45 protein-coding genes and 1 pseudogene (1 of these 46 running past the window's edge) are annotated in these 57,671 nt (G+C 69.5%); 29 read left to right on the top strand and 17 right to left on the bottom strand.

The annotated features are described in order from the left end of the window. A protein-coding gene (locus tag BLP73_RS16910) for a prephenate dehydratase (RefSeq protein ID WP_090747528.1) crosses the window boundary here: on the bottom strand, positions 1-363 show its beginning. It extends 492 nt beyond the left edge of the window; the window shows 363 of its 855 coding nt (coding positions 1-363); its start codon is at positions 361-363; the stop codon falls past the left edge of the window. Positions 364-474: 111 nt separating this feature from the next. On the opposite strand from BLP73_RS16910, the gene BLP73_RS16905 reads away from it, so the two are divergent. From BLP73_RS16905 to BLP73_RS16855, 11 genes are all read left to right on the top strand, one after another. Beyond that, the gene (locus BLP73_RS16905) at positions 475-1,002 is read left to right on the top strand and encodes a c-type cytochrome (RefSeq protein WP_090747525.1); all 528 of its coding nucleotides are present in this window, start codon (positions 475-477) and stop codon (positions 1,000-1,002) included. Between the two features lie 190 nt (positions 1,003-1,192). Continuing rightward, positions 1,193-3,082: an extracellular solute-binding protein gene (locus BLP73_RS16900; RefSeq protein WP_090747522.1), complete on the top strand. Its 1,890-nt coding sequence runs from the start codon at positions 1,193-1,195 to the stop codon at positions 3,080-3,082. A gap of 93 nt (positions 3,083-3,175) precedes the next feature. After that, entirely contained in the window at positions 3,176-4,252 is a 1,077-nt protein-coding gene (locus BLP73_RS16895; RefSeq protein WP_090747519.1) for a microcin C ABC transporter permease YejB, read from the top strand. After that, on the top strand, positions 4,252-5,355 hold the full coding sequence (locus BLP73_RS16890; protein ID WP_090747518.1) for an ABC transporter permease: 1,104 nt from the start codon (positions 4,252-4,254) through the stop codon (positions 5,353-5,355). Before BLP73_RS16895 ends, BLP73_RS16890 begins: the two co-directional genes overlap by 1 nt. Before the next feature lie 98 nt (positions 5,356-5,453). Beyond that, entirely contained in the window at positions 5,454-7,106 is a 1,653-nt protein-coding gene (locus BLP73_RS16885; RefSeq protein ID WP_090747546.1) for an ABC transporter ATP-binding protein, read from the top strand. Beyond that, positions 7,103-8,320 (top strand): glycosyltransferase, encoded by a 1,218-nt coding sequence (locus tag BLP73_RS16880; RefSeq protein ID WP_090747515.1) that lies wholly within the window; start codon positions 7,103-7,105, stop codon positions 8,318-8,320. Before BLP73_RS16885 ends, BLP73_RS16880 begins: the two co-directional genes overlap by 4 nt. A gap of 31 nt (positions 8,321-8,351) precedes the next feature. Continuing rightward, entirely contained in the window at positions 8,352-9,761 is a 1,410-nt protein-coding gene (cysS, locus tag BLP73_RS16875) for a cysteine--tRNA ligase (protein ID WP_090747543.1), read from the top strand. Beyond that, positions 9,758-10,528, top strand: a complete 771-nt coding sequence (locus tag BLP73_RS16870) for a squalene/phytoene synthase family protein (protein ID WP_090747512.1) — start codon at positions 9,758-9,760, stop codon at positions 10,526-10,528. Before cysS ends, BLP73_RS16870 begins: the two co-directional genes overlap by 4 nt. 100 nt (positions 10,529-10,628) lie before the next feature. Further along, positions 10,629-11,501, top strand: a complete 873-nt coding sequence (locus tag BLP73_RS16865) for an ABC transporter permease (RefSeq protein WP_090747509.1) — start codon at positions 10,629-10,631, stop codon at positions 11,499-11,501. Beyond that, complete coding sequence (locus BLP73_RS16860; protein WP_245686727.1) at positions 11,498-12,325, top strand: ABC transporter permease; 828 nt, start codon at positions 11,498-11,500, stop codon at positions 12,323-12,325. The genes BLP73_RS16865 and BLP73_RS16860 overlap by 4 nt, the downstream gene beginning before the upstream one ends. A gap of 14 nt (positions 12,326-12,339) precedes the next feature. Then, complete coding sequence (locus BLP73_RS16855; RefSeq protein ID WP_090747540.1) at positions 12,340-13,440, top strand: ABC transporter ATP-binding protein; 1,101 nt, start codon at positions 12,340-12,342, stop codon at positions 13,438-13,440. Here the strand turns inward: BLP73_RS16855 and BLP73_RS16850 are convergent. From BLP73_RS16850 to BLP73_RS16830, 6 genes are all read right to left on the bottom strand, one after another. Beyond that, positions 13,437-14,771 carry a cytochrome P450 gene (locus tag BLP73_RS16850; RefSeq protein WP_090747504.1) on the bottom strand — a complete coding sequence of 445 codons (1,335 nt, stop codon included), beginning with the start codon at positions 14,769-14,771 and terminating at the stop codon, positions 13,437-13,439. The genes BLP73_RS16855 and BLP73_RS16850 overlap by 4 nt on opposite strands. Beyond that, a complete protein-coding gene (locus BLP73_RS16845; RefSeq protein WP_090747501.1) occupies positions 14,768-15,955 on the bottom strand; it encodes an alpha/beta hydrolase family protein in 1,188 nt (395 codons plus the stop codon). The genes BLP73_RS16850 and BLP73_RS16845 overlap by 4 nt, the downstream gene beginning before the upstream one ends. A 72-nt stretch (positions 15,956-16,027) precedes the next feature. After that, positions 16,028-16,714, bottom strand: coding sequence for a M48 family metallopeptidase (locus BLP73_RS16840; protein WP_090747498.1), 687 nt, complete (start codon positions 16,712-16,714; stop codon positions 16,028-16,030). Positions 16,715-16,759: 45 nt separating this feature from the next. Then, entirely contained in the window at positions 16,760-16,927 is a 168-nt protein-coding gene (locus tag BLP73_RS19500; protein ID WP_175453407.1) for a hypothetical protein, read from the bottom strand. Positions 16,928-17,000: 73 nt separating this feature from the next. Continuing rightward, a complete protein-coding gene (locus tag BLP73_RS16835) occupies positions 17,001-17,858 on the bottom strand; it encodes a hypothetical protein (RefSeq protein ID WP_090747496.1) in 858 nt (285 codons plus the stop codon). Next, positions 17,858-18,928, bottom strand: coding sequence for a hypothetical protein (locus BLP73_RS16830; protein WP_139166008.1), 1,071 nt, complete (start codon positions 18,926-18,928; stop codon positions 17,858-17,860). Before BLP73_RS16830 ends, BLP73_RS16835 begins: the two co-directional genes overlap by 1 nt. Before the next feature lie 277 nt (positions 18,929-19,205). Between BLP73_RS16830 and BLP73_RS16825 the strand changes: the two genes are divergently transcribed. The 7 genes from BLP73_RS16825 to treY are packed head-to-tail and all read left to right on the top strand — an operon-like array spanning position 19,206 to position 34,946. Beyond that, positions 19,206-21,266, top strand: a complete 2,061-nt coding sequence (locus tag BLP73_RS16825; protein ID WP_090747489.1) for an alpha-1,4-glucan--maltose-1-phosphate maltosyltransferase — start codon at positions 19,206-19,208, stop codon at positions 21,264-21,266. After that, positions 21,266-24,562 (top strand): maltose alpha-D-glucosyltransferase, encoded by a 3,297-nt coding sequence (treS, locus tag BLP73_RS16820; protein ID WP_090747486.1) that lies wholly within the window; start codon positions 21,266-21,268, stop codon positions 24,560-24,562. The genes BLP73_RS16825 and treS overlap by 1 nt, the downstream gene beginning before the upstream one ends. Further along, complete coding sequence (gene glgB, locus BLP73_RS16815; RefSeq protein WP_090747483.1) at positions 24,559-26,736, top strand: 1,4-alpha-glucan branching protein GlgB; 2,178 nt, start codon at positions 24,559-24,561, stop codon at positions 26,734-26,736. Before treS ends, glgB begins: the two co-directional genes overlap by 4 nt. Further along, entirely contained in the window at positions 26,733-28,814 is a 2,082-nt protein-coding gene (glgX, locus tag BLP73_RS16810) for a glycogen debranching protein GlgX (protein ID WP_090747480.1), read from the top strand. Before glgB ends, glgX begins: the two co-directional genes overlap by 4 nt. After that, positions 28,811-30,577, top strand: a complete 1,767-nt coding sequence (gene treZ, locus BLP73_RS16805) for a malto-oligosyltrehalose trehalohydrolase (RefSeq protein WP_090747477.1) — start codon at positions 28,811-28,813, stop codon at positions 30,575-30,577. The genes glgX and treZ overlap by 4 nt, the downstream gene beginning before the upstream one ends. Continuing rightward, positions 30,574-32,358: a 4-alpha-glucanotransferase gene (gene malQ, locus BLP73_RS16800; protein WP_090747475.1), complete on the top strand. Its 1,785-nt coding sequence runs from the start codon at positions 30,574-30,576 to the stop codon at positions 32,356-32,358. Before treZ ends, malQ begins: the two co-directional genes overlap by 4 nt. Beyond that, positions 32,355-34,946 carry a malto-oligosyltrehalose synthase gene (gene treY, locus BLP73_RS16795; RefSeq protein ID WP_090747473.1) on the top strand — a complete coding sequence of 864 codons (2,592 nt, stop codon included), beginning with the start codon at positions 32,355-32,357 and terminating at the stop codon, positions 34,944-34,946. The genes malQ and treY overlap by 4 nt, the downstream gene beginning before the upstream one ends. On the opposite strand, the gene BLP73_RS16790 is transcribed toward treY, so the two are convergent. Beyond that, the gene (locus tag BLP73_RS16790) at positions 34,947-35,918 is read right to left on the bottom strand and encodes an alpha/beta fold hydrolase (RefSeq protein WP_090747469.1); all 972 of its coding nucleotides are present in this window, start codon (positions 35,916-35,918) and stop codon (positions 34,947-34,949) included. It abuts the gene before it with no gap. A gap of 113 nt (positions 35,919-36,031) precedes the next feature. Here BLP73_RS16790 and ligA point away from each other — a divergent pair, with 113 nt between their 5' ends. Together ligA and recG are read left to right on the top strand one after the other, a co-directional pair. Next, positions 36,032-38,194, top strand: coding sequence for an NAD-dependent DNA ligase LigA (ligA, locus tag BLP73_RS16785; protein ID WP_090747465.1), 2,163 nt, complete (start codon positions 36,032-36,034; stop codon positions 38,192-38,194). After that, positions 38,191-40,290, top strand: coding sequence for an ATP-dependent DNA helicase RecG (gene recG, locus BLP73_RS16780; protein ID WP_090747462.1), 2,100 nt, complete (start codon positions 38,191-38,193; stop codon positions 40,288-40,290). The genes ligA and recG overlap by 4 nt, the downstream gene beginning before the upstream one ends. Before the next feature lie 326 nt (positions 40,291-40,616). Here the strand turns inward: recG and BLP73_RS16775 are convergent, their stop codons facing one another. After that, positions 40,617-41,060, bottom strand: a complete 444-nt coding sequence (locus tag BLP73_RS16775; RefSeq protein WP_090747459.1) for an iron-sulfur cluster assembly scaffold protein — start codon at positions 41,058-41,060, stop codon at positions 40,617-40,619. Positions 41,061-41,120: 60 nt separating this feature from the next. Here BLP73_RS16775 and hisI point away from each other — a divergent pair, with 60 nt between their 5' ends. Then, on the top strand, positions 41,121-41,477 hold the full coding sequence (gene hisI / locus BLP73_RS16770) for a phosphoribosyl-AMP cyclohydrolase (RefSeq protein WP_090747456.1): 357 nt from the start codon (positions 41,121-41,123) through the stop codon (positions 41,475-41,477). 66 nt (positions 41,478-41,543) lie between these two features. On the opposite strand, the gene gluQRS is transcribed toward hisI, so the two are convergent. The 5 genes from gluQRS to BLP73_RS16745 all read right to left on the bottom strand — a co-directional run bounded on the left by gluQRS (position 41,544) and on the right by BLP73_RS16745 (position 46,066). Continuing rightward, complete coding sequence (gene gluQRS, locus BLP73_RS16765) at positions 41,544-42,395, bottom strand: tRNA glutamyl-Q(34) synthetase GluQRS (RefSeq protein ID WP_090747453.1); 852 nt, start codon at positions 42,393-42,395, stop codon at positions 41,544-41,546. Beyond that, complete coding sequence (gene trmFO / locus BLP73_RS16760; RefSeq protein ID WP_090747450.1) at positions 42,377-43,714, bottom strand: methylenetetrahydrofolate--tRNA-(uracil(54)-C(5))-methyltransferase (FADH(2)-oxidizing) TrmFO; 1,338 nt, start codon at positions 43,712-43,714, stop codon at positions 42,377-42,379. The genes gluQRS and trmFO overlap by 19 nt, the downstream gene beginning before the upstream one ends. A gap of 98 nt (positions 43,715-43,812) precedes the next feature. Continuing rightward, a complete protein-coding gene (locus BLP73_RS16755; protein WP_090747447.1) occupies positions 43,813-44,433 on the bottom strand; it encodes a 50S ribosomal protein L25/general stress protein Ctc in 621 nt (206 codons plus the stop codon). 110 nt (positions 44,434-44,543) lie between these two features. Next, positions 44,544-45,710 (bottom strand): alpha-hydroxy acid oxidase, encoded by a 1,167-nt coding sequence (locus tag BLP73_RS16750; RefSeq protein ID WP_090747444.1) that lies wholly within the window; start codon positions 45,708-45,710, stop codon positions 44,544-44,546. 56 nt (positions 45,711-45,766) lie between these two features. After that, the gene (locus BLP73_RS16745) at positions 45,767-46,066 is read right to left on the bottom strand and encodes a hypothetical protein (RefSeq protein ID WP_090747441.1); all 300 of its coding nucleotides are present in this window, start codon (positions 46,064-46,066) and stop codon (positions 45,767-45,769) included. Positions 46,067-46,152: 86 nt separating this feature from the next. Here BLP73_RS16745 and BLP73_RS16740 point away from each other — a divergent pair, with 86 nt between their 5' ends. The 6 genes from BLP73_RS16740 (at position 46,153) to BLP73_RS19640 (ending at position 53,198) form a co-directional block, all read left to right on the top strand. Further along, a complete protein-coding gene (locus tag BLP73_RS16740) occupies positions 46,153-46,737 on the top strand; it encodes a TetR/AcrR family transcriptional regulator (protein WP_090747438.1) in 585 nt (194 codons plus the stop codon). Between the two features lie 66 nt (positions 46,738-46,803). Beyond that, positions 46,804-48,714 (top strand): DNA primase, encoded by a 1,911-nt coding sequence (gene dnaG, locus BLP73_RS16735; protein WP_090747434.1) that lies wholly within the window; start codon positions 46,804-46,806, stop codon positions 48,712-48,714. 152 nt (positions 48,715-48,866) lie between these two features. Continuing rightward, positions 48,867-50,843 carry an RNA polymerase sigma factor RpoD gene (rpoD, locus tag BLP73_RS16730; protein WP_090747431.1) on the top strand — a complete coding sequence of 659 codons (1,977 nt, stop codon included), beginning with the start codon at positions 48,867-48,869 and terminating at the stop codon, positions 50,841-50,843. 1 nt (position 50,844) lies between these two features. Then, a complete protein-coding gene (locus tag BLP73_RS16725) occupies positions 50,845-51,258 on the top strand; it encodes a BLUF domain-containing protein (RefSeq protein ID WP_175453406.1) in 414 nt (137 codons plus the stop codon). 57 nt (positions 51,259-51,315) lie between these two features. Then, complete coding sequence (locus BLP73_RS19645) at positions 51,316-52,779, top strand: DNA recombination protein RmuC (protein ID WP_090747424.1); 1,464 nt, start codon at positions 51,316-51,318, stop codon at positions 52,777-52,779. Next, complete coding sequence (locus BLP73_RS19640) at positions 52,776-53,198, top strand: secondary thiamine-phosphate synthase enzyme YjbQ (RefSeq protein WP_090747421.1); 423 nt, start codon at positions 52,776-52,778, stop codon at positions 53,196-53,198. The genes BLP73_RS19645 and BLP73_RS19640 overlap by 4 nt, the downstream gene beginning before the upstream one ends. Before the next feature lie 20 nt (positions 53,199-53,218). Here BLP73_RS19640 and BLP73_RS16710 read toward each other — a convergent pair whose 3' ends face one another. Next, the gene (locus tag BLP73_RS16710) at positions 53,219-53,890 is read right to left on the bottom strand and encodes an SDR family oxidoreductase (protein WP_090747418.1); all 672 of its coding nucleotides are present in this window, start codon (positions 53,888-53,890) and stop codon (positions 53,219-53,221) included. Between the two features lie 148 nt (positions 53,891-54,038). Here BLP73_RS16710 and nrdR point away from each other — a divergent pair, with 148 nt between their 5' ends. Together nrdR and ribD are read left to right on the top strand one after the other, a co-directional pair. Beyond that, positions 54,039-54,503 (top strand): transcriptional regulator NrdR, encoded by a 465-nt coding sequence (gene nrdR, locus BLP73_RS16705; protein WP_090747415.1) that lies wholly within the window; start codon positions 54,039-54,041, stop codon positions 54,501-54,503. After that, positions 54,500-55,513 carry a bifunctional diaminohydroxyphosphoribosylaminopyrimidine deaminase/5-amino-6-(5-phosphoribosylamino)uracil reductase RibD gene (ribD, locus tag BLP73_RS16700; protein ID WP_281179940.1) on the top strand — a complete coding sequence of 338 codons (1,014 nt, stop codon included), beginning with the start codon at positions 54,500-54,502 and terminating at the stop codon, positions 55,511-55,513. Before nrdR ends, ribD begins: the two co-directional genes overlap by 4 nt. Before the next feature lie 9 nt (positions 55,514-55,522). Here the strand turns inward: ribD and BLP73_RS16695 are convergent, their stop codons facing one another. Further along, on the bottom strand, positions 55,523-57,556 hold the full coding sequence (locus BLP73_RS16695) for a capsular polysaccharide biosynthesis protein (RefSeq protein WP_090747412.1): 2,034 nt from the start codon (positions 57,554-57,556) through the stop codon (positions 55,523-55,525). Next, a pseudogene (locus tag BLP73_RS19800) lies at positions 57,531-57,671 on the bottom strand (polysaccharide biosynthesis/export family protein); the annotation flags it as partial. The gene BLP73_RS16695 and the pseudogene BLP73_RS19800, both read right to left, overlap by 26 nt.

Here is a 57,671-nt window from a genome sequence, read left to right as displayed (position 1 = left end):
GATGCCGTGGCGGCGCAGGAAGCCGCGGCACTGGCCCAGAAGCACCGTGTGGCTCATCGCCTCGCGAACGTCCTCAAGGCGCGTGCCGGGCAGGGCGAGCAGGCTGATATGGACGCGGACGAAGGCCTCGTCGATGATGTGCAGGCCGGATTCTGGCAGCAAATGGTGGATGTCGGCGACACGCCCATAGGTCGAGTTCTCAACCGGCAACATCGCCAGTTCCGCCTCGCCCGAGCGGACCGCCTCGATGACGTCCTCGAAGGTGCGGCAGGGCAAAGGATCCAAGTCGGGGCGCGCGCTGCGACAGGCCTCGTGGCTGTAGGCCCCCGGCTCTCCCTGGAAGGCGATGCGATTGGTGGTCATGGCGCGTCCGAATTCTGGCTGTGCCGGGAGAACTACACCTTGATCCTCTGAAGCGAAAGCGGATAGATACAGCGCGAATTGACGAGCTTACCAAGGCGGGGACCGCACGCGATGTTCAACACCATGACCCTGACCAAGGCAGCCGGCGCCTTCATCGGCGCGCTGCTGTTCCTGATGCTGGCGAATTGGGGCGCGAGCGAGCTGTACCATGTCGGCCCCTCGGGTCACGGCGATGGCGAGCACGAGATCACGCAGGCCTACACCATCCCCGTGCCGGAAAGCGAGGGTGCCGACGCCGCCGAGGTCGAGGAAGTGGACTTCGAGGTGCTGCTGGCCTCGGCCGATCTCGCGCAGGGCGAGCGGGAATGGGCCAAGTGCCGCTCCTGCCACCAGCTGAACGGCAATGACGGCGTCGGCCCGCACCTGAACGGCGTCGTGAACCGCGACAAGGCCTCGGTCGCGGGCTTCAGCTATTCCTCGGCCGCGCTCGACATGCCGGGCGTCTGGACGCCCGAGAACCTGTTCGCCTTCATCGAGAACCCGCGCGGCTACATGCCCGGCACCGCCATGAGCTTCGCCGGCATCCGCGACGACCAGGCCCGCGCCAGCCTGATCGCCTTCCTCGAGCAGAACCCCTGATCGCGCGGGTCCTCCCGCACCGAAGAGGCACGGCCCCGGCATACGCCGGGGCTTTTTCTTTGAGCGCCCGCCGCGCGGCTTGCGGCCCCGTGTCGCGGCGCCGCCGCTCACGAAAACGCGGCTTGATGGGCGGGGCGCTGCTGGCCTAGCCTCGTGCATCATCTGCCTTCGGGCCTGACGAGGAGCTGCCATGCGATCCACCGCCCTTGCCGCCATTCTGGCGGCCGCCGCCGCCGCCGCCACGCCTGCCGCCGCGCAGGAGTCGCCAGCGGCCGCCGAGGGGGCCGGCACGCAAGAGGGGATCATCGTCTCGCACGGCATCGGGGTCTTCGGCGAGCCGGCGCTGCCGGCGGATTTCGCGCATCTGCCCTATGTGAATCCCGACGCGCCGAAGGGGGGCGAGATGTCGCAGGCCATCCCGAACGCGATGGGTTTCGACAACTTCAACCCCTTCACCTTCCGCGGCCGCGCCGCCGCCCTGTCCTCGATCATGCTGGAGTCGATCCTGACCGGCACCGCCGACGAGGTGGGCGCGGCCTATTGCCTTCTCTGCGAGCGGATCGAGTATCCCGAGAGCCGCGATTGGGTCATCTTCCACCTGCGCCCCGAGGCCCGCTTCAGCGACGGCACGCCGCTGACGGCTGAGGACGTCCTCTTCAGCTACGAGACGCTCCGCGACCGCGGCCTCTCCAGCTTCCGCAACGTGATCGCCCAGAAGGTCGCGGGGGCCGAGGTGCTGGACGATCACCGCATCCGCTTCACCTTCGTCCCCGAGTCCCCGCGCCGCGACGTGATCCAGTCCGTGGGCGGGCTGCCGGTCTTCAGCCGCGCCGATTTCGAGGCGAACGAGCGCGACCTCGAGCAGCCGATGCAGGCCGCCTTCATCGGCTCGGGTCCCTATGTCTTCGACCGCGCCGATCCCAACCGCTCGGTCCGCTACCGGCGCAACCCGGACTACTGGGGCGCGGACCTGCCGATCAACCGCGGGCGCTTCAACTTCGACACGCTGCGCTATGAATACTTTGCCGATTACGGCGCCGCGTTCGAGGCCTTCAAGGCGGGCGAGTACACGTTTCGCCGCGAGGTCAGCAGCCTGATCTGGGCGACCGGCTACGACTTTCCCGCCATGGGCCGGGGCTGGGTGCGCCAGGAGACGCTGCCGGACGGAACCGTCGCCTCGGGACAGGCCTGGGTGCTGAACCTGCGCCGGCCGCAGTTCCAGGACATCCGCGTGCGCGAGGCCATCGGGCTGATGTTCAACTTCGAATGGTCAAACGCCTCGCTCTTCTACGGGCTATACGAGCGCGTCGACAGCTTCTGGGAGAACAGCGCCCTCGAGGCCAGCGGCCCGCCGACCGAGGCCGAGCGCGCCCTGCTCGAGCCGCATGCCGCCGACCTGCCCGAGGGCATCCTGACCGCGGACGCCGTCACCGCGCCCGTCAGCGGCGAGCGGCAGATGGACCGGGGCAACCTGCGCCGCGCCGCCGCGCTTCTGGACGAGGCCGGCTGGCCGGTCGGCAGCGACGGCATCCGCCGCAACGCCGAGGGGACGGTGCTGCGCGTCGAGATCCTGAACGACAGCCAGACCTTCGACCGCGTCATCAACCCCTTCGTCGAGAACCTGCGCGCCCTCGGCGTCAGCGCCCAGAACCTGCGCGTGGACAATGCCGAGGCGGAAACCCGCCGCCGCTCGTTCGACTTCGACATGACCAGCGACCATCTGGGTCAGGACGAGATCCCCGGCCCTTCGCTGCAGCAGTTTTTCGGCTCGGCCAATGTCGGGGACGCGTTCAACTCGGCCGGGGTCGAGAACCGGGCGATCGACGCGCTGATCGCGCAGGTCGAGGCGGCGGACACGCAGGACGAGCTGGAGACGCGGGTCCATGCGCTGGACCGCGCCCTGCGCGCGATGCATTTCTGGGTGCCGCAATGGTACAACCCGAACCACCTGGTCGCCTATTTCGACATCTACGGCCGGCCCGAGACGCTGCCGCCCTACGCCCTGGGCGAGATGGACTTCTGGTGGTTCGACGCCGAGAAGGCGCAGGCCCTGCGCGAGGCCGGCGCGCTGCGGCGCTGAGCGGCGCTTGATTTTCCGCTTCCGATTGCCGACAAGGCAGGACAATCAGAGGGCCCGGCGGAAGGGTCACGGCTTGGGGAAGGGCAGAGGCTGATGGGCGCGTATATCCTGCGGCGGATTCTGCTGATCATCCCGACGCTGTTCGGGATCATGCTGATCAACTTCACGCTGACGCAATTCGTGCCGGGCGGCCCGATCGAGCAGATCGCCGCCCAGATCCACGGCGAGGGCGACGTCTTCCGCAACATCACCGGCGGCGGCGCGGAGGCGGGCCAGCAGGCCCTCTCGGGCTACGAGGGCGCGCGCGGCCTGCCGCCCGAGTTCATCGCCCAACTCGAGCGCGAGTTCGGCTTCGACCGCCCCCCGGTCGAGCGGTTCTTCGTTATGATCGGCAACTACCTGACCTTCGATTTCGGCCGGTCCTGGTTCCGCTCGATCAGCGTGGTGGACCTGGTGCTGGAGAAGATGCCGGTCTCGATCACGCTCGGCCTGTGGTCCACGATCATCGCCTATCTCATCTCGATCCCGCTCGGCATCCGCAAGGCGGTGCGGGACGGCACGCGCTTCGACACCTGGACCTCGGGCGTCATCATCATGGCCTATGCGGTGCCCGCCTTCCTCTTCGCGGTCATCCTGATGGTGCTGTTCGCGGGCGGCAGCTACTGGCAGATCTTCCCGCTGCGGGGGCTGACCAGCGACAATTTCGACCAGCTGAGCCTCTGGGGCAAGATCGTGGACTACGCCTGGCACGCGACGCTGCCGGTGCTGGCCGTCACGATCAGCAGCTTCGCGACGCTGACCCTGCTGACCAAGAACAGCTTCCTTGACGAGATCAACAAGCAATACGTGATGACCGCCCGCGCCAAGGGCCTGACCGAGCGGCGCGTCCTCTACGGCCATGTCTTCCGCAACGCCATGCTCATCGTGATCGCGGGCTTTCCGGCCATGTTCCTCGGCGTGTTCTTCGGCTCGTCGATCCTGATCGAGACGATCTTCTCGCTCGACGGCCTCGGCCGCCTCGGCTTCGAGGCGGCGGTGCAGCGTGACTACCCGGTGATCTTCGGCACGCTCTACGTCTTCGGGCTGATGAGTCTCGTTGTCGGCATCCTGTCCGACCTCATGTATGTCTTCGTCGATCCGCGCATCGACTTCGAGAAGAGGGCGGGCTGATGGCCATGTCCGAGCTGAACCGCCGCCGCTGGCGCAACTTCCGCCGCAACGGCCGCGCCTTCTGGTCGCTGGTGATCTTCGCGGTCCTTTTCGTCACCGCCATGTTCGCCGAGATCGTGGCCAACGACAAACCCATCGTCGTGCGCTATCAGGGCGAGCTTTACTGGCCTGCCTACAACTTCTACCCCGAGACGACCTTCGGCGGCGATTTCGGCACCGAGGCCGTCTATCGCGAGGCCGAGGTGCAGTGCCTCATCGTCTCGGGCGGGCGCGAGGATTGCTGGGACGACCCCGAGGGCTTCATGGCCGCCGTCCGCTCGCAATCGACGGACGTGCCGAAGGCCGAGCAGGGCTGGATGATCTGGCCGCCGATCCCCTATCACTACCGCACGATCAACAATGTCGGCACGGCGCCCTCGGCGCCGGACGGCAACCACCTGCTGGGCACCGACGACACCGCGCGGGACGTGCTGGCGCGGGTGATCTACGGCTTCCGCACCTCGATCCTGTTCACCCTGATCGTGACGGTGGTGGCCTCGACCATCGGCATCTCGGCCGGGGCGATCCAGGGCTATTTCGGCGGCAAGACCGACCTCGTCTTCCAGCGGCTGCTGGAGATCTGGGCCTCGACGCCCGGCCTTTACGTCATCATCATCCTCTTCGCGATCCTCGGGCGAAGTTTCTGGCTGCTGGTCTTCGTGACCATCCTCTTCGGCTGGCCCGCGCTGGTCGGCGTGGTCCGGGCCGAGTTCCTACGCGCGCGCAACTTCGAATATGTCCGCGCCGCCCGCGCACTTGGGGTCAGCGACCGCAAGATCATGTTCCGCCATATCCTGCCGAACGCGATGGTCGCCACGCTGACCATGCTGCCCTTCGTCGTCACCGGCACGATCAGCGGCCTCGCGGCGCTGGATTACCTCGGCTACGGTCTGCCCGCCGGGTCCGCCTCGCTCGGTGAGATGGCGCGGCAGGCGACGCAGAACCTGCAGGCGCCGTGGCTCGCGTTCACCTCGTTCTTCACCTTCGCCATCATGCTGTCGCTTCTGGTCTTCATCTTCGAGGGCATCCGCGACGCGTTCGATCCCCGAAAGACCTTCAAATGAGCCGTCCCGACGATCCCAGCCTGCCGCCGGGACGCGAGCCGGCGAGCCTGTTGACCACCGCCGCGCCCGCCGCAGCGGCCGATAGCCACGGCGCCGAGATGCCCGGCAACGGCGTGGCGGCGCCCATCCCGGCGCCTCCGGCGCCCGCGGATGCGGTGCTGGCGGTCCATGACCTGCGCATCGGCTTTCGGTCCGAGGGCCAGACGCTCCCTGCGGTCAAGGGCGTCAGCTTCCATATCCGCAAGGGCGAGACGGTGGCGCTGGTCGGCGAGAGCGGCTCGGGCAAGTCGATCACCGCGCTCTCGACCGTGCAGCTTCTGGGCGCCTCGGCCGTGGTCGAAGGCTCGGTAAAGTACGGCGGCCGCGAGATGGTCGGCACGCCCGAGCGCACCCTGCGCGACATCCGGGGAAACGACATCAGCTTCATCTTCCAAGAGCCGATGACCTCGCTGAACCCGCTGCACACGCTGGAAAAGCAGCTGTCCGAGAGCCTCGCGCTGCACCAGAACCTGACGGGGGCCAAGGCGCGCGCGCGGATCATCGAGCTGCTGACCCGGGTCGGCATCCGCGACCCCGAGACGCGGCTGGCCGACTACCCGCACCAGCTCTCGGGCGGGCAGCGCCAGCGGGTGATGATCGCGATGGCCTTGGCGAACGGACCCGAGCTGCTGATCGCCGACGAGCCCACCACCGCGCTGGACGTCACGATCCAGGCGCAGATCCTCGACCTGCTGGCCGAGCTGAAGGCCGCCGAGGGCCTGTCGATGCTGTTCATCAGCCACGATCTGGGCATCGTGCGGCGCATCGCGGACCGGGTCTGCGTGATGAAGGACGGGCTGATCGTCGAGCAGGGGCCGGTCGAGGACATCTTCGCCCGCCCGCGGCACCCCTACACCCGCAAGCTGCTGGAGGCCGAGCCGACCGGCCTCGCCGAACCCCTCGCCGAGACCGCGCCGGTGCTGGTCGAGACGAAGGGCCTCAAGGTCTGGTTCCCGATCAAGCGCGGCCTGCTTCGCCGCACCGTCGGCCATGTGAAGGCGGTGAACGACGCCACGCTGCGCCTGCGCGCGGGCGAGACGCTCGGCATCGTCGGCGAGTCGGGCAGCGGCAAGACCACGCTCGCCCTTGCCATCATGCGCCTGATCGAGAGCGAGGGGCCGATCCTCTTCATGGGGCAGGACATCTCGGCTTGGGGCGGCGGTCAGCTGCGCCGCCTGCGCCGCGACATGCAGATCGTCTTCCAGGACCCTTTCGGCAGCCTCAGCCCGCGCATGACGGTCGAGCAGATCATAGCCGAGGGACTGGGCGTGCACGGCGTCCAGAAGGGCCGCGACCCGCGCCAGATGGTGGCCGAGATCATGGCCGAGGTCGGGCTCGATCCCGCCATGATGCACCGCTACCCGCACGAGTTCTCGGGCGGGCAGCGCCAGCGCATCGCGATCGCCCGTGCCATGATCCTGCGCCCCAAGGTCGTGGTGCTGGACGAGCCGACTAGCGCGCTCGACATGACCGTGCAGGTGCAGATCGTGGCGCTGCTGCGTGAGCTCCAGCGCAAGCACGGACTGGCGTTCCTCTTCATCAGCCACGACCTCCGGGTGGTGCGCGCGATGTCGCATCACATCATGGTCATGCGCGCCGGCGACGTGGTCGAGCAGGGCAGCGCGGCCGAGATCTTCGCGGCGCCGCGCGAGGACTACACCCGCGCGCTCCTCCGCGCCGCCTTTCCGGACGCCGTGCCGGCCGCCGGATGAGGATCCTCTTCGTCCACCAGAACTTTCCCGGCCAGTTCCCCCATCTCGCGCCGGCGCTGGCCGCGCGGGGCCACGAGGTGCTGGCTCTGACGGACGAGAGGAACGGCCGCGCCAGCCCGGTGCCGGTGGTGCGCTACAAGTCCCCGGTGCCGCCCGCGGTCAATGGCCTTCTGGGCCGCGCCTATGCCGAACATGCCGAGCGGGCGCTGGTGGCGGCGCGGGGCGCGCGAGCACTGCGGGATCGGCACGGCTTCGCGCCCGACCTTATCATCGGCCATCCGGGCTGGGGCGAGACGCTGCTGCTGACCGAGATATGGCCCGAGGCGAAGCTGCTGCTCTATGCCGAGCTGATGTACCGCACCCGCGGCCAGGACGTCGGCTTTGACCCCGAGGTGAGCGCGGGCACGGACGAGGGGCGCTTCCTCACCGTCGCCCGCAGCGCCCATCTGGTCCAGGCGATGGTCCAGGCGGACGCCGCCATCGCGCCGACGCACTATCAGGCGGGCAGCTTCCCGGCAGAGTTGCAGGGCAAGATCACCGTGATCCATGACGGCATCGACACCGACCGCGTGGCGCCGGACGCGGCCGCGCGCCTGACGCTGCCGGACGGGCGGGTGCTGACGGCAGCGGACGAGGTGCTCAGCTACGTCTCGCGCTCGCTCGAGCCCTATCGCGGCTTTCACGTCTTCATGCGTGCGTTGCCGGCGGTGCTGGCGGCGCGGCCCGAGGCGCAGGTGGTGATCGTGGGCGGCGACGGTGTGAGCTATGGCGGCCCGCCGCGCGAGGGGGGCAGCTGGAAGGCGAAGATGCTGGCCGAACTGCCGGGTCTGGACCTGTCTCGCGTGCATTTCCTCGGCCGCGTGCCTTATGACGATTACCTGTCGCTGCTGCAGATCGCGCGCGTGCATTGCTACCTGACCTACCCCTTCGTTCTCAGCTGGTCGCTGACCGAGGCGATGGCGGCAGGCACCTACATCGTCGCCTCGGACTCCGAGCCGGTGCGCGAGCTGGTGACGGACGGGGTGAACGGCCGGCTGGTGCCGTTCTTCGACCGCGATGCGCTGGCCGCCGCGCTGGTCCGCGGGCTTGAAGGCAATGCCGAGGCGGCGCGGCTGAAGGCGGCGGCGCGGCAGACCATTCTGGACGGCTATGCGCTGAAGGACTGCCTCCAGCGGCAGATTGCCTGGGTGGAACGCGTCGCGGGGATGCGCTAGACCCTTGGGACTTCAAGCAAGGGGGGCCATGATGGTCGAGATCCGCCTGACGAACACCCGCACGAGGACCAAGGAGGTCTTCACGCCGATCGATCCCGGCAATGTGCGGCTGTATCTGTGCGGACCCACCGTCTATGACCGCGCCCATCTGGGCAACGCCCGGCCCGTGCTGGTCTTCGACGTGCTCGTGCGGCTGCTGCATCACGTCTATGGCACAGATGCCGTGACCTATGTCCGCAACTTCACCGACGTTGACGACAAGATCAACGCCGAGGCGCAGCGCCGCCGGGCGGCCGGCGCGGAGGCGCCGCTGGAGGCGCTGATCGCCGATCGGACGGACGAGACCATCGCCTGGTATCACGCGGACATGGATGCGCTCGGCAACCTGCGCCCCAATCACGAGCCGCGGGCGACGGCCTATATCGCGCAGATGATCGAGATGACGCGCGAGTTGATCGCGCGCGGCCACGCCTATGCCGCCGAGGGGCACGTCCTCTTCGATGTCCGCTCCTTCCCGGAATACGGCAAGCTGTCGGGCCGCTCGGTCGACGACATGATCGCGGGCGCGCGGGTCGAGGTGGCGCCCTTCAAGCGCGATCCGATGGATTTCGTCCTCTGGAAGCCCTCGGACGACGATCTGCCGGGCTGGGAGAGCCCATGGGGCCGGGGGCGGCCGGGCTGGCATATCGAGTGCTCGGCCATGTCAGCGGCGCTGCTGGGGCCGCATTTCGACATCCATGGCGGCGGGATCGACCTGCAATTCCCCCACCACGAGAACGAGATCGCGCAAAGCTGCTGCGCTCATCCCGGGGCGGGCTTTGCCAATGTCTGGCTGCACAACGAGATGCTGCAGGTCGAGGGCAGGAAGATGTCCAAGTCCCTGGGCAACTTCTTCACCGTGCGCGACCTCCTGGACCGCGGGGTGCCGGGCGAGGTGATCCGCTTCGTGATGCTGTCGACGCATTACCGGCGGCCGATGGACTGGACCGAGGCGAAGGCGCATGAGGCCGAAGCGGTGCTTCGGCGGTGGCACGGCCTCGTCGCGGGCATCGAGCCCGCGCCAAGCCCGGCGCCCGCCGTCATTGCCGCGCTAGCGGATGACCTCAACACAGCGGGCGCAATCGCGGCGCTGCACGAACTGGCGGCCCGGGGGGATGCGGCGGGGCTGGCCGCCTCGGCCCGGATGCTGGGGCTGCTGCTGCCGGGGATGGGGGACTGGGCCGTGGCGGGCGACGACACGGCGCGGCTGGTCGAGGCGCTGCTGGCGGCGCGGGCGGATGCGCGCAAGGCGCGGGACTTCGCCCGCGCGGATGCGATCCGCGACGGCTTCGCGGCGGCCGGCGTCGAGGTGAAGGACACGGCGGCGGGCCCCGAATGGGCGCTGGCGGCGGGCTTCGACGCGCACGCCCTGGCGCGGCTGGCCGAGGCGCAGGGGGCATGACGCTGGAGGCCTGCACCGAGGCGCTGCGTCAGCACGACCCCGACCGTTTCGGCGCGGTGCTGGTGGCGCGGCCGCAGGACCGGCCGGCGCTGCTGACGCTCTATGCGCTGAACCTCGAGATCGCGCGGGCGCCGTTCCAGTCGAACGAGCCGATGCTGGCCGAGATGCGGCTGCAATGGTGGGTGGACCGGCTGACCGAGATGGGGCAGGGCAAGGCCCCGCCGCTGCATGACGTGCTGACCCCGCTCTGGGAGGCCTGGGGGCAGGACGCGGGCGCGCTGGAGCCTCTGGCCGAGGCGCGGCGGCGGGACTGCGCGCGCGAGCCGTTCGCGGATGTCGCCGAGGCCGTGGCCTATGTCGACGCCACCGCAGGCCAGCTGATGTGGCAGGCCGCAAGGCGCTGCGGCGCGGCCGAGGGGCATCGCGAGATCGTCATGGCGCAGGCGCGGGGCGCGGGACTGGCCGCCTGGCTCCGGGCGCTGCCGCAGCTTCAGGGGATGCGGCTCGGCCTCGCCCAACCCTCGCCCGAGGCGGCGCGGGAACTGGCCGAGATCGGCCGCGACGGGCTGCGGCTGGCGGCGCGGCTGCACCGCAAGGTGCCGAAGACGGCGGCGGCGGCCCTCTATCCCGGCCCGCGCGTGCCGCGGCTGTTCTCCGAGATCATCGCCGGGCGGATCGATCCCTTCACCGAGGTGCCGCAGCTTTCCGCCTTCCAGCGGCGCGGCTCGCTGGCACGGCTGGCGCTGACCGGGCGCTGGTGGCGCTGAGGGCGGCAGGCCCTGTGCCGTCGCGGCGGCGCGTGCAAAAACGCTTTTCCTGACGCGGCTCCTGTGGAAGGAATGGCCCAACGCGAAGCAGGGACGGGCGATGGCGAAACGCAGGTTGGACGCAGAGGCGCGGGCGGGCCTTGGCCTCATCTCGCCGCCCTTCTTCTATGCGCTTCTGGTGCTGGCCGCGCCCCTGCTGACCATCCTCGCGACCAGCTTCCTGACCGACGGCTATCTCGAGATCATCCGCGAGCCGACGCTGGACAACTACGTCCAGGTCTTCACCGATCCCATCGTGCGCGTGGTGATGACCCGCTCGCTCATCGTGGCGGCGGTGGTGACGCTGGTGACGGTGCTGCTGGCCTTTCCCGTCGCCTATTACGTCAGCTTCCACGTCCGGCCCGAGAAGAAGGCGATGTGGCTGTTCCTGATCACCATCCCCTTCTGGACCAGCTACCTGATCCGGGTCTTCCTGTGGAAGGTGATCCTCGGGTTCAACGGCGTGGTCAACACAACGCTGACCGGCCTCGGGATCATCGACGAGCCGCTGACCTTCATCCTCTACAACGTGAACTCCATCGTCATCACGCTGGCCCATGCCTATGCGCCCTTCGCGATCCTGCCGATCTTCATCGCGCTGGAGAAGATCGACCGCTCGCTGCTGGAGGCCGGGCGCGATCTGGGCGAGAGTCGGGCGATGACCTTCTGGCGGGTGACGCTGCCGCTGGCCATGCCGGGCGTCATCGCGGCGACGCTGATCGTCTTCATCCCGACCATCGGCGACTATGTCACGCCCGAGGTGATCGGCGGCGGACGCTTTCCGATGATCGCCAACATGATCCAGGTGAACATGCTGGCGCTGGACAACCGCCCCCTCGGATCGGCGCTGGCGGTGACGACGATGGTGATCGTGGCACTGGTCAGCGTGATCTTCCTGGCCCTGAACCGCCGCTTCCTGAAGGTGCGCCGATGAAACCCCCCGCCATGAGAAGTCAGGGGCGGGGCCTGCAGCTCTATACGCTCTTCTACCTTCTGTTCCTCTACGCGCCGATCATCCTGCTGCCGCTCTTCGCCTTCAATTCGGGCACCGTCATCGCCTTCCCGCTGCAGGGCTTCACCACCGAATGGTTCGCGCAGATGTGGGGCAACGCGACGCTGCGGCGGGCGCTGATGAACTCGCTGACCATCGCGGTCTCGGCCTCGATCCTCGCGACCTGCCTCGGGATCTTCGCCGCCCGCGCCTCGACCCGGTTCGAGTTTCCGGGCCGCGGCGGCATCATGGGCTTCATCCTGCTGCCGATGGTCCTGCCCGAGATCATCGTCGCCATGTCGCTGCTGGTCGTCCTTCTGGGTACGGGCGTGCAGCTGTCGATCCTGACGGTGATCGTCGGGCACACGCTGATCTGCATGCCCTATGCGATCGCGGTCCTCTCCACCGCCTTCTCCTCGCTGGACCGCAGCCTCGAGGAGGCGGCCTATGACCTTGGCGAGACGAAATGGGGCGCCTTCCGGCTGGTGACGCTGCCCCTCGTGATGCCGGGCATCATCTCGAGCCTGCTGATCAGCTTCACGATCAGCCTCGACGAGTTCATCATCGCCTTCTTCCTGGCCGGCAACGAGCCGACGCTGCCGACCTACATCTTCAGCCAGCTGCGCTTTCCGCGCGCGATCCCGGTCATCATGGCCCTCGGGACGGTGCTGGTCATCCTGTCGATCGTCCTTCTGGCGCTCGGCGAATATTTCCGCCGCCGGGGCAACGCCCGCATCGGGGGCTCGCCCACCGGAGGGTTGATGTGACCGACGTGAAGCCGATGATCGAATGCAAGGGCGTGGACAAGTATTACGGCGACTACCACGCGCTGCGCGGCATCGACCTGACCATCCGCGCGGGCGAGTTCTTCTCGCTGCTAGGGCCGTCCGGCTGCGGCAAGACCACGCTTCTGCGGACCATCGCGGGGTTCGAGGACATCTCGGACGGGGTCGTGCTGATCGACGGGCGCGACATGGGCGACGTGCCGGCCAACAAGCGGCCGACCAACATGGTCTTCCAGTCCTACGCGATCTTTCCGCACCTGACCGTGGCCGAGAACGTCGCCTTCGGCCTGCGCCGCGACCCGCGTCCCAAGGCCGAGAAGACGGCGGCGGTCGAGGAGGCGCTGGCGATGGTCGGCCTCAAGGGCTACGGCGCCCGTGCCGCCCATGCCCTCTCGGGCGGGCAGCGCCAGCGGGTCGCGCTGGCCCGCGCGCTGATCCTGAAGCCGAAGGTGCTGCTCTTGGACGAGCCGCTCTCGGCGTTGGACCGCAAGATGCGCGAGCAGATGCAGGTCGAGCTGATCAAGCTGCAGCGCCAGGTCGGCATCACCTTCGTTCTGGTCACGCATGACCAGGAAGAGGCGCTGGTCATGTCCGACCGCATCGCAGTGATGTTCGAGGGCGAGATCGCGCAGATGGACAGCCCCGAGGCGCTTTACGCCCGCCCCGCCAGCCGCCGCGTCGCGGACTTCATCGGCGTGATGAACTTCCTGCCGGCGCGCATCCTGTCCGAAGGGCCGGAGGGCGCGCTGGTCGATGTGGCGGGCCTTGGCGAGGTGCAGCTTGCGCCCGGCCAGATCAGCCGCGCGAATGCCGCCGACAGCGGCCCGATGATCGGCTTTCGCCCCGAGACGATGACGCTGCTCGGCCCCTCGGGCACCCACACGCAGCCGCGCGAGACGAACGCGACGATCGACGAGGTCGTCTACTACGGCGACATGACCTATTACGACCTGCGCCTCGATGGGGCGGCGCGGCTGGACGGGGTGGCGCGGCCGGTGCGCATCTCGATGCGCAACGTCTTCGGCCGCGACGTGCAGGAGGTCGGCACCCGCACCCGCCTCGCCTGGTCGCCGGGCTCGCTGGTCCTCTTCCGCTAGCGCGGGCTCAGGCGTAGCCAGATCCCGTCGGCGGCGCGGATGGTCAGCCGGGCCACCGGGCGCGGCGCGCGTGCCGTGATCTCCAGTCGGTGCGCGCCGGCGATGGCGGCCAGCATGACAACGCCTTCGACCATGGCAAGCGCCGCGCCGGGGCAGCCGCGGGGGCCGGCAGAGAAGGGCAGATAGGCCGCGCGGGCGCTGGCCTTGCCTTCAGGCGTGTCCCACCGCGCGGGATCGAACTCGTCGGGCCGGTCCCAGAGCCGCTGGTGGCGGTGCAGGTGCCAGGGCGAGATGGTCAAATGGGCGCCCTTCGGAACGCGGCGGCCGCGGAACGTCTCGGGACGGCTCGCCTCGCGCGCGAACATGGCGACGGCGGGGTAGAGCCGCAGCGCCTCGCGGAAGACGGCGCGGCTGGCGCGGAGATCGGCGACGCAGGCGAAATCCCCCTTCAGCCGCGCACCCTCGGCGGCCACCTTCTCCTGCCAGTCCGGGTGGGCGGCCAGCAGCCAGAGCGCCCAAGCCAGGACCGAGGCGCTGGTTTCGTGCCCGGCGAGAAATAGCACCGCCACCTGGTCGATCATCTCGGCGCGGCTGAAACAGGCGCCGGTCTCGGGGTCGGGAGTCGTCATGATCTTCGTCGCCAGATCGTCCGGCGCGCTGCCCGCCGCGATGGCCTCGACCCGCGCCGCCACCAGCCGGGCGATCAGGCCGCGGATGCGCCCCGCCGTCTCGCGCGTGCGGCGCGAATGCGGTCGCGGCAGCCAGCGGGGCAGGGGGATGAGGCCGGCAAGGTTCACCAGCGGCTGCGCCTCCTGATGCTGGCGGAAGGCGGTGAAAACCTCGGCGGCGATGGCATGCTCGACGGGCAGCGAAAAGAGGCTGCGGAAGATCACGTCGGCCGCGGCATGGGCGGCGTGCGGCTCGATGTCGACCTCACCTGCCGGCAGGCGGGCCACGGCCGCGCGGGCGGCGTCGAGGATCGCGGGGTAGGCGTGGCGGACGCGGCCGCCCTCGAAGGCCGGGTCGATGATCCGGCGCTGGCGCGCCCAGGTCGCGCCGTTCGAGATGAAGACACCCTCGCCCAGCAGGGGCGCCAGCCCCTCGCGCATGCGGCTGGATTTGGGGAAATCCTGCGGCCGCTCCTGCAGGATCAGGCGCACCAGCACGGGGTCGTTGCAGAAGAAGCTGTGGATCAGCGGGCTGCGGAACTCGGCCATCCAGGCGCGGTAGAGCCGCTCGGGCAGGGCGGTCAGCAGGTCGCGGCGAAAGCCCCGGATGAGGCGCAGCAGCGTGCCGCGGCCCTCGGCGCCGTCCGGGCGGGGCGCCCTCATGGCCGTGCCAGCGCGGGCCGGGTGATCCGCCCGGGCGATTGCTTGCGCCCCGCGAAGCGCTGCGCCAGCGTCTTCGGCCCGGCGGTGACGGCGAAATAGTCGTAATCGCCGGGCCGGTCGAAGGCGCAGAGATACTGGAAGTGCCGGCGGAACCAGCGGTGGCGCATCTGGCGCTGCTTCTCGGGCGAGAGGCTCTGGCGGTAGGCGGCCGAGATGACCAGCGGCCAGCGCTGGTCCGGCCCGCCGACGCCCGAAACGGCGACCGGATCGCAAAGGGCGAAGCAGCAGGCGTCGCCGGGCGCGCTGACATCCAGCCAGAACAGGTCCGGCACGCGCGCGACCAGCGCCAGGTCGGCCCGCAGCCGCCGCGCCTTCGGCAGGAACGAGGCCATCGGCACGACCTGCCCGATCGTCATGAGCGACAGGTCCGGGCCGCCCTTGCGCCGCCCCGCGCGGATCAGGTCTGCGACAAGCGACACCGCCAGATAGGCGCCCGAGGAATGGCCGACGACCAGCACCTCGTCTGGCTCCTCGGCCAGCGCCGCTTGCAGCGTGGCGCGGAACTCGGCCAGCCGGGCCTCCAGCGCGGGCGGGTAGGCGCCGCCATGGGCCGCGGTGAAGGCGTAGTCGTGCAGCAGGTAATAGGCGAAGAGCCGATGGTCGAGCCGCCGCCCGAGCGCGAGAACGCTCCAGCCCGCCGCGAGTGCCAGCGGCAGCGCCAGCCAGAGGCCGAGACCCGCCGCCCCGTAGCCGACCGCCGCCGCCGCCAGCGCGGCCAGCAGCAGCTGGCACAGAAGCACCGCCACCGGGTAGAGCGCAGCGATCAGCGGCCCCCGCCGCAGCCGCGCCAGCCGCCAGAGCGTGCCGGTCGCGGCATAGGTCCAGACGGTGCGGGCCAGTTGCAGATAGGTCCCCGCGATGCCCCGCTGCATCTGCGCCTGCACAATGTCGGACCAGACCAGCACCTCGATCCGCGCCTCGGCCGGCTGCGCCGCGATCCGCGTGCGGACGTCCCAGGCAAAGCCGCGGGCTGGGTCGGGCGGAGCCGGCTGCAGCGCCAGCTCGTAGCCGGACAGGCGCGCCTGCTCGGCCCCCTCGCGGCGGTAGAGCTCGCGGTAGCGGCGCGGCGGAATGGGATCGAAGCCCGGCAGATACAGCACGCGGCGGCGGAAGGGAGCGGTCATGCGGGCCTCGTTCTCGCCCGCAGCATAGGGGGAATGGCGGCCCTCACAACCCCCTGCGGTTGCAGGACCGCGCTATTGCCGCTGCCAGCGCGTCTCCAGCGCCTCGATGGCCGCGATGCGCTGCTGCACCGGCGGATGCGAGAGGAACCAGGCCGGCGCCCCGGGTCCGCTGGCGCCGGTCAGCCGCTCGAGCTTGCGGAACAGCGCCTTCTGCGGATCGGTCCCGAGTCCCGCCTTGATCATCAGCGCGCTGGCGAAGCGGTCGGCCTCGAACTCGTCCTGGCGCGACAGGCGCGCGGCGACGGCGGTGGCGATGAGGTTCGCGATCCAGGCGCCGATGCCCGGCAGGAAGCGGCCCAGCACCCCGGCCAGCGCCAGCCGGATCGCGTTCTGCCCGGCAAAATCGATCATGCGCCGGCGCGAATGGCCGAGGCTGACATGGCCCAGCTCATGGGCGATGACGCTGGCCATCTCCTCGGCCGTGACCTCGCAGGCGTCCAGCTTGCGGATGAAGCCGCGGGTCAGGAAGATGCGCCCGTCCGGGGCGGCGAGGCCGTTCACCGGCTCGACCTCGTAGACATGCGCCTCGACCGCCGGCAGGTCCATCGCGCGGGCCAGCCGCTCGAGCATCGGGGTCAGCCGCGGGTGGCGCAGCGGCGACGACTTCTGGTTCAGCTCCTGCTTCAGCCGCCAGGCCGAGAAGAACCACATGGCCGCGACATAGAGGATCAGCAGGATGATCGGCGTGAGTTTCAGCATGACCCGAATATGGGCGGCGCGGGGCCGGCCCGCCAGAGCCTGCGACTATGCGGCCGCGCGATGCACGAAGATCGTCACGAAGAGCCCCGCCACGGCGAGCATGAGCGCGAAGACGATCGCGTATTGCAGGCGGTCCTTGCGGTTGCCGCCAAGCCGCGCCGCGCGCTGCCAGCCGAGGATTGCCCCGATCAGGGCTGCGATGAGAACGATCATGTGCGGCACTTTCCTGCTTGCGTCGGGCAACGGATAGACCGGCCCGGCGCATGGCCGCAACCCGCGCCGCCGGTCACGACGACGCAGGCCGGGCGCCTGCGGCAGCGTCGAGCGCGTCCCGAAGCGCCGTCCGCTCGCCCTCATCCGCCTCGGCCAGCACCCGGCGCAGGCGGTGGGCGCCGTAGTTGCGCGCCGGATCGGCGATCCGCGCCAGCACCACCTCCAGCGGCAGGGCAGGGTGGTGAGCCTCGGGCGGCTGCGCGCGCAGCAGCGCGTCCAGAAGATGCGGCGGGTTGGTGGAGAAGGTGGCCGGGCCTAACAGCTCCGGCGCCTCCTGGTCGAGCGCAAGCATCGGATGCCCGTGCATCATCGCCGCGCCGGCGAGCACCGCCTCGTCGTTGATGGGCCGGCCGCGTCCGGACGAGAGGCTGCGCCGGCGCAGCTCGGCCATGTCGTCGATGAGGGCCGCGGGCGCGTGGACGATGGGGAAGATGCAGCCGGCGCGCGGCTCGCCGCCGAGCGCCGCAAGTCCCTTCGAATAGCGGGCCTTGTCCCGCAGCCCCAGTTGCGCCGCCATCGCGTGATCGCGCCGGTCCGCAACGAGGTCGCTCAGGCGCCGGAGCGCGGGCGCCCCGAGATAGACATCGCTCTCGATCAGCAGGAAGCCCGGCACCTCGGGCATGGCGGCGCGCGCCAGATAGAGGCAGAAGTCCCCGCAGAACCAGCCCCAGTCAGAGGGCAGGTTGCCGAAGCCGAGCGCGGATAGCGCGCCCGCGGTGACCGGCACGCTCGGCAGGCCGTGCGGCGGGCTGTCCATGTTAGGCAGGAAGACGACGCGCGCGAACGCGGCGGCGAGCTGCCGGTGAAGCCGCAGCTCCGGCGCGCCGATCCGGGTGCAGCGGATCAGGCATGCGGCGGCCTCGGCGGCCATCAGGCCGCCAGCGCCGTCTCGATGTCGCGCTGGAAGCGCAACGTGAGCGCGTCCTTGATCGCCAGCCGCTCGTCAAAATCGCGCGGATCGGCGATGCGTTCCAGGAAGGCGTGGATGTCGACATAATTGGCGCGCTGGCTCTCGACGTAGAACTCGCCGAGGCCAAGCATCTGGAAGAGGAACCGCTTCTTCATGTCGCCGAGCGTTCCCTGCTGCGCCTGGCTCGGGCGTCCGAGGCACAGGACCGGCGTGCGCATGTTCAGCGTGTTGACCGAGAGGTGATAGACGTCGGTGACCACGAACTGCGAGCAGGCCAGCTGCTGCCGGCGGTCCTGGAAGTGGCCGTGCAGACCCTCCTTCTCCAGCCGCAACCAGCGAGAGACCTCGCGGCCCTGCAGCCCCGTCACCTCCTCCAGCCGCCGGACGAGGCGCTTCTGGTCCTTGAAGCCCGAACGGCCGAAGTAATAGCTGAAGAACGGCCCGCGTTCCTCGGCAGGCTCGCCCTTCAGCAGGAAGGCGCAGTCCATGCCCGGCTGGATCTTGTGCAGGTTCGCCGCGCGGAAGCTGCGCGAGAGGTTGCTCACCGACAGGGCGTCGCGGGGCAGGATGATGCGGAAGTTGCGCTGGATGCGGTCCGTCGCCTCGGCGAACAGCGGGTCGGGGTCCAGCGCGTCGTGCTGGAAGTTGTTGCCAATCGAGAGCAGCGGCCGCTCGTCCTTGTCCGGGGCGAAAAGCTCGAGCCAACGCGCCTTTGCCGCCTCCAGATCGGGACTGGTCTGGAACATGATGTCCCGCGCCGCGAAATCCGTCCGTCCGTATTCTGGATTGTTCAGGAAGTCGCCCCAGTAGACGATATGGCTGAAGCCGCGCGCCTTCTGCAGGCTCTTGAGCAGGTGGAATTCCAGTTCGCCCATCCGCTTGACCTGGCGGCCCTTGATCTGCGTGACGAACAGCTGGAAGGGGATGCCGCGGCTCTGGAAGAACTGCCGCGCGGCTAGATCGACCGAGTACATCCCGGAATTGCTGGGATTGGCGGCACAGATGACGGCCACGTTCATTCCTGAAGCCATGTCGATTTCCCCATCTGGCCGACTGTCCCGTCGCGGCTGCTTCCCGCGTTGAGGGACACTACTTCGGATTGCATGACAGGGACAAGAAGCCGGCTGCTGCCCGCCGCAGGTTGAGCGGCGGCCCTGCCGGTCTGCTGGGCAGGACCGCGCCGCCGGGCGCTTCGGCCGGAACATTTCGTCGGCCCGCCCGTTTTGAGGCAACGACCTAAGCGAGGGGGGATGGTGCGTGCCTGCAGGGACCGGTAACAGCGAGACGGAACGGAGCGAGACCGAAGAGATGGCCGTGGCGCCAGGCCGGCCGAAGCGTCGGACGCGGCAGGTGGCCGAAGCCGGCGCCGCGTCGGCATCCTTGTCCGAGAGCAGGCTGCACGCGCTCGCGGCCGAGCGTCTGGCGATCGAGGGCGTCTCGCACGAGATCGACGGCGGCCGGTTTGCGGCCAAGGTCGTGGCGGGCCGGGCCTTCACGCTGGAAGCCGACATCTTCAGCGACGGGCATGACAGCATCGACGCGGCGATCCAGATCGGCTCGCGCGGCGGCGCCGTCTCCGAGCATCCCATGGAATTCGTCGTCAACGACCGCTGGCAGGTCGAGCTGACCCTGCCCGAGGCGGGCATGGCCGAGTTCACGCTGATCGCCTGGCGCGACCTCTTCGCCACCTGGCGCAAGGAGGTCACCAAGAAGCACGCCGCCGGGCAGGACATCTCGCTGGAACTGGAGGAGGGCCGCCAGCTTCTGGACGCCGCTCTCAAGGAAGGCCGTGCGGCGCGCGAGGAGAAGGAGCAGCTGAAGGCGCTCTTGAAGGACGACAAGGGGCTGATGAAGCCCGCCGGGCCCGACAGCAACGCCGCGCGCTTCGCCCGGCTCGGCGCGCCCGAGGTGCTGGCGCTGATGCGCCGGATCGGGCCGCGCACGAACCTCACGCGCTACAAGACCCTGCCGCTGCATGTGGACCGCGAGGCCGCCGAGTTCAGCGCCTGGTACGAGCTGATGCCCCGTTCGCAATCGGGCGATCCGGCGCGGCACGGAACCTTCGACGACGTCATCGCGCGGCTCCCCTATGTGCGCGATCTCGGCTTCGACGTGCTCTATTTCCCGCCCATCCACCCCATCGGCAAGACCAACCGCAAGGGCCGCAACAACAGCCTGACCCCGACCGAGGGTGATCCCGGCAGCCCCTACGCCATCGGCTCCCCGGACGGCGGGCATGACGCGCTGCACCCCGAACTCGGCAGCTTCGAGGACTTCAAGCGCCTCATGGACGCGGCCAGGGAGCACGGGCTGGAGATCGCGCTCGATTTCGCCATCCAGTGCTCGCCCGACCACCCGTGGATCCGCGAGCATCCCGAGTGGTTCGACTGGCGCCCCGACGGCACGATCAAGTTCGCCGAGAACCCGCCGAAGAAATACGAGGACATCGTCAACGTCCATTTCTACCGCGGCGCGCTGCCCTCGCTCTGGTATGCGCTGCGCGACGTGGTGCTGTTCTGGGTCCGCCACGGCGTGCGCATCTTCCGCGTCGACAACCCGCACACCAAGCCCTTCCCGTTCTGGGAATGGATGATCGCCGAGGTGCGCGAGGTCGATCCGGGCGTCATCTTCCTGGCCGAGGCGTTCACCCGGCCCAAGGTCATGAAGCGGCTCGGCAAGGTCGGCTATGCGCAGTCCTATTCCTACTTCACCTGGCGCAACGAGAAGTGGGAGCTGGAGGAGTATCTGACCGAGCTGACGACGACCGAGAGCCGCCACGTGATGCGGCCGAACTTCTTCGTCAACACGCCCGACATCAACCCCAAGTACCTGCAGACCGGCGGCCGCGCCGGTCACCGGGTGCGGCTGGCGCTGGCGGCGACGCTTGGCGGCAATTACGGCGTCTATAGCGGCTTCGAGATTTGCGAGGCGACGCCGGTGCCTGGCAAGGAGGAGTATCTCGACAGCGAGAAATACGAGATCCGGGCCTGGGACATGGATCGTCCCGGCCATATCAAGGACGACATCCGCCTCTTGAACCGCCTGCGGCGCGAGCATCCCGCGCTGCAGCAGTTCACGAACCTCACCTTCTACCATGCCGGGAACGAGCAGGTGCTGGCCTATGGCAAGCAGGCCGGCGACGACTTCCTGCTGTTCCACGTCAACCTCGACCCGCACAACGTGCAGTCGTTCCAGTTCGAGGTGCCCCTGTGGGAGTTCGGGCTGCCCGACGACGCCTCGGTCGAGGTCCGCGACCTGATCCACGGCAACCGCTTCACCTGGCACGGCAAGAGCCAGTGGCTGGAGATGGACCCTGAAACCCGCCCCTATGCCATCTGGCAATTGTTCGCGCCCGGAGCCCCCCGCTGATGAATCGTCCCAATCCCCAACGCGACAACGCCACCTTCGCCGTCACCGGCGGCATCGACCGCAGCCAGCCCGACTGGTACAAGGACGCGGTCATCTACCAGCTGCACATCAAGGCCTTCATGGACAGCAACGGCGACGGCATCGGCGATTTCGCCGGGCTGATGCAGCGGCTGGACTATGTGCAGGAACTGGGTGTCACGGCGATCTGGCTGCTGCCCTTCTACCCCTCGCCGCTGCGCGACGATGGCTACGACATCGCCGACTACCGCTCGATCAACCCGTCCTACGGCACGATGAAGGACTTCAAGGCCTTCGTGACCGAGGCGCATCGCCGCGGCATCCGCGTCATCACCGAGCTGGTCATCAACCACACCTCGGACCAGCACCCGTGGTTCCAGAAGGCACGCCACGCCAAGCCCGGCTCGGCCGCGCGCGACTGGTATGTCTGGTCCGACACGGACGAGAAATGGCCCGAGACGCGGATCATCTTCCTCGACACCGAGAAGTCCAACTGGACCTGGGACCCGGTGGCGGGCGCCTATTACTGGCACCGCTTCTATTCGCACCAGCCCGACCTCAATTTCGACAACCCCAAGGTGCTGGCCGAGGTGTTGAAGGTCATGCGCATGTGGCTGGAGATGGGCGTGGACGGCCTGCGCCTCGACGCGATCCCCTATCTGGTCGAGCGGGACGGCACCAACAACGAGAACCTGCCCGAGACGCATGACGTCCTGAAGGCCATTCGCGCCGATCTGGACGCCCATTTCCCCGACCGGATGCTGCTGGCCGAGGCGAACCAGTGGCCCGAGGACACGCGCCCCTATTTCGGCGACGGGGACGAGTGCCACATGGGCTTCCACTTCCCCCTCATGCCGCGCATGTACATGGCGCTGGCGCAGGCTGACCGGCACCCGATCACCGACATCATCCGCCAGACACCCGAGATCCCCGAGAACTGCCAATGGGGCATCTTCCTGCGGAACCATGACGAGCTGACGCTGGAGATGGTGACGTCCGAGGAACGCGACTACCTCTGGCAGACCTATGCCGCCGACACCCGCGCGCGGATCAACCTGGGCATCCGGCGCCGCCTTGCGCCCCTGATGCAGAACGACCGCCGCAAGATCGAGCTCTTGAACTCGCTGCTGCTGTCCATGCCCGGCACGCCGATCATCTATTACGGCGACGAGATCGGGATGGGCGACAACTACTATCTGGGCGACCGCGACGGGGTGCGGACCCCGATGCAGTGGTCGGGCGACCGCAATGCCGGCTTCTCGCGCGCCAAGCCCCAGCAGCTCTACCTGCCCGCCATCATCGACGCCGTCTACGGCCACCAGGTCATCAATGTCGAGGCGCAGGCGGACGATCCGTCCTCGCTGCTCAACTGGATGCGGCGGATGATCACTGTCCGCAAGCAGCACCCGGCCTTCGGGCGCGGGACGATGTCGCTGCTCTATCCCCGGAACCGCAAGATCCTCGCCTATGTGCGCGAGCACGAGGGGCGGGCCTACCTGTGCGTCGCGAACCTCTCGGACGCGGCGCAGGCGGTCGAGCTGGACATGGCGGCCTATCGCGGCCGCGTTCCGATCGAGCTGACCGGCCGCTCGGCCTTCCCGCCCGTCGGGGACCTGCCCTACATGCTGACCCTGCCGGCCTACGGCTTCTACTGGTTCGCCCTGTCGGGCGAGGAGGAGATGCCGTCTTGGCACGAGCAGTTGCCCGACATCCTGCCCGAGTTCATGACCCTGACCAGCCGCGACGGCCGCGTCTCGACCGCGCTCGGCGGGCGAGAGGGCAAGCAGTTCCAGACCGAGGTGCTGCCGCAATGGCTGCCCCTGCAGCGCTGGTTCGCGATGAAGGACGATGCGCCGGCCGCGGTGAAGCTGACGCAGATGGGCGAACTGGGGCAGGGCGAGCACGCGCTGGCCTCGATCGAGGTGACGCCCGCCGGCGGCGGCGAGGTGCAGCACTACTTCCTGCCCATCGCGGCCCGGTGGGGGGATGAGAACCTGCGTCCCGGCGCGCCGAAGCTGTCCTATACGCTGGCCAAGATCCGCCACACCGCCCGCGTCGGCGCGCTGGTGGACGGCGCCTTCGACGAGCGCCTGCCCGAGATCCTGCTGGACGGGATGCGGGCCGGGACGGCCAAGGGCGATCTGCGCTTCACCGGCTCGGACGCTCTGCAGGCCATCGAGGAGCCGGGCACACCGCGCCAGCTGGGCGTCGAGCAGTCGAACCTGTCCATCGCCTTCTCGGACAAGATCATCCTCAAGCTCTACCGCCGCATCCGCTCGGGTGCGCAGCCCGATGTTGAGGTCGCGCGCTTCCTGACAGAGGTGGCGGGCTTCCAGCACACGCCGCGCTACCTGGGCCATCTGACCCACCAGGGCGAGAACCAGACCGTTCTGGCCGCGGCCTTCGCCTTCGTGCCGAACCGCGGCGACGCCTGGACGGGCATCGTGGACGCGCTAATGCTGGAGCTGAACGAGCACGAGACTTGGACCTCGGCCGGCGAGGCGGTGCACGAGCCGCATGGCTTCGACTTCCCGCTCTCCATCGGCAGGCTTCTGGGCCAGCGCACGGCCGAGCTGCACCGCGCGCTCGCCGCCGAGACGGATGATCCCGCCTTCGCGGTCGAGGCGCTGACCGAGGACCATCTGGCCAGCTGGACCGCTGAGGTCGAGACCGAGGCCGGCGCGATGTTGGACCGGCTGGCGCAGGCCGATCTGCCCGAGGACGCCGCGCCGCTGGCTGCCGCGCTGATGGAGCAGCGCGAGGCGCTGCTGGCGCGGGTGCGGGCGGCCGGGAAGATTGCTGCCTCGGGCGGGGTGTCGCGCATTCATGGCGATTTCCACCTCGGCCAGGTGCTTCTGGCGCAGAACGACGTCGCCATCATCGACTTCGAGGGCGAGCCGGCGCGCAGCCTGGACGAGCGGCGGGCGAAATCCTCGCCCCTGCGCGACGTGGCGGGGATGCTGCGCTCCTTCGACTATGCCGCGATGACGGTGGTCGCGCGCCACCGCGCGAGCTTCGGCAGCACGGCCGAACGCGCGCTGGAGCGGATCGAGGCGTGGCGCCAGCAGGCCAGCGCCGACTTCCTGTCGGCCTATCGCGACACGGCCAGGGGCGCGCCGAACCTGCCGTCGGACGACAAGGCGGGCGAGGCCCTTCTGGACCTCTTCCTGCTGCAGAAGGCGATCTACGAGACCGGCTACGAGCTGGGCAACAGGCCGGGCTGGGTCGGGATACCGCTGTCGGGCATCCTCGACCTGCTGGCACGGGAGACGACATGACCGACGTAGTGACCGAACTGCCTGAAGGGCTGACCCACTCCGACATCGAGGCGGTGCTGCGCGGGCAGCATCACGACCCGTTCGCCGTCCTCGGTCCCCATCACGGGCAGGTCCGCGTCTTCGCCCCGCAGGCCGCCGAGGTCGAGGTCGTCGCGGGCGGCACCCGCCGCAAGCTAGACCGCGTCAGCCCCGAGGGCTTCTTCTGCGGCCCGGCCGAGGCGACGGATTACCGCCTCGCGATGCGGGCCGGCGATCACGCATGGGAGGTGGACGATCCCTACCGCTTCGGCCCGGTGCTGGGCGAGATGGACGAATACCTGATCGCCGAGGGCCGGCACCGGCGGCTCTATGACCGGCTCGGGGCGCATCCGATGACCCATGAGGGGGTCGAGGGCGTCGCCTTCGCGGTCTGGGCGCCGAACGCCCGCCGCGTCAGCGTGGTCGGCCATTTCAACGCATGGGACGGTCGCCGCCACCCGATGAGGAAGCGCATCGGCCCGGGCGTGTGGGAGCTGTTCATCCCCGGCCTGCGTCCCGGCGAGATCTACAAATACGAGATCGTCAGCGCCCACGGCGCCCGCCTGCCGCTGAAGGCCGACCCGTTCGGCTTCGCGCATGAGCATCCGCCCGAGACCGCCTCGGTCATCCACGGCCTGCCGCAGCACGACTGGCAGGACGAGGACTGGATGGAGGTGCGCACGGCGAAGCAGGACCGGCAGGCGCCGATCTCGATCTACGAGGTGCACCTGGGCTCTTGGCGGCGGGGCGAGGGGGACGCGGTCCTCGACTACGACGACCTCGCCGGCGAGTTGGTGGACTATGTCACCCGCATGGGCTTCACCCATGTGGAATTCCTGCCCGTCAGCGAGCATCCCTTCACCGGCTCCTGGGGCTACCAGCCCATCGGCCTTTTCGCGCCCACCAGCCGCTTCGGCCCGCCCGAGGGCTTCGCGCGTCTGGTGGACTGCCTGCACGGCGCCGGCATCGGCGTCATCGTGGACTGGGTGCCGGCGCATTTCCCTTCGGACGCGCACGGCCTGGCGCAGTTCGACGGCACCGCGCTTTACGAGCATGCCGATCCGCGCCAGGGCTTCCACCAAGACTGGAACACGCTGATCTACAACTTCGGCCGGCGCGAGGTGTCGAACTTTCTGCAAAGCTCGGCGCTCTACTGGCTGGACCTTTTCCACGTCGACGCGCTGCGCGTCGATGCGGTGGCCTCGATGCTGTATCTCGACTATTCGCGGAAGGACGGCGAGTGGGTGCCGAACGCCCATGGCGGGCGCGAGAACCTGGAAGCGATCAGCTTCCTGCGCGACGTGAACGAGCGGGTGGTCAGCGACCAGCCCGGCGCCATCACCATCGCCGAGGAATCGACCGCCTTCCCGATGGTCAGCCGCCCCGTGAACGAGGGCGGTCTGGGCTTCGGCTTCAAGTGGAACATGGGCTGGATGCATGACACGCTCGGCTATTTCCGGCGCGATCCGATCCACCGGCGGCATCACCAGCACGACCTGACCTTCGGCCTCGTCTACGCATTTTCCGAGGATTTCGTCCTGCCGCTGAGCCATGACGAGGTGGTGCACGGCAAGGGCTCGCTGATCCGTCAGATGGCGGGCGACCGCTGGCAGAAATTCGCGAACCTGCGCGCCTATTTCGGCTTCATGTGGACCCATCCGGGCAAGAAGCTTCTGTTCATGGGGTGCGAGTTCGCGCAGGACCGCGAATGGAACCACGACCAGTCGCTGGACTGGCACCTGCTGGAGGACCCGCTGCATGCGGGCGTGCAGTCGGCGGTCGCGGACCTCAATCGCATCTATCGCGAGACACCGGCGCTGCACCGGCTGGACTGCGACCCCGAGGGCTTCGAGTGGATCGACGCGGGCGACGTGGCCAACTCGGTGTTGGTCTTCCTGCGCAAGTCCGATGACGGCAGCCCGCCCGCGATGGTCGTCTGCAACCTGACGCCGCAGGTTCATTACGATTACCGGGTCGGTGCCCCCGTGGCAGGCAACTGGCGCGAGATCTTCAACTCGGACGCGGATCGTTATGGCGGCTCGAACGTTGGCAATCACGGCCGCCTGACGACGGACGACACCCCTTGGCACGGCCGCAGCCAGTCGCTGCGCCTGGTGCTTCCACCCTTGGCGACGATTGTGATCACACCCGAATGACCAAACAGGAATTTACCGTCCTCGAGGGGTCGCCCTGGACCCTCGGTGCGACATGGGACGGCTCGGGCACCAACTTCGCCATCTTCTCGGCCCATGCCACCAAGGTCGAGCTTTGCCTCTTCGACAGCCGCGGCAAGCGCGAGATCGCGCGGGTTACGCTGCCGGAATACACGGACGAGATCTGGCACGGCTATCTGCCCGAGGTGCGGCCGGGCCAGCTTTACGGCTACCGCGTCCACGGCCCCTACGATCCGGCGAACGGGCACCGCTTCAACCCGCACAAGCTGCTGATCGACCCCTATGCGCTGCAATTGCACGGCGAGATCCACTGGCACGACGCCGCCTTCGGCTACCGCATCGGCCACGCGCGCGAGGACCTGTCGATGGACCGCCGCGACAGCGCCTTCGTGATGCCCAAATGCGTGGTCGTGGACCCGGCCGCGACCTGGGGGCCGGACATCCGGCCGAACACGCCCTGGGCCGAGACGATCATCTACGAGGCGCATGTGAAGGGCATCACCGCCCTCAGCGCCGATCTGCCCGACAACCTGCGCGGCAGCTTCGGCGGCCTCGCGGACCCGAAGGTGATCGACCACCTCGTGAAGCTGGGCGTGACCGCGGTCGAGCTGATGCCGGCGCAGGCCTTCTTCGACGACCGCTACCTGATCGAGAAGGGGCTGACGAACTACTGGGGTTATAACACGATCGGCTTCTTCGCCCCGGCGACGCGCTACATCTCGCCGGGCGCGAACCTGCACGAGTTCAAGATGATGGTCCGCCGCCTTCACGAGGCGGGGATCGAGGTGATCCTGGACGTGGTCTACAACCACACGGCCGAGGGCAACCAGATGGGACCGACCCTCAGCTTCCGCGGCATCGACAATGCCAGCTACTACATCCTTGCCGACGATCCGCGCTACTACTTCGACACGACGGGCTGCGGGAACACGGTCAACATGACCCATCCGCGCGTGTTGCAGATGGTCATGGACAGCCTGCGCTACTGGGTGGAAAGCTGCCATGTCGACGGCTTCCGCTTTGACCTGGCCTCGTCCCTGGGGCGGGACCGCGACCAATTCAGCCCCTCGGCCACCTTCCTCGACGCGGTGCGGCAGGACCCGGTCCTGTCGAAGGTCAAGCTGATCGCCGAGCCTTGGGACACCGGCGTCAACGGCTACCAGGTCGGCAACTTCCCCCCGGGCTGGGCCGAGTGGAACGACACCTACCGCGACACCGTGCGGTCCTACTGGAAGGGCGACCCGTCGACCCTGCCGGCGCTGGCGTCCTGCCTGACCGGCTCGGCCGAGAAGTTCGACAAGCGCGGCCGGCGTCCGTGGGCCAGCGTCAACTTCGTGACCGCCCATGACGGCTTCACGCTGATGGACACGGTCAGCTACAACGACAAGCACAACGAGGCGAACCACGAGGACAACCGCGACGGCCATTCCGACAACCGCAGCTGGAACTGCGGCGTCGAGGGCGCGACGGACGACCCCGAGATCCTTGCGCTGCGCGACAAGATGCGCCGGGCGATGATGGCGACGCTGCTGCTGTCGCAGGGCACGCCGATGATCCTGATGGGCGACGAGATCGGCCGGACGCAGGGCGGCAACAACAACGCCTATTGCCAGGACAACGAGATGAACTGGCTGGACCTTAAGGGCGTGGACGAGGGGAACGCGGCCTTCCGCGACTTCCTCAGCGGCCTCATCGCGCTGCGCCGCTCGCGCCCGCTGCTGTCGCTGCCGGCGTTCCTGCACAAGAAGGCGCACGAGGTGAAGGTCGAGTGGCTGCGCCCGGACGGTGCGGCGATGGAAGAGGGCGACTGGCACAACCCGGATAGCCGCGTGGTCGGCATGAAGCTGCAGAACGCCTCGCAGGGCCTTCTCGTCCTGCTGAACAGCCATTACGACTCGGTCAGCTTCAAGCTGCCGGCGCCGATCTATGCGGCAAGCTGGGCCTGCCTTGTCGATACCGACGCTGGCACCGTCCATGTCCGCCGCGCGCCCCCGGTCGAGGGCGAGAGCGTCGATCTTTCCTCGCGCAGTCTCCTCGTGCTCGAGGATCGGGGCGAATGAAGCGCGCCTTCCGAAAGAGCTGGGGCGCCGAGCTGACCGAGACCGGCGCCCGTTTCCGCCTCTGGGCGCCTGGCGAGGACCGCCTGGCCCTGCGCCACGGCGGCACGGATCACCCCATGCAGGCCGAGGGCGAGGGATGGTTCTCTCTAGACCTGCCTGGTCCGAGGGCGGGTGAGGACTATGCCTTTTTGCTGCCGGACGGGCGCACCGTTCCCGACCCAGCCGCGCGGGCGCAGGCGGGGGACGTGCACGGCCCCTCGCGGCTCGTCGATCCCGAGGCGTTCGACTGGTCCGAGTGGCAGGGCCGCCCGTGGGAAGAGGCCGTGATCTGCGAGATCCACATCGGCACCTTCACTGACGAAGGCACCTTCCGCGCCGCCATCGAGAAGCTGCCGCATCTGGCCGAGACCGGCATCACCGCCGTCGAGATCATGCCGGTGGCGCAGTTCGAGGGGAACCGGGGTTGGGGCTATGACGGCGTGATGCCCTACACGCCTCACCCGGCCTACGGGTCGCCCGACGACTTCAAGGCGCTGATCGACGCGGCCCACAAGGCCGGGCTGATGGTCCTGCTGGACGTGGTCTACAACCACTTTGGGCCCGAGGGAAATTACCTTCCCTCCTACGCGCCCGACTTCTTCGACCCGGACCGGCAGACCCCCTGGGGCAACGCAATTGCCTATGCCAAGGACCCGGTGCGCAAGTTCTTCATCGAGAACGCGCTCTACTGGATGGACGAGTATCACCTCGACGGGCTGCGACTCGACGCGGTGGACCATGTCCGCGACCGCTCCGAGCCCGAGATCCTGGCCGAGATCGCCACCCGCATCCGCGACAGCTTCCCGAACGCCCATCTGACGACCGAGGACAACCGCAACATCACGCGCCTGCATGGCCGGGACGAGGCGGGCCGCCCGGTCCTCTATTCCGGCGAATGGAACGACGACTTCCACAATGTTGTCCATGTCGTCGCCACCGGCGAGACCGAGGGCTACTACGCCGACTTTGCCGAAGACCCCTGGGGCAAGCTGGGCCGGTCGCTGGCCGAGGGCTTCGTCTGGCAGGGCGAGGTCTTGCCCCATGCCGGCGAGGCTCGCGGCGAGCCTTCGGCGCACCTGCCGCCCACGGCCTTCGTCGATTTTCTCCAGAACCACGACCAGACGGGCAACCGCGCCTTCGGCGAACGGCTTCTGGCACTTTCGAGCACGCCGATGGTGCGGGCGCTGATGACGATCCACCTTCTGTCCCCGCATATCCCGCTGCTCTTCATGGGCGAGGAATGGGGCGAGACGCGGCCCTTCGCCTTCTTCACAGACTTCCACGGCGATCTGGCCGATGCCGTCCGCGAAGGGCGGCGGAAGGAGTTCGGCGGCTTCAAGGCCTTCGAAGACGCCGAAAGCCGCGCCCGCATACCCGATCCGAACGACGTGGGGACCTTCAACGCCTCGCGCATCGACTGGTCCCATGCGGAGACGGAGGATGGCAGCGACTGGTTGGCGCTGACCCGCGCGCTGCTGCAGGTCCGGCGCGAGCATGTCGTGCCGCATCTGAAGGGCGCTCCCGGCCACGGCGGGTCGGTCTTGGTGGCCAAGGACGGGCTGATCGCGGTGGACTGGCAGTTGGCCGGCGCCGTCCTGCGGCTGCGCGCGAACCTGTCGGAGGCCGAGGCCACTCTGCCCGAGGCGGAAGGCCACTGCATCTGGGGCAACAGCGGCCCGCTTGCGGCGCATCACGTCGCGCTGTTCCTGGACGACGCGGCATGAGCCTCAAGGACCGCGCCAAGAGCTACGGAATCCAGCCAGACTACGAGGGAATCGGCAGCAAGATCCACGAGGCACCCGAGGCGACGCTGGAGGCGCTGCTGGTCGCTTTCGGCGCCGACCACATGCCTCCGCTGGACGAGGAGCCGACGCTGGAGGCGCCAAAGGGCGCCAGGTGCTTTGTCCCCGGCGAGGGCCGCTACTGGGGCATCGCCCTGCAGCTTTACCAGCTGCGCAGCGATCGGAACTGGGGGATCGGCGATTTCGCCGATCTCGCCGCGTTGATCCCGGTCGCTGCGGCGGCGGGGGCGAATTTCGTCGGCCTCAACCCGCTGCACGCCATGTTCATGGCGGCGCCGCAGAATTGCAGCCCCTTCTCACCGTCGAACCGGCGCTTCCTGAACCCGCTCTACATCGCGATGGAGGATGTGCCCGGCTTCGATCCGGCCATGATCGCGCCCGACCTGCTGGCCGACCTGCGGGCCGGCGATCTGGTCGATTATCCCGGCGTTGCGCAAACCAAGCTGGCCGTCCTGCGGCGCATCTGGGGCGCAGGCGCCGACCTGCCCGAGGATTTCGCCGTCGAGGGCGGCGAGGAGCTTTACCGCCACGCGCTCTTCGAGGCGCTCTCGGCGCGGATGGTGACCGAAGGGCATGGCGCCGGCTGGCTCTCCTGGCCCGCCGAGTATCACGATGTGAAGGCAAGGGCGGTGCAGGACTTTTCGGCCGCCCATCAGGCCGAGATCGGCTTCCACATCTGGCTGCAATATCTTGCCTCGCGCCAGCTTCAGGCGCTCCGCGAGCTGTGTGCCGATGAGGGGATGCGGATCGGGCTCTATCTCGACTTCGCGGTGGGCGAGGCGGCGGACGGCTCGGGCAGCTGGGGCAGCCCGCTGGTCCTGCCGAATGTCCGCATCGGCGCGCCGCCGGACTATTTCAACGAGCAGGGGCAGGACTGGGGTCTCGCGCCGCTTTCGCCCCTGGCAATGGCGGCCGAAAAGGCCGCGCCCTTCCGTGCCCTGATCACGCAGGCGACAAAACAGGCCGGCGCGCTCAGGATCGACCACGCGATGGGCCTCTGGCAGCTCTTCCTGATGCCCGAAGGCGCCAGCGCGGCCGAGGGCACCTATGCCCGCTACCCCATCGCCGACATGCTGACCGCGCTGGCCGAGGCCTCGCAGGCCAACGGCACCACCATCATCGGCGAGGACTTGGGCAACGTCCCCACCGGCTTCCGCGAGGTGATGGAGGCCTGCCGCATCCTGTCCTACCGCATCTTCTTCTTCGAGCGGGACGAGGACGGCTTCATCCCGCCCGAGGATTACCCGCGCGAGGCGCTGGTGTGCCTGTCGACCCACGACCTGCCGACCTTCCGCGGCTGGTGGCGCGGCGACGACGTGAGCCTGCGCCACGGCTTCGGCTTCATCAGCGACGAGGCCGCCGCCGATCAGGCCGAGGCGCGCGAGACCGAGCGCATGGACCTTCTGGACGACCTCACCGCCGCCCGGCTGCTGGCCGACCCGCAGTTCGATCCCGATGACGCGCCGGCGGTGCTGACGGTGGCCGTCCACCGGCACCTCGCCCGCGCGCCCTCGCGCCTCATGGCGGTGCGGCTGGAGGATCTGGCCGGCGAGCTGGAGCCGGTGAACGTGCCCTCGACCGTGGACGAATATCCGAACTGGCGCCGGAAGCTGGGGCTGGATCTCGCGGACCTGCTCAAAAGCCCGCTCTTCACCGACATCACGGCGGCCATCGCCGCCGAACGCCCGAAAGATCCCAGATGATCCCCGTCCGCGCCACCTACCGACTGCAATTCACCGCCGACTTCACCTTTGCCGACGCCACGGCGCTGGTGCCCTATCTGAAGGATCTCGGCATCAGCCACCTCTACGCCTCGCCGGTCTTCGCGGCGCGTGCCGGCAGCACGCATGGCTATGACATCACCGACTACAACCGCCTGAACCCGGCGCTCGGGACCGAGGACGATTTCCGCGCCATGGCGGATGCGCTGCATCAGGCCGGGATGGGCCTGATCCTCGACTTCGTGCCGAACCACATGGGGATCGGCGGGGCGGACAACGCCTTCTGGGACAGCGTCATGGAGTGGGGGCAGGGCAGCCCCTACGCCCACTGGTTCGACATCGACTGGCAGGCGCCGGGGATGGAGGGGAAGGTGCTGTTCCCCTTCCTCGGCGATCCCTATGCGACGGTCCTCAAGGACGGCGGGCTGGAGCTGAAGCTGGGTGAAGACGGGCGGCTCGCGATCTGGGCGCATGGCACGCACCGCCTGCCGATCTGCCCGCGCGACTACCACGATATCCTGAAGACCGCTGGCAGCGACCGGGCCGAAGACTTCACCCATCTGGCCGAGGCCGAGGCGAGCGACCCCCGCTGGCCGGACCTCTTCGCCCGCCTTGCCGGCGCAGAGGTCGATCTGTCGGCATGGCGCGAGCCGGTGATGCTGGAGGCGCTGATCGCCCGGCAGCACTGGCGCGCGGCGAAGTTCAATCTCGATGCCGACGCGATCAACTACCGCCGCTTCTTCACCATCAGCGATCTTGCCGGCGTGCGGGTCGAGCGGGCCGAGGTCTTCGAGGCCACGCACAAGCTGGTCCTGACCCTCCTGCGCGACGGCACGATCGACGGGCTGCGGATCGACCATATCGACGGGCTGCGCGATCCCAAGGGTTATTGCCTCATGCTGCGCGAGGCGGCGGGGCGGCCCTTCCCGCTTTATGTCGAGAAGATCCTAGGTCCCGAGGAGCATCTGCCGGCGAGCTGGCAATCCGACGGAACCACCGGCTACGAGTTCGGCAACGAGATCGTGACGCTGCTGGCCGATCCCGCCGGCACCGAGGCGCTGACCCGCATCTATCACGACTTCACCGCCCGCACCGCCCCGCCCGAGGAGGTGGTGCATGAGGGCAAGCTGGCTGTCCTCGACGGCCCCATGCGCGCCGAGATGGAGGCAGTGACCGCCCGCGTCGCCGCCCTCGCGCGGCTGGTGCCGGAATGGGGGGACTTGGGGCGCGGCACGATCCGCGCGGCGCTGGCGCAGGTCATCGCGGCGCTGGATATCTACCGCGCCTATGCCGATGCGGACGGGATCAGCCCCGGCGACCGCGCGCGCATCACCGCCGCCATCGGCGCCGCCAAGACCCGCGCGCCCGAGATCGACCCGGCAGCCTGGGCGCTGGTGCAGGACGTCCTGACGCTGGATCTCTCCGCGCGCCTCAAGGGCCACGAGGCCGAGGTCCTGGAGGCCGCCGCCCGCTTCCAGCAGCTGTCGGGTCCGGTCATGGCCAAGGGGCTCGAGGACCGGGCGCTCTACCGCTTCAACCGTCTGATCGCGCTGAACGAGGTCGGCTCGCATCCGGGCCACTTCCAGCTGCCGGTGGCCTCGTTCCACACCGCACAGGCGACGCGGCTGCGCGAGGCGCCGCGGAACATGCTGGGCACCTCGTCCCATGACACGAAGCGCGGCGAGGATGCGCGGATGCGGATCGTCACGATCTCAAGCCATGCCGAGCTGTGGCGTCAGAAGCTGGCCGAGTGGCACGGGATGCTGCACGATCCGGCCGCCCCTGTGGACGCGAACGAGGAATACTTCTTCTACCAGCTGCTCCTCGGCGCCTGGCCCGAGGCCGAAGGCGACGATTTCGAGAGTCGCGTGACCGAGGCGATGCTGAAATCGGTGCGCGAGGCGGGGGCGAACACCCGGTGGGTCTTCGGCGACGAAGGCTACGAGAACCGCATCCGCAAGCTGATCGGCCGGGCGTTGCGCTCGACCGAGTTCCGCTCGGCCTTCGGCGACTTTGCGCGGCGCGTTGCCTCAGATGCCGAGGCGGCGAGCCTCATCCAGACGGCACTCAAGCTGACCCTCCCGGGCGTGCCTGACATCTATCAAGGCGCCGAGATGTGGGAGCTGAGCCTCGTCGATCCCGACAACCGCCGCCCCGTGGACTTCGAAGCCCGCCAGAAGGCGCTGCGCGAGGTGCTGGAGGGGCCGGTCGCCCCCGAGGGCCGCAGCGGCGACATGGTGAAGCTGGCGCTGACCGCGCGTCTTCTGCGGCTGCGCGCCACAATGCCGGAGCTGTTCGCGCAAGGCAGCTACGAGCCTGTCGCGGCCGAGGGGCCGGCGGCCGACAGCTGCCTCGGCTTCATCCGACGTGACGGCGGCCGGATGCTGTTCGTCGCCGCGCGCCTGCACGCCTCGGCGGAGGCCGCCGCGCTGAGCGAGACGAGCTTCCAGCTGCCGCGCGGGGCGGGGGGCGCGTGGCGCGACCTGCTGGCGGCCGCGCCGGCCGCGCCGCCCGAACGTGCGGCCGAGCTGTTCGCAGCCCGGCCGCTGGCGGTGCTTCTCAGCGAATAGTCAGCGCGCCTGCCGGTCGATGGCGGCGATCATCTCCATGATCGCTTGCGGGTCCTGGTGGTGGGACATGTGGCCCGCGCCCTCGATGCTGCGGAACATCGCCTGCGGCATCTCGTGCGCCAGCCGCACGCTGTGGTGCTTCATCGCAACGAAGCTGTCGTCGCGTCCGCCGATGATCCCGAGCGGCTGCTGAATGTCGCGGTAGCGCCTTGCCAGGCGCGCGGCCGAAGGCAGGATCGTCGCGAATTCCTGCGCCGCCGCCCTGAGGCCGCGCGGACGGAAGATCAGCCAGGGCGGCAGCTGCCACAGCTGCGAGGGCACCTCGCCCGGCGCGCAGAGCAGCTTCAGAAGCGCCGGCCACAGCGCGACATGCACCAGCGGCGAGACGGTCGAGCGCAGCACATCGCCCACCAGCGGCAGCGCGTCCGGCGCCTTCATCAGGATGTCGGGACGGGGGCGGGGATAGAGGTAGCCGCCCTCCAGGATCACCCCGCGCACCAGCTGCGGATGATCCAGCGCCAGCGCCGCCGCCACCATCGCGCCCCAGCTGTGCCCGACGACCAGCGCGCGCCGCACGCCTATCTTGCCCAAGGCCTCGGCCAGCGCGTCCGCCTGCTCCTCGGGGCCCCAGGCCCGGCCGCGGGGGCGGGTGCTGTAGCCATAGCCCGGCCGGTCGGGCACGATCACACGGTGGCTGCGCGCCGCCATCTTCGCTACGGGGCTCAGCAGCCAGTCCATCCCCATCGAGGAATTGCCGTGGATCAGTACCAGGGGCGGCCCCTCGCCGCGCTCGACCACGTGCAGCCGCGCGCCCTGTCCCGTCACGAAGCGCCCGGTCGGCGGGTGGGCCTTTTCGGCCGCGGCGACCCGCGCCGCCACATAGGCCGCCGAGGCGAGGCCCGCCACCGCCGCCCCGATGAGCGGCATAGGCACGGACGAGCGGTGGCGGGCGGGCGGGCGGTGATGGGTCATGACGGTCTCCTGTCTCTTGGGGCTGGGGAACCGCCGGGGACGCCAATCGTTCCCGGCTGCTGGACGCGCGGTCCGAGTTCGGCAATATCTCCGGGAAGCAGAAGGAGAGGCGAATGGCGGGCAAGGGCGGCAGCGACAGGCAGGCGCAGGATGCGGCGGACCGGATCGCCGATCTCTCGGTCCGCATTGCCGAGGCGAACACCGCCTATCACACCCATGACGCGCCCGCGATCAGCGACGCCGAATATGACGAGCTGAAGACCAAGCTGGCCGCGCTGGAGGAGGCGCATCCCGAGCTGGCGATGCCGGACAGCCCCACGGCGAAGGTCGGCGCCGCCCCGGCCGAGGGCTTCGGCAAGGTCACCCACGCGCAGCGCATGATGTCGCTGGCCAACGCCTTCGACGAGGGGGAGGTGACCGAGTTCGTCGCCGGCATCCGCAAGTTCCTCGGCCTCAAGCCCGACGCGCCGCTGGCCTTCACGGCCGAGCCGAAGATCGATGGCCTCTCGCTGTCGCTTCGCTACGAGGGCGGCGCGCTGGTGCAGGCGGCGACGCGCGGTGACGGCGCCGTGGGCGAGAACGTCACCGCCAATGCCCGCACGATTTCCGACATCCCCCAGCAGCTTGAAGGTGCGCCCGAGGTGCTGGAGGTGCGCGGCGAGGTCTACATGGCCCATTCCGATTTCGAGGCGCTGAATGCCTCGGGCGAGGGACGCGTCTTCGCCAACCCTCGCAACGCTGCCGCCGGCAGCCTGCGCCAGATCGACCCTGCCGTGACCGCCCGCCGTCCGCTGCGCTTCTTCGCCTATGGCTGGGGCGAGGTCTCGGCGCCCTTGGCGGACACGCAGTCGGGGGCGGTGGCACGGCTGGCGGAGCTGGGCTTCCAGACCAACCCGTTGATGAAGCGCTGCGAGAGCGCAGAGGAGATGGTCGAAGGTTGGGCCGGGATCGAGCAGCAGCGCGCGACGCTCGGCTATGACATCGACGGGGTGGTCTACAAGGTGGACGATCTGGCGCTGCAGACGCGGCTCGGCTTCCGCTCGACCACGCCGCGCTGGGCGCTGGCGCACAAGTTCCCGGCCGAGCTGGCTTGGACGCGGCTCAACAAGATCGAGATTCAGGTGGGGCGCACCGGGGCGCTGTCCCCGGTCGCGCGGCTCGAGCCGGTGACGGTGGGCGGCGTCGTCGTCTCGAACGCCACCTTGCACAACGAGGATTACATCGCCGGGCGCGACAATACCGGCGCGCCGATCCGCGAGGGGCGCGACATCCGCGAGGGGGACTGGGTGCAGGTCTACCGCGCCGGCGACGTGATCCCGAAGATCGCCGATGTGGACCTGTCGCGCCGGCCCGAAGGCAGCGCCCCCTTCGCCTTTCCCGAGGTCTGCCCCGAATGCGGGTCCGAGGCGATCCGCGAGCCGGGCGACTCGGTGCGTCGCTGCATGGGCGGGCTTGTCTGCCCGGCGCAGGCGGTCGAGAAGCTGAAGCATTTCGTCAGCCGCGCGGCCTTCGACATCGACGGCCTCGGCGCCAAGCAGATCGAGATGTTCTTCGCCGACACCGACCTGCCGATCCGAGAGCCGGCCGACATCTTCACGCTGGCGCAGCGGGATGCGAAGAACCTCGGCAAGCTGAAGAACCGCGAGGGCTTCGGCGCCCGCTCGGCCCAGAAGCTGTTCGACGCGATCGAGGAGAGGCGGGCCATTGCATTGTCGCGCCTCATTTTTGCGCTTGGAATCCGCCATGTGGGCGAGGTCGCGGCGGGCGTTCTGGCGCGCCATTTCGGCACCTGGGAGGCGCTGGTTCAGGCCATCGACGGCGCGGCGCAGGAGCCGGCCTTCACCGCGCCCGACGACCGGACGCGCCGCCTCGCGCTGCCGGACAGCCCCCACTGGTCCGAGATGACCGGCATCGACGGGATCGGCGCGGTGCTGGTCACCTCGCTCGTCACGACCTTCCAGCAGGAGGCCGAGCGGGCCGGGATCGAGCGGCTCGTCGCACAGCTCGCCATCCAGCCCGAGGCGGCGCGCGTCGCGGTGGACACGCCCATCACCGGCAAGACGCTGGTTTTCACCGGCACGCTGGAGCGGATGACCCGCGCCGAGGCCAAGGCGCGGGCAGAGGCGATGGGCGCCAAGGTCGCCGGTTCGGTCAGCGCCAAGACGGACCTGCTGATCGCCGGGCCGGGGGCGGGATCGAAGGCCATCAAGGCCGCCGAGCTGGGCGTCGAGGTGATCGACGAGGATGCGTGGCTGCGCTTGGCGGGCGCGGAATGACCGAGACGAAGGGCCGGCCTCCGGCCCTCTTTCCGCTGTTCGCCGCCATCGACACGCTGCCCGGCATCGGCGCCAAGGGCGCGGCGGCCCTGCAGCAGATGGGCATCGAGAAGCCGCGCGACCTGCTCTACACGCTGCCCGCCAGCGGCATCACCCGCCGCCGGATCGAGCGGATCGCGGACGCCCGCCCGCCCGAGATCGTGACGCTGGCAGTGACCGTGGCGCGGCACTTTCCGCCCTCCACGCCCGCGCGCCCTTGGCGGGTGCATTGCACCGACGCGGCGGGCGGCGATCTGACGCTGGTTTTCTTCCGCCCCCGCGCGGCCTGGATCGAGGGGCAGCTGCCGCTTGGCGAACGCCGCATCCTCAGCGGCAAGGTGGAGCTGTTCGACGGCCTCGCCCAGATGATCCACCCCGACCATATTGGCCGGGACGAGGACCCCCTGCCGCCGTCCTTCGAGCCGGTCTATCCGCTTTCGGCCGGGCTGACGCAGAAGGCGATGACCAAGGCCGCCGAGGCGGCGCTGGCCCGGATGCCCGAGGCGGCCGAGTGGATCGACCCGCAGCTTCTGGCGCAGCGCGGCTGGCCATCGGCGGCCGAGGCCCTGCGGATTGCCCATGCGCCGGCCTCGCCCGCGGACCTCTCACCCGATAGCCCGGCGCGGGCGCGGCTGGCCTATGACGAGTTCCTCGCCCATCAGATGACGCTGGCCCTCGTGCGGCGCGAGAAGCGGCGGCTGAAGGGGCGGGCGAGCTGCGGCGACGGCGTGCTGCGGCGCAAGGTTCTGGAAAGCCTGCCCTGGCCGCCCACCGGCGCGCAAGCCCGGGCGGTCGAGGAGATCGCGACCGACATGGCCAGCGACCGGCGGATGAACCGGCTGCTTCAGGGCGACGTGGGGGCGGGCAAGACGCTGGTCGCGCTGATGGCCGCGCTGGTTGCGGTCGAGGCGGGCGGGCAGGCGGTGCTGATGGCCCCGACCGAGATCCTTGCCCGCCAGCACGCCCGCGCGCTGGAGCCGCTGGCCCGCGCCGCCGGCGTGCGGCTGGCCGCGCTGACCGGCCGCGACAAGGGCGAGCTGCGGGCGCAGATCCTGACCGATCTGGCCGAGGGGCGCGTGCAGATCCTTGTCGGCACCCATGCAGTCTTCCAGAAGGACGTCGCCTTCCACGACCTGCGCCTGGCGATCATCGACGAGCAGCACCGCTTCGGCGTCGCGCAGCGGCTGGAGCTGTCGGCCAAGGGCATCGCGCCGCCGGACATGCTGATCATGACGGCGACGCCCATTCCGCGTTCGCTGGCGCTGACGCAATATGGCGATCTGGACCTGTCGGTGCTGGACGAGAAGCCTCCGGGGCGGCAGCCGATCACGACCGTGATGATCTCGGACGCGCGGATCGACGAGGTGACGGCGCGGCTGGATGCGGTTCTGGACAAGGGGGCACGCGCCTACTGGGTCTGCCCGCTGGTCGATGAAAGCGAGGTGAGCGATCTGACTGCCGCCGAGGCGCGGTTCACGATGCTCCGCGCCCGCTTCGGCGAGAAGGTGCGGCTGGTCCACGGCCAGATGCCGCCCGACCAGCGCGACGCGGCGATGGCGGATTTCTCCAGCGGTGCGGCGCAGCTGCTGGTCGCGACGACGGTGATCGAGGTGGGCGTGGACGTGCCCGAGGCCACGATCATGGTGATCGAGCGCGCGGAAAGCTTCGGCCTGGCGCAGCTGCACCAGCTGCGGGGGCGGGTGGGACGGGGCAAGGGCGCCTCGACCTGCCTTCTGATGTACCACCCGCCCTTGAACGAGACCGGCACGCGCCGGCTGACCACGCTCCGCGACACCGAGGACGGGTTCCGCATCGCTGAGGTGGATCTGGAGATGCGGGGGGCGGGCGACGTGATCGGCACGGCGCAGTCGGGACTGCCGCGCTTCCGCGTCGGCGATCTGGAGCATCAGGCGGGCCTCATGGCCTTGGCGCGCAGCGACGCGCGGGCGCTGCTGGAGCGCGATCCGGCGCTCGACAGCGCGCGGGGGCGGGCGGTGCGGCTGCTGATGTGGCTGATGCAGCAGGACCAGGCGATCAGGCTGATCGCGGTCGGCTAGGGCAGCTTTTGCCGGATGTTCTTAATTAGTTCTTTACCGAATCGCGGGAACGTGAGAACAAATCAGCAACAGTAAAGGAGTTGCTGCCATGACCCTCGACCTGCGTAATCCCGAATTCCTGTCCGACCTCATCGGCGTCGTCTCTGTCGCGGTGACGACGACCGTCATCCTGTGGCTGCCCGGCATCCTGCAGGCGTGATCTCTGCCCCGCGTTGCGACGGCGGCGCCTTCGCCTGTGCGCCGCCCTCTGTTCCCGAACCGCACGCGCACCTGACCGGCCCCGGTGGCCGGTCTTTTTTCAAGCTGGCGTTCATGGTGATACGGCGTCAGGCGGCGGCTGTCGCCTGATCCATCGCCTCGAGCAGGGCGTCCCATGCCAGCAGGATCGAGGCATGGCGGTTGGGATAGTCGCGTGCCGGGATCAGCGCCTCGAGATCGGCGAAGGGCGCGGCGGGGGGCGGGGCGGCGTCCTTGAGCATCGCGGCAAGGGCCGCGCGGGTGCCTTCGATCTGCGCGCGGTCCTGGCCGATCGCGGCCTGGCCCAGCACCGAGGCCGAGGCTTGCCCAAGCGCGCAGGCCCGCACCTCCTGCGCGAAGCCGCTGATGCGGCCCGCATCCATCGTCACCTCGACCGAGACCGACGAGCCGCAATGGGGCGAGCGGCGCATCGCGCGCCCCTCAGCGGCGGGCAGGCGGCCCAGATGCGGGATGGCCGTCGTCAGCGCCAGGATTCGGCGGGAATAGAGCTGCATGAGATCGCTGTCGGCCATGGTCTTTCCTGCAAGCTGTCTCGGCTCTAGATAGGGGTCCGGCCTCAGGAAGGAAACCTCATGTTCGACCCCGCAAGCCTCAAGTATGACGCCCATGGTCTTGTTCCCGCCATCGCCCAGGATGCCGCATCGGGAGAGGTGCTGATGATGGCCTGGATGAATGCCGAGGCCGTGGCCCGGACGCTGGAGACGGGGCGGGTGACCTACTGGTCGCGCTCGCGCCAGTCCTTCTGGGTGAAAGGCGAGAGCTCGGGCCATGTGCAGAGCCTGCGAGAGATGCGGGTGGATTGCGACCGCGACTGCCTGCTGCTGCTGGTCGCGCAGGACGGGCCGGCCTGTCACACGAACCGGCGGACATGTTTCTACACCGCCGTGCGCGACGGGGCCGAGGTCGTGATCATGGCGCCGATGGCGTAAGGGGGGCGCTGCCCCCCGTCCGCGTGCCGCGGACTCCCCCCGGGATATTTCTGCACAGAAGATGGGTCAGAGGCCGATCATCCGGCGGATGTCGGCGGGCGTGGCGCCGGCCTCGCGGTAGTGGCGGATCGCGCGCGCGTCGTCGCGCTTGGCCAGGCGCTTGCCGGCCTCATTGCGGATTAGCCGGTGGTGGAGGTAGCGGGGGGTCGGCAGGTCCAGCAGGCGCTGGAGCAGGACGTGGATGTAGGTCGCGTCGAAGAGGTCCTTGCCGCGGGTGACCAGGGTGATGCCCTGGGCCGCGTCGTCTACCACCACGGCGAGGTGGTAGGAGGCGCCCATGCCGCGGCGCGCGAGGATGACATCGCCGATGCCTTGGGCGAATTCGTCGGCTGAAAGGACGTGATCCTCGCCGGGCAGGATCGCCGCGTCGCGGAAGGCGATGCGGTCGATCTTCAGCGCGGCAAAGGCACGGGCGGTGTCGAGGCGGATGACGTCATCGGGCTCTGCCTCCTCATGGCGGCGGTGGCGGCAGGTGCCGGGATAGATCAGCCCGTCGGGCCCGGCCGGCAGGGCGCCCTCCTGCGGCGCCGAAAGGGCGGCGCGGATGTCGGCGCGGCGGCAGCGGCAGGGATAGGTGAGAGGGGCGAGGCGGGCGAGGGCGGCCTGGTAGGCGGGCAGGCGATCCGACTGGCGCATGACCGGCTGCGGCCAGTCGAGGCCGAGCCAGGCGAGATCCTGGAAGATCGCGGCCTCGTAATGGGGGCGGCAGCGCTCGCGGTCGATGTCCTCGATGCGGAGGTGGAAGCGGCCATGCGCCGCCGCCGTCAGGGCCGAGAACGCGTGGCCGAGATGCAGCAGCCCCGTCGGGGACGGGGCGAAGCGGGTCGCCTCGCCAAAGGCTACTGGGTCGCCAGCCATGCGCTGAAGTCGTCCTTGGCGCGTTGCGTGTAGGCCGGGTAGCGGTCCTTTCGGCCGCGGCGGCCGCTGCGCATCTCGGGCAGAGGCGGGAAAAGGCCGAAGTTCACGTTCATCGGCTGGAAGGTCTTGGCCTCGGCGCCGCCGGTGATGTGGTTGACGAGCGCGCCCATCGCCGTGGTGAAGGGCGGGGGCGGCAGGTCGCGCCGGAGCGCCTGCGCGGCAGCCATCCGCCCGGCCAGCAGGCCCATCGCCGCGCTTTCCACGTAGCCCTCGACCCCGGTCACCTGGCCCGCGAAGCGCAGGTTCGGGCGGGGGCGCAAGCGCATGCGGTCGTCGAGGAGGGTCGGCGAGTTCAGGAAGCTGTTTCGGTGGATGCCGCCGAGGCGGGCGAAGCTGGCGTTCTGAAGCCCCGGGATCATGCGGAAGACCTGGGTCTGCGCGCCGTATTTCATCTTCGTCTGGAAGCCGACGATGTTGTAGAGCGTGCCGAGCGCGTTGTCGCGGCGCAGCTGGACCACCGCATAGGGCTTGTCCTGCGGCTTGTGGGCGTTCGTCAGCCCCACCGGCTTCATCGGGCCGTGCCGCAGCGTCTCGCGGCCGCGCTCGGCCATGACCTCGATCGGCAGGCAGCCGTCGAAATAGCCGGCGGTCTCGCCCTCGTGGAACTCGGTCTTCTCGGCGGCGAGCAGGGCGTCGATGAAGCCCTCGTACTCGTCCTTCGTCATCGGGCAGTTGATATAGGCCTTCTGCTCGGCGAGGGTCTCGCCCTTGTCGTAGCGGGACTGCTCCCATGCGACGGACATGTCGATGGTCTCGGCATGGACGATGGGGGCGATGGCGTCGAAGAAGGCCAGCGCCTCGGTCCCGGTCACGCCGCGGATGGCATGGGCCAGCGCGTCCGAGGTGAGGGGGCCGGTCGCCACGATCCAGTTGCCGGTATCGGGCAGCTGGGTGATCTCGCCCGGCGCGATGGTCACCAGCGGCTCGGCCCGCAGCATCTGGGTGACGGCCGCCGAGAAGGCCTCGCGGTCGACGGCGAGCGCGCCGCCGGCCGGCAGGCGGTGGCGGCCGGCCATCTCCATGATGAGGCCCCCCGCCGCCCGCATCTCCCAATGGAGCTGGCCGACGGCGTTCATCACGTCGTCATCCGAGCGGAAGCTGTTCGAGCAGACCATCTCGGCGAAATCGCCGCTCTTGTGCGCGAAGGTCTCGACCGCGGGCCGCATCTCGTGCAGCACCACGGGCACGCCCCTGCGGGTGATCTGCCAGGCGGCTTCCGAACCAGCAAGGCCGGCGCCGATGATGTGAACGGGTTCCATGCGTGTCTCCATGGAGGATGAGCTAGCAACGCGGGGCCGGAATGGAAAGGGGCGGCGCCTGCGGCACCGCCCCCCGGATCTCGGCCAAGGCCGGCGGATTACTCGGCCGCAGCCTCTTCGCTGGCGGCTTCTTCGTCGCTGGAGCGCAGCGCCGAAGGGGCCGCGAGGTTGGCGATGACGAAGTCGCGGTCGATGGTCGGCTTGACGCCTTCCGGCAGCGTCACGTCGCTGATGTGGATGGTGTCGCCGATGTTGCGGCCTTCCAGGTCCACGGTGACGTGGTCGGGGATGTCACCCGCGGTCACGATCAGCTCGACCTCGTTGCGGACGGTCACGAGGGTGCCGCCGCGCTTGAGGCCGGGGGCCTTGTCGTGGTTCACGAACTCGACCGGGATGAACAGGTTCACCTTCGACGTCCGGCGCAGGCGCATGAAGTCAATGTGGATCGGCAGATCCTTCACGACGTCGCGCTGCACGCCGCGGCAGATCACGCGAACGTCGTCCTGACCCTCGACCTTCAGGTTCCACAGCGTGGACATGAAGCGGCCCGCGCGCAGCGTGGTCAGCAGCTTGTTGAATTCGAACTGGATGGCGACCGGCTCCTTGCCGTCGCCATAAACGATACCGGGCACCTTGCCGTCGCGGCGAGCTTGGCGGGCGGCCCCCTTGCCTGACCCCGCGCGTGCCTCGGCCACCAGATCAGGGATCTCTTTGGCCATGATGTAATTCCTTAGCAGTTGGTTGGATCGCCACCCTCCAAGGGTGCGTGGCGACGAAGCGTGCCCATAGCGCAGGACGCGGCCGTTGTGAAGCCCCGATCGCGGCGCGCTCAGGCGCCGTATTCGGTGAGGAAGCCCTCGGGCAGCAGCAGGTTGTGGCGGCCGAGGTTCTTCACGTCCCGCTCGCCGCAAAGCGCCATCGTCACGTCCAGTTCCTTGCGCAGGATCTCGAGCGCCTTGGTCACGCCCGCCTCGCCCATCGCGCCGAGCCCGTGGATCCAGGCCCGCCCGCTCCAGGTGGCATGGGCGCCGAGAGCCAGCGCCTTCAGGATGTCCTGGCCCGAGCGGATGCCGCTGTCCATGTGGATCTCGACCCGGTCGCCCACGGCCTCGACGATATGGGGCAGCATCCGGATCGCGCTGAGCGCCCCGTCCAATTGGCGGCCGCCGTGATTGCTGACGACGATGGCGTCGGCGCCGAAATCTGCCGCGATGCGCGCGTCCTCGGGGTCGAGGATGCCCTTCAGGATCAGCTTGCCGCCCCACATGTCGCGGATGCGGGCGACCTTGTCCCAGTCCAGCCGCTCGTCGAACTGCTCGGCCGTCCAGCTGCCGAGCGAGGACATGTCGCCAACGCCTTTGGCATGGCCCACGATGTTGCCGAAATAGCGCCGCTTCGTTTGCAGCATCCCGAGGCCCCACCGCCAGCGGGTCGCCAGGTCCATCATCACCGGCAGCGTCAGCTTCGGGGGCGCGGAGAGGCCGTTCTTGATGTCCTTGTGCCTCTGGCCGAGGATCTGCAGGTCCAGCGTCAGCACCAGCGCGCTGCAGCGGGCGGCCTTGGCGCGCTCGATGATGCCGGCCAGGAACTCCTGGTCCTTCATCACGTAAAGCTGGAACATGAAGGGCGCGGTGGTGTGCGCCGCCACATCCTCGATCGAGCAGATGGACATGGTCGAAAGGCAGAAGGGCACGCCGAACTTCTCGGCCGCGCGGGCGGCGTGGATCTCGCCGTCGGCGTGCTGCATCCCGGTGAAGCCGACCGGGGCAAGGCCCATCGGCATCGCGACCGGCAGGCCGACCATGTCGCCCCTGAGCGAGCGGTTGGACATGTCCACGGCCACCTTCTGGCGCAGGCGGATGCGGGCGAAATCGGTCGTGTTCTCGCGGAAGGTCTGCTCGGTGTAGCTGCCTGATTCGGCGTAGTCGTAGAACATCTTCGGGGTGCGCGCGCGGTGCAGCGCCTTCAGGTCCTCGATGCAGGTGATCGCGGGCATCCCGGCCTCTCCTCCGTTGGTCCGCGGTTCCTAGCAGGCGCGGCAGCGGCGTGCAATCACGCGCCCGCGCGGCGCATCCGCGCGCGGGTCTCGGCATCAATCACCGGCGCCTGCAGCTCGCGCGCCCGCTGCTGAAGCCCCGAGGCGCGCGCGGAGCTCGCCGCCTCCAGCGCCGCCGGGTCGAGGGGGCCGGCCGGGCCGCGGGCATGCGCCGGCAGGGCCGGCTCGGCCAGGATGCTGTCGGTCGGCAGAAGGCGCGGATAGGCCGCGCCCCCGTCGCAGGCGGCGAGGACGAGGCAGGCGATCAGGGCGGGGGCGGTCAGCGTCGGGAAGGGCCGGCGGAAGCGTGTCTGCATCGGCACAGCCTACGCCCGGTGTCCGGTGGCGACAAGCGGGCCGGTCGGTGCTTTTCCTGCCGCGCGGGGGGCGCTAGAAGGCGCGCATGGCCCGCACGTCTGGTTCCCGCGCCGAGATCACCGGCCCGCTTGTGCGGGGTGAAGCCCGCCGCCTTTTCGCGCGGCAGGGCTATGCCGCCGTCTCCATGCGCCAGATCGCGGCGGCGGTGGGGGTGCAGGCCGGCGCGCTATACGCCTACACGCCCGACAAGCAGGCGCTGCTGGCCGACCTTCTGGAAAGCCACATGCAGGAGCTGCTGGCCGCCTGGACGGACGCGCCCGAGGCGCCGCCGCTGGCGCGGCTCGAGCGTTTCGTGCGCTTCCACATCGACTTCAGCCTTGATCACGCCGACGCGGTCTTCCTGTCCTACATGGAGCTGCGCAACCTCACGCCCGAGAACTTCGCCCGCATCGCCGCGCTGCGGGGCCGCTACGAGGCCGTTCTCGAGCAGATCCTCCGCGCCGGCGTCGCCGAGGGCCAGATGCGGATCGAGGATGCCAAGCTCACGACCCTGGCCCTCATCGCCATGCTGACCGGCGTCACCAACTGGTACCGCGAGGGCGGCCGCCTCGACCGCGACCGCATCGCGCAAATCTACTGGGGTCTGGCCCGGGGCGCGGTGGGCGCCTGATTTCTCTGTTGCCCAAATACCCATCCACCGCTTGCCGCCCTGCGCCGCATCCGGGATAATCGCGCCATGTCCCTTCCCCCCGGCTTCCTCGACGAGATTCGCGCCCGCGTCCCCATCAGCCGGGTGATCGGCAAGAAGGTGACCTGGGATCTGAGGAAGTCGAACCAGGGCCGCGGCGACTGGTGGGCGCCATGCCCGTTCCACCAGGAAAAGTCCGCCAGCTTCCATTGCGACGACCAGAAGGGCTTCTATTACTGCTTCGGCTGCCACGCCAAGGGCGACGCGCTGACCTTCCTGCGCGAGCATGACGGCCTGCCCTTCATCGACGCGGTGAAGCTGCTGGCCGCCGAGGCGGGCCTCGCCATGCCCGAGCCCGACCCCCGGGCGCGCGAGCGCACCGACCGCCGTTCTCGCCTGCTAGAGGTGACCGAGGCCTCGGCCCGCTGGTTCCGGCTGCAGTTGCAGACCTCGGCCGCGGCCGAGGCGCGCGACTACCTGACGCGCCGCGGCCTCGATGCCGCCGCGCTCGAGCGCTTCGAGATCGGCTTCGCCCCCGACCAGCGGACCGCCCTGACCGCCGCCCTGCGCGAGAAGGGCTTCGACGAGGCGCTGATCGTCGAGGCCGGCATGTCCGCGCGGCCCGACGGGGGCGGGGCGGCCTATGACCGCTTTCGCGGCCGGATCATCTTCCCGATCCGCGACGGGCAGGGCCGCTGCATTGGCTTCGGCGGACGGGCGATGGACCCGAACGCGCGGGCGAAATATCTCAACAGCCCCGAAACGCCGCTCTTCGACAAGGGCCGCAACCTCTACAACCTCGGCCCGGCGCGCGGCGCGGTCGCCAAGGGCCAGCGGCTGATCGTGGCCGAGGGCTACATGGACGTCATCGCCTTGGCCCGCGCCGGCTTCGAGGGGGCCGTCGCCCCGCTTGGCACCGCCATCACCGAAGAGCAGCTGCGCCTGATGTGGCGCGTCTCGCCCGAGCCGGTGATCGCGCTCGACGGCGATGCGGCCGGACAGCGCGCGGCGCAGCGGCTCATCGATCTGGCGCTGCCGATGACGGGACCGGGCCAGGCGCTGCGCTTCGTCATCCTGCCCGCGGGGCAGGACCCGGACGACCTGATCACGTCCGCCGGCCCCGGCGCCATGGGCGCGCTGCTGGACGGCGCGCGCCCGCTGCTCGACCTTCTCTGGAGCCGCGAGACCGAGGGGCAGAGTTTCGACAGCCCCGAGCGCCGCGCCGCGCTGGAGGCGCGCCTTGCCGCCGCCATCGCGAAGATCCCGGACGAGCGGACGCGCGGCCACTACGCCAGCGAGCTGAAGCGCAAGCAGTGGGACCTCTTCGGCGCCCGCAAGCCGCAGGCTGCAAGCCGGCAGGGGCCAGCCGGGCGCAGCATGGCCCGTCGCGGCACGGGCGGGGCGCCGCCGCGCGCGCCGATCGGGCCGATCACGGTGACCTTGCCCGAGGCGGGCGAGGACCTGCTGGAAGGTGCGGCGCTCTTGATCTGCGCCTTGCGTCCGCCCTGCATGGCGGCCGTGGCGCCGCAGCTGGAACGGCTGCTGCCGCGCGATCCCGACCGCGCCGCGCTGCTTCACGACCTGCTGAGCGGGACCGACAGCGACGCCGGCCAGCGCGGGCTTGAAAGGCTGCGGCAGGACGCCCATCTGGGCCTGACCCCGACGGTGATCGAGCAGCAGGAGGTGGAGACGGCAAGCGCGATCCTGTGCAACCTCCTCGACCGGATGGAGGCGTTGCGCGCCGGCCGCGCCGAATTGGCCCGTGCCGAGGCCGAGATCCAAGGCGAGGCCGACGAGGGCCTGACCTGGCGCATCAGCCAGATCACCCGTGCCCGCCACCGGGCCGAGCGGCCTGACATGGAAAACCTCGGCGATTTCACCGAGGACCGTGACGCGCTTTCGACGCAGCTCGACGGCTGGCTCTCTGGCCAGATCTGGCGCAAGCCGCCGCGCCGCTAGGGGCAACGCGACACCCGCCAGTGCGGGCGCGAATCAACAGGCCCGCCCGGTCTTTGATTCGCCCCGCGATGGCGATACAACCGAGACAGATTCGTGACGATTCGGCACTGGCGTCCGAATCGGTCCCAGCCCGTGACGAGAAGGACCCCTTGATGGCCGCCAAGGACGACGAGCACGACAAGAGCGAGCGCGACGAGAACGCGCATACCCTGGACATGAGCCAGGCGGCGGTCAAGAAGATGATCTCCGAGGCGCGCGAACGCGGCTACATCACCTATGATCAGCTGAACGCCGTCCTGCCGCCCGAGCAGGTCAGCTCGGAGCAGATCGAGGACGTCATGTCGATGCTGTCCGAGATGGGCATCAACGTTATCGAGGATGACGACGCCGCCGAGGAAGCCGAGGGCGGCGCGGTCGTTCCCGCCGGCTCCGGCTCGCGCGAGGTCGCCGTCGCGACCTCCGAGACCGAGAAGCTGGACCGCACGGACGATCCCGTCCGCATGTACCTGCGCGAGATGGGCAGCGTCGAGCTGCTCTCGCGCGAGGGCGAGATCGCCATCGCCAAGCGCATCGAGGCCGGCCGCAACACGATGATCGCGGGCCTCTGCGAAAGCCCGCTGACCTTCAAGGCCATCACCATGTGGCGCGAGGAGCTTCTGGACGAGGAGATCCTGCTGCGCGACGTCATCGACCTCGAGACCACCTTCGGCCAGTCCATGGACGGCGAGGAGGGCGAGGAGGAGGAACTGACGCCTGACGACGAGGGCGCCGCCCCCGCCGCCAGCAAGCGCGAGGAATTCGACGCCGACGGCAATCCGCTGCGCGCCGACGAGGACGAGGACGAGGACGAGGGCGCCAACCTCTCGCTGGCTGCGATGGAGGCGAGCCTGAAGCCCCGCGTCCTCGAGACGCTGGAATCCATCGCGCTCTATTACGAGCGTCTGGCCGACATGCAGGACCAGCGCATGTCCGCGACGCTGAACGAGGACAGCAGCTTCTCGGCCAGCGCCGAAAGCGACTATCAGTCGCTGCGCAGCGAGATCGTCGTGCTGGTGAACTCGCTTCACCTGAACAACAGCCGGATCGAGGCGCTGGTCGACCAGCTTTACGGCATCAACCGCCGCATCGTGACCATCGACAGCGGCATGGTGAAGCTGGCCGACGCGGCGCGGATCAACCGGCGCGAGTTCATCGACGCCTATCGCGGCAGCGAGCTGGACCCGAACTGGGTCGAGCGGATGTCGGGCCAGGCCGGCCGGGGCTGGCAGGCCCTCTTCGAGCGCTCGCGCCCGCAGGTCGAGCGGCTGCGCGCCGATATGGCCGAGGTCGGCCAGTATGTTGGCGTCGATATCGAGGAGTTCCGCCGCATCGTCAGCCAGGTTCAGCGCGGCGAGAAGGAGGCCCGGCAGGCCAAGAAGGAGATGGTCGAGGCGAACCTGCGCCTCGTGATCTCGATCGCCAAGAAATACACGAACCGTGGCCTGCAGTTCCTTGATCTCATTCAGGAAGGCAATATCGGCCTGATGAAGGCCGTCGACAAGTTCGAATACCGCCGCGGCTACAAGTTCTCGACCTACGCGACTTGGTGGATCCGTCAGGCGATCACCCGGTCCATCGCGGATCAGGCGCGGACCATCCGCATCCCGGTCCACATGATCGAGACGATCAACAAGCTGGTCCGCACCGGCCGGCAGATGCTGCACGAGATCGGCCGCGAGCCGACGCCCGAGGAACTGGCCGAGAAGCTCCAGATGCCGCTGGAGAAGGTCCGCAAGGTGATGAAGATCGCCAAGGAGCCGATCAGCCTCGAGACCCCGATCGGGGACGAGGAGGACAGCCAGCTCGGCGATTTCATCGAGGACAAGAACGCCGTCCTGCCGCTGGACAGCGCGATCCAGGAGAACCTGAAGGAAACCACGACCCGCGTTCTGGCCAGCCTCACCCCGCGCGAAGAGCGGGTGCTGCGGATGCGCTTCGGCATCGGCATGAACACCGATCACACGCTGGAAGAGGTCGGCCAGCAGTTCAGCGTCACCCGCGAGCGCATCCGCCAGATCGAGGCGAAGGCGCTGCGCAAGCTCAAGCATCCGTCGCGGAGCAGAAAGTTGCGGTCGTTCCTTGACCAGTGACTTGCGCAGCTTCGACGGCCTCGGCTTCTTCCTCTATCGCAGCGCCTCGGCGCCCGGCCTCACAGAGGCCGGGCTCAGCCGCATTCTGGCGACCGCCCGCAGCCGCAACCAGAAGCTGGGGCTGACCGGCTGCCTGCATTACGAGGACGGGATGTTCTTCCAGTGGCTCGAGGGGCCCAGCAGCAGCCTGGTGCAGATCCTCGACGCCATCTCCGCTGACGATCGCCACGACCGGGTCGAGATCCTCGACCAAGGCCCGCTGGAGCACCGTCAGTTCCAGGACTGGCGGATGCGCTTTTCGGACCGCAACAGCGGATCGCTGACGGACTGGTTCGCGCGCTCGGACAACTCGACCGTGGACCGCAGCCACTACAACAACGGCGTCGTGTCGTTCCTGCTGTCGCTGGCCACCTGACCCTCTTGCGCGACGCGCACAAACTGTGAACACTCGGCCCCGGACAAAGGGGACGACATGCAGGACGCTCTACTTTCGCAGGCTTGGCCGTGGCAGCTTCTGGCGCTTGTGCTTGCCGCATTGGCGCTGGTCTTCTGGCAGCAGGCCGGGCGCTGGCGCGCACGGGACGCGGTGCGCGGCGCCGAGGCGGCTGCCCTGACCGGACGGGCCGAGACGGCCGAGCGCGGGCAGGCGGCGGCGCAGGGCGCGGCTCATCAGGCCGAGCTGAAGCTGACCGAGGCGCTGGCGCGGGCCGAGGGCGCGTCGCGCCGGCTGGCCGAGCTGGGCGAAGAGCGGGACGGGCTGACGGATGCGCTGCACGCGGCGCGCCGCGAGGTCGCCGGGCTCGAGATGCGCCTGGCCGAGACGCGGCTGGCGGCCGAGAAGGACCGCGAGGCCGCGGCGCGCGAGATCGCCACGCTGCGCGAGCTGCGCGAGGAGATGTCGGGCCAGTTCAAGCTGCTCTCGGCCGAGACGTTGCGGGTCCAGCAAGCCGACCTGCAGAAGGCCCATGGCGAGCAGCTCAGCGCGCTGCTGACCCCGTTCCGCGAGCAGGTCAGCCAGTTCCAGACGGAATTGTCCAGCCGGAACAAGATCCTCGACGAAGAATCTGCGAAACTGCGCGAGCACATCATGTCGCTGCACCAGCGCAGCGAAGAGATCAGCCGCGAGGCGGTGAACCTGACCCGCGCGCTGAAGGGTGACAAGCAGCGGCAGGGTGCATGGGGCGAGATGGTGCTGGAGCGGCTGCTGGAAAGCTCGGGCCTGATGCCGGACGTGCATTACCAGATGCAGGCCAGCTGGCGCGACGACGAGGGGAAGCTGTGGCGCCCGGATGTGGTGGTGAAGATGCCGCGCGGCAAGGTCATGGTCATCGACAGCAAGGTCTCGCTGAACGACTACGAGGCCGCGGTGACGCACGAGGACCCGGCCGAGGCCGCCGCGGCCCTGCGCCGCCACGTGACGGCCGTGCGCAACCACATCACCGCTCTTTCGGAACGGGGCTACCAGCGGATGGACGACGCTTCGGTCGATTACGTGCTGATGTTCATCCCCATCGAGGGCGCCTTCTCCGAGGCACTGCGGGCCGATCCCGCGCTGGCCGCCTTCGCGATGGAGCGGCGGGTGGGCCTGACCACGCCGACGACGCTGATGCTGACCCTCCGGACGGTCGAGCATATCTGGTCGGTCGAGCGGCGCGAGAGCAACGCGATGGAGATCGCTCGCCGCGCCGGCGCGCTCTACGACAAGATCGCCGGCGTGGCCGAGGCGATGGAGGCCGTCAGCCGCGCGCTGGACCAAGCGAACCGGGCGCAGGGGCAGGCGATGGACCGGCTCTGCCGCGGCTCGGGCAACGTGGTGCGGCAGGTGGAGATGCTGCGCGGCCTCGGCGCGCGGGCCAGCAAGCAGATCGCGCTGGACCACGACCGCGACGAGGGCGAGGAGCCGCCGCAGCTGGCGGGGCCGGAGGCGGCCGAGTGATCGGCCTGATCCGGCTGCACACGCAGGGGCCCGGCAGCTATGAGATCACCGCCGACGCCGCGCGCTTCATCGGCCAGCGGGCCGCGGCGGACGGGCTGCTGACGCTGATGATCCGCCACACCTCGGCCTCGCTGCTGATCCAGGAGAATGCCGACCCGGACGTGCAGCGCGACCTGAACGCCTGGCTGCAACGGCTGGTCCCGCCCGCGGATGACCCAGAAATGAGCTGGATCACCCATCGGGACGAGGGGCCGGACGACATGCCCGCGCATCTGAAGGCGGCGGTTCTGCCGGTCAGCCTGCAGATCCCGGTCGAGGCGGGGCGCATGATTCTGGGGCGCTGGCAGGGCATCTTCGTGATCGAGCACCGCGTTGCGGCCCATCGGCGCGAGGTGGCGGCGCTGTTCCAGCCCGCCTGATCACGGCCGGGTTCGCGACGTTAGTTTTGAGGCATCAGGTGGATCTCGCGGATCGCGGCACGGGGCGGCGCCTCGATGGCGTGCAGGACCGCCGCCGCGACATCCTCGGGCTGCAGCTTGTCGGGGGCGCCCTTGTCGAAGAAGTCCGTGTCCACCATCCCCGGCGAGATGACGGTGCAGCGCCCGCCCCATTCGCGCATTTCCTCGGCCAGGTTGCCCCCATAGCCGTGCACGAACCACTTCGTCGCGCCATAGATCGAGCCGGCGATGTGGATGCGCCCGGCCGCCGAGCCGGTCAGCACCAGCGAGCCGCGGCTGCGGCGAAGATGCGGCAGCAGGATGCGGGATGCGAGCACGACGCCCATCACGTTCAGCTCGATCATGCCGCGGATGTCGTCCAGGTCCGCCGCCTCGGTGCCCGGGCGCTTCAGCCCGCGCCCCGCATTGGCGAAGCCCGCGTCGATGCCGCCAAAGCGCTCTGCCGTGGCGGCGGTGGCGGCGGTCAGGTCGCGCTCGGAGGTGGCGTCGCCGGCATGGACCAGGGACTCGCCCGGCAGCTCCTCGGCCAACGCTTCCAGTTTGTCGGCCGAGCGCGCCAGAAGGGCGACGTTCCAGCCCGCCTTCGAGGCCAGCCGCGCGGTCGCGGCGCCGATCCCCGATGAAGCGCCCGTGATGAACAATGTCCGCGTCATGATCCTGCCCCAGCTTGTGCCCTCTCAGAACGAGGCAATCGGGACACAGGTTCCGGGCAGCGCATCTTGTGGCCTGTGGATAACCACTACCCAAGACCTGCCCGCGCCCCTATAGTCGCTGCGGATTGCCGGACCAAAGGGACAACCGATGCGCTGCCCATTTTGCGGAAACGTCGATACTCAGGTCAAGGACTCCCGCCCGGCCGAGGATAACGTCGCGATTCGGCGCCGGCGCTTCTGCCCTGCCTGCAGCGGGCGCTTCACCACCTATGAGCGGGTGCAGCTGCGCGATCTGGTGGTCGTGAAGACGAACGGGCGGCGCGAGGATTTCGACCGCGACAAGATGGCTCGTTCGATCCGCATCGCCATGCAGAAGCGCCCGGTCGAGCCCGAGCGGATCGAGCAGATGATCAGCGGCATCGTCCGCCGGCTGGAAAGCACCGGCGAAACGGACATATCGTCGAAGATGATCGGCGAGATCGTGATGGAGGCGCTCTCGCGCATCGACAACGTCGCCTATGTCCGCTTTGCCAGCGTCTACAAGAACTTCCAGGACGCCGGCGATTTCGACAAGTTCGTGGCCGAGCTGCGCCCCGGCAGCGGACGCGAGTGAGCCGCCCCGAGACCGACGCCCGGCACATGGCCCATGCGCTGCGGCTGGCCGCGCGCGGGCTTGGCAACGTCTGGCCCAACCCTGCGGTCGGCTGCGTGTTGGTGCGCGAGGGCCGTGTCGTCGGGCGCGGCTGGACCCAGCCCGGCGGACGCCCCCATGCCGAGCGGATGGCGCTGGACATGGCCGGCGCAGCGGCGCGGGGCGCCACCGCCTATGTCACCCTTGAGCCCTGCGCCCATCACGGCCGCACGCCGCCCTGCGCCGAGGCGCTGGTCGCGGCGGGGGTGGGGCGGGTCGTCTCGGCGATGACGGACCCCGATGCACGGGTGTCGGGACGCGGTCACGCCATCCTGCGCGCAGCAGGGATCGAGGTGACCGAGGGCGTGGCCGAGCCCGCCGCCCGCGCGCTGCAGGCCGGGTTTCTCAGCCGCGTGCTGCGCGGCCGGCCGCTTGTCACGCTCAAGCTGGCGACAAGCTTCGACGGCCGCATCGCCATGCCGGACGGCGAGAGCCGCTGGATCACCGGCCCCGCGGCGCGGGCGCATGTCCATCTTCTGCGGGCCCGGCATGACGCGGTGATGGTCGGAGGCGGCACCGCCCGCGCCGACCTGCCGCAGATGAACGTGCGTGGCATCCGCACGCCGCGCCAGCCGGTGCGCGTGGTGCTGTCGCGCCAGTCCTTGCCGGCGCTGGCGCCCGAGGGGCCGGACCACGGGCCGCTCTGGCAGGTTGCAGGCCCCTTGCCCGAGGTCCTGGCCCAGCTTGGTCAGCGGGGCATCACGCGGCTCTTCTGCGAGGGCGGCGGCGCCGTGGCGGCCGGCCTGCTGCGCGCGAACTTGGTGGACGAGCTGGTCGGCTACACGGCGGGCGTGGTCCTCGGCTGCGAGGCGCGGCCCGCGACGGGGCGGCTCGACTGGCCGGACCTCGCCACCGCCACCCGCTTCCGGCTGGTAGAGACGCGCGCCTTGGGCGGCGACGTGATCCACCGCTGGCGCCGAATCGAGGACTGACCGCCGGGACTACCGCCGCCAGAGCCAGGCATGGCCGGCCATCGCCCCCTGCGCCTTGGCAAGCACGCGCAGTGCCGGAGGGGCAGGAGCCATGCCCGCGGCAAGCCGCTCCAGCGCGACCTCGGGCGGGCAGGGCAAGCCCGTGACAGGATCGCGGTAGCGGGGATAGGCGATGAGGCAGGCATGGGCCAGCGCGGCAAGGCTGGGGCGGGCCGTGCGGCGGTCGGGGACCGAGCCAAGGTCATGCGTCAGGCCCCACCCCGCATAGAAGGGCGCACCGAGGGTCGTGACGGGCAGCCCGCGCAGAAGCGCCTCAAAGCCCATCGTGGAGGTGATGGTCCACAGCTCGTCCACCGCCTCGATCAGCCGCACCGGATCGGCCGCGTGGGCCACGTGGTCCGCGAGCCGCGCCAGCTCGGCCTCCGGGATGCGGCCGGGCCGCAGCCCCGCCTCGACATCGGGATGAGGCTTGTAGATGATCTGCGCCTCGGGTCGCTCGGCCCGCACCCGCGCCAGCAGGTCGAGATTGCGCCGCTCGGCCCCCGCGCCGCAGAGGATCGATGCGTCATCCTCGACCTGGCCGGGGACGAGGATGCGCGGACGCCCGTCGCGCGGCGGCAGGTCGGCCGCGCCGCCGAGATTGTACTTGGTCAGGCGCTGCCGGATCAGCGCCTCGATCAGCCGGGCGGCCCGCGCCTCTCCGCCGGGAGGCGGGCCGGCGGCGACCAGCGCCTCCAGCCGCGAGGGCATGCGCGGGTCGAAATAGATGCCGGCCTCGTCGACGATCAGCGACAGGGGCGGGGTCAGCGCCGCGCCGAGCCCGCGCGAGCGCAGGAACCCGTCCTCGACCCGCGCGGCCTGCGGCGACTCGGCCGCCTTGGCAGCCCAGACCAGCGTGACCTCGGGCCCGGGCCGGCGCACGTGCCGCAGCGGACGGACATCGCCGAACTCGCGCGCGAGAAAGCGCCGTTTCCAGAGCCGCATCCCGAAGGCCACATGACCCGCGCGATCCTGACGGAAGACGCGCGCCTCCGCCTCGATCTGGTCCAGCGCGCCGCTGAAATCCGTCAGCCTGTCGCGGCAGGGATCAAACCAGCGAGGACCGGTCAGGTGGCTGGCGACAAAAAGCGCGTCGGGGCTGGCCGTGCCGCGGGGGCCGCGGGGCAGGGGATCGCGGTCGTCGCTGAGGCCCCAGCCCGCATAGAAGGGCTGGCCGAAAAGGCGGGGCCGATGCCCCGCCAGAAGCGCCTCGTAGCCGAGTTGCGAGCTGACGGCATAGACCGCGTCCGCGTTGTCGACCAGGCGCCAAGGCGAGACGGGGCCGTCGCAGAGGATCTCGCCGGGCTTCAGGTCGACGGGTCCGAGATGGCCGGGGCGCAGGCCCGCGGCGGTCTCGGGGTGGCTGCGCAGGACGATGCGCTTGCCGGGATGCTCGTCCCGCGCGGCCTCCAGCATGGCAAGGAACAGCGGCCGGCCCGCCCCGAGAAGCGAGGCATCGCCCCGCGTCTGGTCGATGACCAGCACGTAGCCCGCAGGCGGGGGCGCGGCGGCCGGGTCGTGGGCGTTATACTTGGAGAGGTCCGCCGCGCGCAGGCGGGCGAGACCCTCGCGCGCAGCGGCCTGCTGCTGCGGGGATAGCGGGGCGCGGATGAGGCGCTCGAGCCGCGAGGGGCGGGCGGGGTCGAAATGCAGCCCGTCCTCGTCGATCATCAACCCGATGGGACCGCGTCGCGCAAGGCGGCCGCGGGCCCGGCCGGGCGGGATCGAGCGGAGGAACGCGTCCTCGACCGTCACGAGGGGCGCGTTCCAGCGCGCCGCGACGGCGCGGCCGCGCCAGGCGGTCGGGCTGGCGCCCCAGATGCCGACCGCGTCGCCCGCGCGCGGCAGGCCGAGCGTGACGTGCCAGCCGGACAGTTCAAGAATGCGGCGGAGGCGGGATTGGCGCAGGAAGCCGAGGTTCAAAACGCAAAGCCGCCGGAGGGGTCCGGCGGCTTGCAGGTCGTTCGTCAGGTCGGGGTCAGCCCCCAATGGACGCCAGGTCATTGGCGGTCGATGCGCTGCCGGTGATGGCCGAGAGCACCTTCTGCCACTGCACGTAGGGCGCTTCGGTGACATAGACCGTGTCGCCGTCGCGGATGATGAAGTCACGCGCCAGGAA

This window comes from Paracoccus tibetensis (assembly GCF_900102505.1).
GTDB classification, from domain to species: domain Bacteria; phylum Pseudomonadota; class Alphaproteobacteria; order Rhodobacterales; family Rhodobacteraceae; genus Paracoccus; species Paracoccus tibetensis.
Note: the sequence above shows the minus strand (reverse complement) of the source record. Positions and strands in the feature narration are given on the sequence as shown.

Coding starts and splice junctions, on each gene's coding strand:
- BLP73_RS16890 (WP_090747518.1), top strand. CDS start 4,252: ATGGCCATGTCCGAGCTGAACCGCCGCCGCTGGCGCAACTTCCGCCGC.
- BLP73_RS16695 (WP_090747412.1), bottom strand. CDS start 57,556: ATGACCTGGCGTCCATTGGGGGCTGACCCCGACCTGACGAACGACCTG.
- BLP73_RS19645 (WP_090747424.1), top strand. CDS start 51,316: ATGCAGGACGCTCTACTTTCGCAGGCTTGGCCGTGGCAGCTTCTGGCG.
- malQ (WP_090747475.1), top strand. CDS start 30,574: ATGAGCCTCAAGGACCGCGCCAAGAGCTACGGAATCCAGCCAGACTAC.
- recG (WP_090747462.1), top strand. CDS start 38,191: ATGACCGAGACGAAGGGCCGGCCTCCGGCCCTCTTTCCGCTGTTCGCC.
- BLP73_RS16855 (WP_090747540.1), top strand. CDS start 12,340: ATGATCGAATGCAAGGGCGTGGACAAGTATTACGGCGACTACCACGCG.
- rpoD (WP_090747431.1), top strand. CDS start 48,867: ATGGCCGCCAAGGACGACGAGCACGACAAGAGCGAGCGCGACGAGAAC.
- BLP73_RS16745 (WP_090747441.1), bottom strand. CDS start 46,066: ATGCAGACACGCTTCCGCCGGCCCTTCCCGACGCTGACCGCCCCCGCC.
- BLP73_RS16895 (WP_090747519.1), top strand. CDS start 3,176: ATGGGCGCGTATATCCTGCGGCGGATTCTGCTGATCATCCCGACGCTG.
- glgX (WP_090747480.1), top strand. CDS start 26,733: ATGACCAAACAGGAATTTACCGTCCTCGAGGGGTCGCCCTGGACCCTC.
- BLP73_RS16740 (WP_090747438.1), top strand. CDS start 46,153: ATGGCCCGCACGTCTGGTTCCCGCGCCGAGATCACCGGCCCGCTTGTG.
- BLP73_RS16840 (WP_090747498.1), bottom strand. CDS start 16,714: ATGCTGAAACTCACGCCGATCATCCTGCTGATCCTCTATGTCGCGGCC.
- treS (WP_090747486.1), top strand. CDS start 21,266: ATGAATCGTCCCAATCCCCAACGCGACAACGCCACCTTCGCCGTCACC.
- BLP73_RS16790 (WP_090747469.1), bottom strand. CDS start 35,918: ATGACCCATCACCGCCCGCCCGCCCGCCACCGCTCGTCCGTGCCTATG.
- BLP73_RS16870 (WP_090747512.1), top strand. CDS start 9,758: ATGACGCTGGAGGCCTGCACCGAGGCGCTGCGTCAGCACGACCCCGAC.
- treY (WP_090747473.1), top strand. CDS start 32,355: ATGATCCCCGTCCGCGCCACCTACCGACTGCAATTCACCGCCGACTTC.
- hisI (WP_090747456.1), top strand. CDS start 41,121: ATGTTCGACCCCGCAAGCCTCAAGTATGACGCCCATGGTCTTGTTCCC.
- BLP73_RS19500 (WP_175453407.1), bottom strand. CDS start 16,927: ATGATCGTTCTCATCGCAGCCCTGATCGGGGCAATCCTCGGCTGGCAG.
- BLP73_RS16905 (WP_090747525.1), top strand. CDS start 475: ATGTTCAACACCATGACCCTGACCAAGGCAGCCGGCGCCTTCATCGGC.
- BLP73_RS16850 (WP_090747504.1), bottom strand. CDS start 14,771: ATGAGGGCGCCCCGCCCGGACGGCGCCGAGGGCCGCGGCACGCTGCTG.
- trmFO (WP_090747450.1), bottom strand. CDS start 43,714: ATGGAACCCGTTCACATCATCGGCGCCGGCCTTGCTGGTTCGGAAGCC.
- BLP73_RS16835 (WP_090747496.1), bottom strand. CDS start 17,858: ATGGCCGCCGAGGCCGCCGCATGCCTGATCCGCTGCACCCGGATCGGC.
- gluQRS (WP_090747453.1), bottom strand. CDS start 42,395: ATGGCTGGCGACCCAGTAGCCTTTGGCGAGGCGACCCGCTTCGCCCCG.
- BLP73_RS16885 (WP_090747546.1), top strand. CDS start 5,454: ATGCCCGGCAACGGCGTGGCGGCGCCCATCCCGGCGCCTCCGGCGCCC.
- BLP73_RS16880 (WP_090747515.1), top strand. CDS start 7,103: ATGAGGATCCTCTTCGTCCACCAGAACTTTCCCGGCCAGTTCCCCCAT.
- BLP73_RS16775 (WP_090747459.1), bottom strand. CDS start 41,060: ATGGCCGACAGCGATCTCATGCAGCTCTATTCCCGCCGAATCCTGGCG.
- BLP73_RS16755 (WP_090747447.1), bottom strand. CDS start 44,433: ATGGCCAAAGAGATCCCTGATCTGGTGGCCGAGGCACGCGCGGGGTCA.
- cysS (WP_090747543.1), top strand. CDS start 8,352: ATGGTCGAGATCCGCCTGACGAACACCCGCACGAGGACCAAGGAGGTC.
- BLP73_RS16865 (WP_090747509.1), top strand. CDS start 10,629: ATGGCGAAACGCAGGTTGGACGCAGAGGCGCGGGCGGGCCTTGGCCTC.
- nrdR (WP_090747415.1), top strand. CDS start 54,039: ATGCGCTGCCCATTTTGCGGAAACGTCGATACTCAGGTCAAGGACTCC.
- BLP73_RS16750 (WP_090747444.1), bottom strand. CDS start 45,710: ATGCCCGCGATCACCTGCATCGAGGACCTGAAGGCGCTGCACCGCGCG.
- glgB (WP_090747483.1), top strand. CDS start 24,559: ATGACCGACGTAGTGACCGAACTGCCTGAAGGGCTGACCCACTCCGAC.
- BLP73_RS16830 (WP_139166008.1), bottom strand. CDS start 18,928: ATGGCTTCAGGAATGAACGTGGCCGTCATCTGTGCCGCCAATCCCAGC.
- BLP73_RS16860 (WP_245686727.1), top strand. CDS start 11,498: ATGAAACCCCCCGCCATGAGAAGTCAGGGGCGGGGCCTGCAGCTCTAT.
- treZ (WP_090747477.1), top strand. CDS start 28,811: ATGAAGCGCGCCTTCCGAAAGAGCTGGGGCGCCGAGCTGACCGAGACC.
- ligA (WP_090747465.1), top strand. CDS start 36,032: ATGGCGGGCAAGGGCGGCAGCGACAGGCAGGCGCAGGATGCGGCGGAC.
- BLP73_RS16710 (WP_090747418.1), bottom strand. CDS start 53,890: ATGACGCGGACATTGTTCATCACGGGCGCTTCATCGGGGATCGGCGCC.
- dnaG (WP_090747434.1), top strand. CDS start 46,804: ATGTCCCTTCCCCCCGGCTTCCTCGACGAGATTCGCGCCCGCGTCCCC.
- BLP73_RS16825 (WP_090747489.1), top strand. CDS start 19,206: ATGGCCGTGGCGCCAGGCCGGCCGAAGCGTCGGACGCGGCAGGTGGCC.
- BLP73_RS16845 (WP_090747501.1), bottom strand. CDS start 15,955: ATGACCGCTCCCTTCCGCCGCCGCGTGCTGTATCTGCCGGGCTTCGAT.
- BLP73_RS16900 (WP_090747522.1), top strand. CDS start 1,193: ATGCGATCCACCGCCCTTGCCGCCATTCTGGCGGCCGCCGCCGCCGCC.